At 56.4% G+C, this 57,671-nt stretch carries 49 protein-coding genes and 1 pseudogene (2 of these 50 cut by a window edge); 37 read left to right on the forward strand and 13 right to left on the reverse strand.

From position 1 onward, the window contains the following. The 3 genes from V3W49_RS06705 to V3W49_RS06715 form a co-directional block, all read left to right on the forward strand. Positions 1 to 331, forward strand: the 3' portion of a protein-coding gene (locus V3W49_RS06705) for a helix-turn-helix transcriptional regulator (protein WP_500144492.1). It extends 311 nt beyond the left edge of the window; only the last 331 of its 642 coding nucleotides appear in the window; the start codon falls outside the window, past its left edge; its stop codon occupies positions 329 to 331. Positions 332 to 442: 111 nt separating this feature from the next. After that, positions 443 to 1,192, forward strand: a complete 750-nt coding sequence (locus V3W49_RS06710) for an SDR family NAD(P)-dependent oxidoreductase (protein WP_500144493.1) — start codon at positions 443 to 445, stop codon at positions 1,190 to 1,192. A 170-nt stretch (positions 1,193 to 1,362) separates the two neighbouring features. Then, positions 1,363 to 1,980 carry a glutathione S-transferase family protein gene (locus V3W49_RS06715; protein ID WP_500144495.1) on the forward strand — a complete coding sequence of 206 codons (618 nt, stop codon included), beginning with the start codon at positions 1,363 to 1,365 and terminating at the stop codon, positions 1,978 to 1,980. 107 nt (positions 1,981 to 2,087) lie between these two features. Here the strand turns inward: V3W49_RS06715 and V3W49_RS06720 are convergent, their stop codons facing one another. Beyond that, positions 2,088 to 3,032, reverse strand: coding sequence for a LysR family transcriptional regulator (locus V3W49_RS06720; RefSeq protein ID WP_500144496.1), 945 nt, complete (start codon positions 3,030 to 3,032; stop codon positions 2,088 to 2,090). A 281-nt stretch (positions 3,033 to 3,313) separates the two neighbouring features. Here V3W49_RS06720 and V3W49_RS06725 point away from each other — a divergent pair, with 281 nt between their 5' ends. Both V3W49_RS06725 and V3W49_RS06730 read left to right on the forward strand, forming a co-directional pair. Beyond that, positions 3,314 to 4,021 (forward strand): SDR family NAD(P)-dependent oxidoreductase, encoded by a 708-nt coding sequence (locus tag V3W49_RS06725; protein WP_500144498.1) that lies wholly within the window; start codon positions 3,314 to 3,316, stop codon positions 4,019 to 4,021. Between the two features lie 36 nt (positions 4,022 to 4,057). Continuing rightward, positions 4,058 to 5,044 carry an amidohydrolase family protein gene (locus V3W49_RS06730; RefSeq protein WP_500144499.1) on the forward strand — a complete coding sequence of 329 codons (987 nt, stop codon included), beginning with the start codon at positions 4,058 to 4,060 and terminating at the stop codon, positions 5,042 to 5,044. A 99-nt stretch (positions 5,045 to 5,143) separates the two neighbouring features. Here V3W49_RS06730 and V3W49_RS06735 read toward each other — a convergent pair whose 3' ends face one another. After that, positions 5,144 to 5,806: a GntR family transcriptional regulator gene (locus V3W49_RS06735; RefSeq protein WP_500144501.1), complete on the reverse strand. Its 663-nt coding sequence runs from the start codon at positions 5,804 to 5,806 to the stop codon at positions 5,144 to 5,146. Positions 5,807 to 6,151: 345 nt separating this feature from the next. Between V3W49_RS06735 and V3W49_RS06740 the strand changes: the two genes are divergently transcribed. From V3W49_RS06740 to V3W49_RS06760, 5 genes are read left to right on the forward strand one after another with little or no spacing between them, the layout of a single operon-like run. Further along, positions 6,152 to 7,396 (forward strand): NRAMP family divalent metal transporter, encoded by a 1,245-nt coding sequence (locus V3W49_RS06740; protein WP_500144502.1) that lies wholly within the window; start codon positions 6,152 to 6,154, stop codon positions 7,394 to 7,396. Between the two features lie 14 nt (positions 7,397 to 7,410). Then, positions 7,411 to 8,184, forward strand: a complete 774-nt coding sequence (locus V3W49_RS06745; RefSeq protein ID WP_500144504.1) for a LamB/YcsF family protein — start codon at positions 7,411 to 7,413, stop codon at positions 8,182 to 8,184. Further along, entirely contained in the window at positions 8,181 to 8,990 is an 810-nt protein-coding gene (locus tag V3W49_RS06750; RefSeq protein ID WP_500144505.1) for a putative hydro-lyase, read from the forward strand. Before V3W49_RS06745 ends, V3W49_RS06750 begins: the two co-directional genes overlap by 4 nt. Then, on the forward strand, positions 8,991 to 10,580 hold the full coding sequence (locus V3W49_RS06755; protein WP_500144506.1) for a 5-oxoprolinase subunit B/C family protein: 1,590 nt from the start codon (positions 8,991 to 8,993) through the stop codon (positions 10,578 to 10,580). Then, the gene (locus V3W49_RS06760; protein WP_500144507.1) at positions 10,573 to 12,297 is read left to right on the forward strand and encodes an acetyl/propionyl/methylcrotonyl-CoA carboxylase subunit alpha; all 1,725 of its coding nucleotides are present in this window, start codon (positions 10,573 to 10,575) and stop codon (positions 12,295 to 12,297) included. Before V3W49_RS06755 ends, V3W49_RS06760 begins: the two co-directional genes overlap by 8 nt. Positions 12,298 to 12,605: 308 nt before the next feature. Here V3W49_RS06760 and V3W49_RS06765 read toward each other — a convergent pair whose 3' ends face one another. The 4 genes from V3W49_RS06765 to V3W49_RS06780 form a co-directional block, all read right to left on the reverse strand. Then, the gene (locus V3W49_RS06765; RefSeq protein ID WP_500144508.1) at positions 12,606 to 13,040 is read right to left on the reverse strand and encodes an Exc2 family lipoprotein; all 435 of its coding nucleotides are present in this window, start codon (positions 13,038 to 13,040) and stop codon (positions 12,606 to 12,608) included. 253 nt (positions 13,041 to 13,293) lie between these two features. Next, positions 13,294 to 14,796 (reverse strand): L-asparagine permease, encoded by a 1,503-nt coding sequence (gene ansP / locus V3W49_RS06770; RefSeq protein WP_500144509.1) that lies wholly within the window; start codon positions 14,794 to 14,796, stop codon positions 13,294 to 13,296. A 357-nt stretch (positions 14,797 to 15,153) separates the two neighbouring features. Next, entirely contained in the window at positions 15,154 to 15,801 is a 648-nt protein-coding gene (nfsB, locus tag V3W49_RS06775) for an oxygen-insensitive NAD(P)H nitroreductase (RefSeq protein ID WP_500144511.1), read from the reverse strand. 39 nt (positions 15,802 to 15,840) lie between these two features. Then, a complete protein-coding gene (locus V3W49_RS06780; protein WP_500144513.1) occupies positions 15,841 to 16,290 on the reverse strand; it encodes a nucleotide triphosphate diphosphatase NUDT15 in 450 nt (149 codons plus the stop codon). Between the two features lie 227 nt (positions 16,291 to 16,517). Here V3W49_RS06780 and V3W49_RS06785 point away from each other — a divergent pair, with 227 nt between their 5' ends. After that, positions 16,518 to 16,739 carry a DUF465 domain-containing protein gene (locus V3W49_RS06785; protein WP_500144514.1) on the forward strand — a complete coding sequence of 74 codons (222 nt, stop codon included), beginning with the start codon at positions 16,518 to 16,520 and terminating at the stop codon, positions 16,737 to 16,739. A 459-nt stretch (positions 16,740 to 17,198) separates the two neighbouring features. On the opposite strand, the gene V3W49_RS06790 is transcribed toward V3W49_RS06785, so the two are convergent. Further along, positions 17,199 to 18,284, reverse strand: coding sequence for a PA2928 family protein (locus tag V3W49_RS06790; RefSeq protein ID WP_500144515.1), 1,086 nt, complete (start codon positions 18,282 to 18,284; stop codon positions 17,199 to 17,201). A 286-nt stretch (positions 18,285 to 18,570) separates the two neighbouring features. Between V3W49_RS06790 and V3W49_RS06795 the strand changes: the two genes are divergently transcribed. The 14 genes and pseudogenes from V3W49_RS06795 to tcuB all read left to right on the forward strand — a co-directional run bounded on the left by V3W49_RS06795 (position 18,571) and on the right by tcuB (position 36,679). After that, positions 18,571 to 18,990: a DUF2231 domain-containing protein gene (locus V3W49_RS06795; protein WP_500144517.1), complete on the forward strand. Its 420-nt coding sequence runs from the start codon at positions 18,571 to 18,573 to the stop codon at positions 18,988 to 18,990. A 19-nt stretch (positions 18,991 to 19,009) separates the two neighbouring features. After that, positions 19,010 to 20,302, forward strand: coding sequence for a PQQ-dependent sugar dehydrogenase (locus V3W49_RS06800; protein ID WP_500144518.1), 1,293 nt, complete (start codon positions 19,010 to 19,012; stop codon positions 20,300 to 20,302). A gap of 93 nt (positions 20,303 to 20,395) precedes the next feature. Then, the gene (locus V3W49_RS06805) at positions 20,396 to 21,229 is read left to right on the forward strand and encodes an arylamine N-acetyltransferase family protein (RefSeq protein ID WP_500144519.1); all 834 of its coding nucleotides are present in this window, start codon (positions 20,396 to 20,398) and stop codon (positions 21,227 to 21,229) included. A 64-nt stretch (positions 21,230 to 21,293) separates the two neighbouring features. Then, positions 21,294 to 21,716, forward strand: coding sequence for a DoxX family protein (locus V3W49_RS06810; RefSeq protein WP_500144520.1), 423 nt, complete (start codon positions 21,294 to 21,296; stop codon positions 21,714 to 21,716). Between the two features lie 338 nt (positions 21,717 to 22,054). Next, positions 22,055 to 23,371: a sodium-dependent transporter gene (locus V3W49_RS06815; protein ID WP_500144521.1), complete on the forward strand. Its 1,317-nt coding sequence runs from the start codon at positions 22,055 to 22,057 to the stop codon at positions 23,369 to 23,371. Between the two features lie 164 nt (positions 23,372 to 23,535). Beyond that, positions 23,536 to 25,731 (forward strand): type VI secretion system Vgr family protein, encoded by a 2,196-nt coding sequence (locus tag V3W49_RS06820; protein ID WP_500144523.1) that lies wholly within the window; start codon positions 23,536 to 23,538, stop codon positions 25,729 to 25,731. A 9-nt stretch (positions 25,732 to 25,740) separates the two neighbouring features. Continuing rightward, on the forward strand, positions 25,741 to 27,369 hold the full coding sequence (locus V3W49_RS06825; protein WP_500144524.1) for a hypothetical protein: 1,629 nt from the start codon (positions 25,741 to 25,743) through the stop codon (positions 27,367 to 27,369). Between the two features lie 94 nt (positions 27,370 to 27,463). After that, positions 27,464 to 31,558 (forward strand): RHS repeat-associated core domain-containing protein, encoded by a 4,095-nt coding sequence (locus V3W49_RS06830; RefSeq protein WP_500144525.1) that lies wholly within the window; start codon positions 27,464 to 27,466, stop codon positions 31,556 to 31,558. Positions 31,559 to 31,572: 14 nt separating this feature from the next. Next, positions 31,573 to 32,040, forward strand: a complete 468-nt coding sequence (locus tag V3W49_RS06835; RefSeq protein WP_500144526.1) for a hypothetical protein — start codon at positions 31,573 to 31,575, stop codon at positions 32,038 to 32,040. Positions 32,041 to 32,162: 122 nt separating this feature from the next. After that, positions 32,163 to 32,576 (forward strand): hypothetical protein, encoded by a 414-nt coding sequence (locus tag V3W49_RS06840; protein ID WP_500144527.1) that lies wholly within the window; start codon positions 32,163 to 32,165, stop codon positions 32,574 to 32,576. Position 32,577: 1 nt separating this feature from the next. Next, positions 32,578 to 33,075: a PaaI family thioesterase gene (locus V3W49_RS06845; protein ID WP_500144528.1), complete on the forward strand. Its 498-nt coding sequence runs from the start codon at positions 32,578 to 32,580 to the stop codon at positions 33,073 to 33,075. Between the two features lie 95 nt (positions 33,076 to 33,170). Further along, positions 33,171 to 34,097, forward strand: coding sequence for a LysR family transcriptional regulator (locus V3W49_RS06850; protein WP_500144588.1), 927 nt, complete (start codon positions 33,171 to 33,173; stop codon positions 34,095 to 34,097). Between the two features lie 81 nt (positions 34,098 to 34,178). Continuing rightward, positions 34,179 to 35,571, forward strand: a pseudogene (tcuA, locus tag V3W49_RS06855) (FAD-dependent tricarballylate dehydrogenase TcuA). After that, complete coding sequence (tcuB, locus tag V3W49_RS06860; protein ID WP_500144529.1) at positions 35,558 to 36,679, forward strand: tricarballylate utilization 4Fe-4S protein TcuB; 1,122 nt, start codon at positions 35,558 to 35,560, stop codon at positions 36,677 to 36,679. Before tcuA ends, tcuB begins: the two are co-directional and overlap by 14 nt. 13 nt (positions 36,680 to 36,692) lie before the next feature. Here tcuB and V3W49_RS06865 read toward each other — a convergent pair whose 3' ends face one another. Beyond that, positions 36,693 to 37,514 carry a TIM barrel protein gene (locus tag V3W49_RS06865; RefSeq protein ID WP_500144531.1) on the reverse strand — a complete coding sequence of 274 codons (822 nt, stop codon included), beginning with the start codon at positions 37,512 to 37,514 and terminating at the stop codon, positions 36,693 to 36,695. Between the two features lie 305 nt (positions 37,515 to 37,819). Here V3W49_RS06865 and V3W49_RS06870 point away from each other — a divergent pair, with 305 nt between their 5' ends. The 4 genes from V3W49_RS06870 (at position 37,820) to nudI (ending at position 41,069) form a co-directional block, all read left to right on the forward strand. Next, positions 37,820 to 39,325 (forward strand): CoA-acylating methylmalonate-semialdehyde dehydrogenase, encoded by a 1,506-nt coding sequence (locus V3W49_RS06870; RefSeq protein ID WP_500144532.1) that lies wholly within the window; start codon positions 37,820 to 37,822, stop codon positions 39,323 to 39,325. A 21-nt stretch (positions 39,326 to 39,346) separates the two neighbouring features. Further along, complete coding sequence (gene iolB / locus V3W49_RS06875) at positions 39,347 to 40,156, forward strand: 5-deoxy-glucuronate isomerase (RefSeq protein WP_500144534.1); 810 nt, start codon at positions 39,347 to 39,349, stop codon at positions 40,154 to 40,156. A gap of 222 nt (positions 40,157 to 40,378) precedes the next feature. Next, the gene (locus V3W49_RS06880; protein ID WP_500144536.1) at positions 40,379 to 40,684 is read left to right on the forward strand and encodes a hypothetical protein; all 306 of its coding nucleotides are present in this window, start codon (positions 40,379 to 40,381) and stop codon (positions 40,682 to 40,684) included. Then, on the forward strand, positions 40,644 to 41,069 hold the full coding sequence (nudI, locus tag V3W49_RS06885; RefSeq protein WP_500144537.1) for a nucleoside triphosphatase NudI: 426 nt from the start codon (positions 40,644 to 40,646) through the stop codon (positions 41,067 to 41,069). Before V3W49_RS06880 ends, nudI begins: the two co-directional genes overlap by 41 nt. Positions 41,070 to 41,143: 74 nt before the next feature. Here the strand turns inward: nudI and V3W49_RS06890 are convergent, their stop codons facing one another. Further along, positions 41,144 to 41,986: a MurR/RpiR family transcriptional regulator gene (locus V3W49_RS06890; protein WP_500144538.1), complete on the reverse strand. Its 843-nt coding sequence runs from the start codon at positions 41,984 to 41,986 to the stop codon at positions 41,144 to 41,146. Positions 41,987 to 42,130: 144 nt separating this feature from the next. Beyond that, positions 42,131 to 44,047, reverse strand: a complete 1,917-nt coding sequence (locus V3W49_RS06895; RefSeq protein WP_500144540.1) for a bifunctional 5-dehydro-2-deoxygluconokinase/5-dehydro-2-deoxyphosphogluconate aldolase — start codon at positions 44,045 to 44,047, stop codon at positions 42,131 to 42,133. Positions 44,048 to 44,471: 424 nt separating this feature from the next. Here V3W49_RS06895 and iolD point away from each other — a divergent pair, with 424 nt between their 5' ends. The 8 genes from iolD to V3W49_RS06935 all read left to right on the forward strand — a co-directional run bounded on the left by iolD (position 44,472) and on the right by V3W49_RS06935 (position 54,675). Then, on the forward strand, positions 44,472 to 46,412 hold the full coding sequence (gene iolD / locus V3W49_RS06900; RefSeq protein WP_500144541.1) for a 3D-(3,5/4)-trihydroxycyclohexane-1,2-dione acylhydrolase (decyclizing): 1,941 nt from the start codon (positions 44,472 to 44,474) through the stop codon (positions 46,410 to 46,412). A gap of 13 nt (positions 46,413 to 46,425) precedes the next feature. Beyond that, positions 46,426 to 47,439: a bifunctional inositol 2-dehydrogenase/D-chiro-inositol 1-dehydrogenase gene (gene iolG / locus V3W49_RS06905; protein ID WP_500144542.1), complete on the forward strand. Its 1,014-nt coding sequence runs from the start codon at positions 46,426 to 46,428 to the stop codon at positions 47,437 to 47,439. A 21-nt stretch (positions 47,440 to 47,460) separates the two neighbouring features. Further along, positions 47,461 to 48,345 carry a sugar phosphate isomerase/epimerase family protein gene (locus tag V3W49_RS06910; protein WP_500144543.1) on the forward strand — a complete coding sequence of 295 codons (885 nt, stop codon included), beginning with the start codon at positions 47,461 to 47,463 and terminating at the stop codon, positions 48,343 to 48,345. Positions 48,346 to 48,374: 29 nt separating this feature from the next. After that, positions 48,375 to 49,274, forward strand: a complete 900-nt coding sequence (gene iolE / locus V3W49_RS06915) for a myo-inosose-2 dehydratase (protein ID WP_500144544.1) — start codon at positions 48,375 to 48,377, stop codon at positions 49,272 to 49,274. Positions 49,275 to 49,589: 315 nt separating this feature from the next. Further along, positions 49,590 to 51,089 carry a sugar porter family MFS transporter gene (locus V3W49_RS06920; RefSeq protein WP_500144545.1) on the forward strand — a complete coding sequence of 500 codons (1,500 nt, stop codon included), beginning with the start codon at positions 49,590 to 49,592 and terminating at the stop codon, positions 51,087 to 51,089. Positions 51,090 to 51,393: 304 nt separating this feature from the next. Then, entirely contained in the window at positions 51,394 to 52,131 is a 738-nt protein-coding gene (locus V3W49_RS06925) for a class I SAM-dependent methyltransferase (RefSeq protein ID WP_500144547.1), read from the forward strand. An 88-nt stretch (positions 52,132 to 52,219) separates the two neighbouring features. Then, positions 52,220 to 53,260, forward strand: coding sequence for a GNAT family N-acetyltransferase (locus V3W49_RS06930; protein ID WP_500144548.1), 1,041 nt, complete (start codon positions 52,220 to 52,222; stop codon positions 53,258 to 53,260). Positions 53,261 to 53,292: 32 nt separating this feature from the next. After that, positions 53,293 to 54,675, forward strand: a complete 1,383-nt coding sequence (locus V3W49_RS06935; protein ID WP_500144550.1) for an FAD-binding oxidoreductase — start codon at positions 53,293 to 53,295, stop codon at positions 54,673 to 54,675. A 127-nt stretch (positions 54,676 to 54,802) separates the two neighbouring features. Here V3W49_RS06935 and V3W49_RS06940 read toward each other — a convergent pair whose 3' ends face one another. From V3W49_RS06940 to V3W49_RS06950, 3 genes are all read right to left on the reverse strand, one after another. Next, the gene (locus V3W49_RS06940; RefSeq protein ID WP_500144551.1) at positions 54,803 to 55,096 is read right to left on the reverse strand and encodes a hypothetical protein; all 294 of its coding nucleotides are present in this window, start codon (positions 55,094 to 55,096) and stop codon (positions 54,803 to 54,805) included. Positions 55,097 to 55,374: 278 nt separating this feature from the next. After that, a complete protein-coding gene (gene betT, locus V3W49_RS06945; protein ID WP_500144552.1) occupies positions 55,375 to 57,378 on the reverse strand; it encodes a choline BCCT transporter BetT in 2,004 nt (667 codons plus the stop codon). 195 nt (positions 57,379 to 57,573) lie between these two features. Then, positions 57,574 to 57,671, reverse strand: the final stretch of a protein-coding gene (locus tag V3W49_RS06950; RefSeq protein ID WP_500144553.1) for an NAD(P)H-binding protein. The gene runs 559 nt beyond the window's last position; the window shows 98 of its 657 coding nt (coding positions 560-657); its start codon lies beyond the right edge, outside the window; the stop codon is at positions 57,574 to 57,576.

Consider the following 57,671-nt stretch of genomic DNA (forward strand, 5'->3'; position numbering starts at 1 on the left):
AAAAATACATGCAGTTATTCCTGATGAATTAAAGGAATATATTGAGCATCAGTCATACCTGACAGGCCCTGTTCAAAGAGAATCTTCGGGCTTTGATGATATATGTAAATCAATTAATGAAAGAAAAAAACTCAGTATAATATACTCTGATAAAAACGATGTCATATCTTCCCGCGTAATCTGGCCCGTTGCCCTTGTCTATATGGAGTCATGCTGGCTACTGGCAGGATGGTGCGAGATAAGAAATCAATTTCGCCACTTCAGAACCGACAGAATAAAAAAATCTCTATACTCAGCGTCACTTACCCGGAGGCCAGAGCTATCTTGTTGAAAAGATGGAGAGATAAAGAAGGTATCAGTCTGGACAAAGAGTACTGACAAAAATTGTCACAACCGTCATGTATGCTTCTGTAAAAGCACCAGGACTATTACCGGAGATGACATGAATTTTCATAACAAAGTTGCGTTAATAACGGGAAGCACCACTGGCATCGGTGAAGAGGTCGCAGGGCAACTACACCGACATGGAGCCTGTGTGATCATTGTGTCCAGATCGTTACATCAGGCCGAACAAAGTGCCAGGGCATTATCACCAGATGGCAAAACGGCGATTGGCATAGCATGTGATGTTTCAGACCCTGAACAAGTCAGCAAAATGGTTAATAATGCCGTAAATCATTTCGGCAGACTTGATTATGCAGTTAATAATGCAGGCACCACTGGCGAGCATAATAAAACAATAACGGAGCAGACAGTAGATAACTGGAATGCAGTTATATCCAATACGCTAAGCAGCGTCTTTTACTGTATGAAATATGAAATACCAGCGATATTAAAGTCAGGAGGCGGTTCAATAGTTAATTTATCGGCAGTAAATGGATTAACGGCTATTCCCGGGCTGGCGCCTTACACTGTCGCAAAGCATGGCATCATTGGTTTAACCAAAACCGCAGCGCTGGAATTCGCATGTAAAGGCGTACGGGTTAATGCGGTTGCACCTGGTTATGTCAGTACGCCCCGAATCAACGAACTGCCCGAAAGTATTATCAGCGCTTTCTCAAACAGCCATCCCATGAAAAGAATGGCAACCATGACCGAAGTGGCTGATTTTATTCTGTTCTTACTGTCAGAAAAATCAGGATTTTGTACTGGGGGCGTTTATCCTGTTGATGGTGGCTATCTGGCTGAATGAGTCAGCGGTTAGCTTTAGTGCCGGAATTTCCCGGGATTCCGGTACCGGCCCCTGTAAATATCGCATTTTACAGCTGCCCCCAATTGACCCGGATAAAAGCCCGTTAACAGACTTGCGGTTTACGCGAAAGCCGCCAGGCTACACTGAGTTTCTTTCACCGGAGAGTAACCATGATAACCCTGTACGGCGCCCCGGGCTGGGGATCGGCGATTTGCGAACTGATGCTGCGGCTGGCGGAGATGCCGTACCGCGTTGAGAATGTGGAAGGCTTTGATAAACCAGGCCCGCAGCGCGATCGGCTGCGCCAGCTCAATCCGCTGTGTCAGGTGCCAACCCTGGTTCTGGACGATGGCAAGGTAATGACCGAATCGGCCGCCATTGCTCTGATGATCCTCGACCACCGTCCGCAGCTGGCGCCGCCGCAGGGCACGCCTGAGCGTCTGCAGTTTCAGCGCCTGCTTATCTGGCTGGTCGCCAGCGTTTACCCCACCTTTACTTATGCCGACTATCCCCGGCGCTGGGCCCCGGATGCGGCGCAGCAGCTGGAGGAGAATATGGTTCGCCATCGTCAGTCGCTGCTGCTATGGCTGGAACAGCAGCTTAAAGCCGCGCCTTATGCGCTGGGGGCGCAGCTAACGCTGCTGGATTGCTACATCGTGGTCATGGAGCGCTGGGCGCCGGGGGTGAGCTGGTTTCGTCAGCATACCCCGAAATTCAGCGCGATCGCGGCCGCAGTACGACAGCGCCCGGAGCTGAAACAAGCGCTGGCGGCGAATGGTCTGCTTTAAGGCGTTTCAGGGGCTGTTGTAAAAACAGGGCAATGGAGATAACAGCAAGGTTTAATGGTCGGGACTCCTCCTGTGAAATGTACTGTGGCCGTTGACCATAAAGAGCGTCAATTTTTAGTGATACGCTGCATTTGCTGCCGACAAACATCCAGTACATGCTGTCGCAGCCAGCGATGGCCAGGGTCGGCATCCAGCCGGGGGTGCCACATTTGCGATATGGTGATTTCCTGAGTTTTTACCGGAAGCTCGAACATGCGCAATGCCGTCGTCGCCTCATTTTCATCACCGCTGATTCGGTTTATAAGAAAAGAAGAGGGGACGAGCGCAATCAAATCTGAGGCTACCGCCACGGCTATCGCGGCAGGAAAACTCGGTACCACGGCAGCAATTTTCCGTTCCAGTCCTGATTCAGCCAGGGCCTTGTCTATCGGGCCGCTGGCGAATCCATGACGGGAAGTAATGACGTGTTCAAATGAAGCATATTGCGCGGCGCTGATATTACCTTTCCGCTTCAGCAGGGGGTGACCTTTTCTCACCGCACCGACAAACCGGTCTCTGAACAGCGCCTGCAGGCGTATTTCCGGCCCCATTTCGCCTAAAACACCAATTTCTAGATCGGCCAGACCCGTGCGTAAATGTTTTGCGCTTTTTTCTTCTTTTGCCACAAAACAAAGGCGAACGAGGGGGGCTTTTACCGCCGCTGAGGTGATAAGCGTGCCACCGAAAGCCTCAACAAAACCTTCGTTCGCCCTGATAGTAAAGGTTCTTTCCAGTCTGGACAGGTCAAGCGATACCGCAGAGGGGCGGAGTATACCCAAAGCGGCAGAGACGGTGCGTTGGGTGCTTTCACGTATATTTTCGGCATAGGGCGTCAGCACCATCTGACGCCCGGCCCGAACCAGCAGGGGATCGCCCGTCGTTGCGCGAAGGCGAGTCAGGGTTCTGCTCATCGCTGAAGGGCTTAACCCCAGACGGCGCGCGGCGCGAGTAACATTGGCTTCAGTGATAAGCACATCAAGGGCTATGAGTAAATTCAGGTCGGGGTCAGCCATAACTTCAGATATCCCGTTTGGAAAAAGAGGTAAGGCGTTTGGTGCATAGTATAAATGCAAGCTATGCGTCTTCCGCATTATGTCTGTCAGGCATAGAGTTGTCCACGTACCGGATAGTCCCGGATATCGACGGTAATAACTTGCCTTACAGCGGTGAAATTGACCAGTTATCGCCGCCGCCATTGCGGTGCGACGGGACTTTTCGCAATGAATCCATATTGTCATGGACGCGCGCCGTTCGGCATCCGGGCGGCCTGCGCCCACAGAAGAGAGAGTTAACGATGAAAAATAGAGAGACGCAAAAAACTATCCTTATCATCGGCGCATCACGTGGGCTGGGCTATGCGATGGCTGCGGAATTTGTGACAAAGGGATGGCGCGTCATCGGCACCGTACGCGGGAAAGACAGAACGTTACTGCACCAGCTGGCGGATAAAAATCCAGAGCGCGTTGAGATTGAACAGCTTGAGGTCACTGATCCACAGCAGATCAAAGCGCTGCGGGAACGTTTATCTGACAAGGTGTTAGATATCCTCTTTCATAATGCCGGTATCGCTAACAAAAACCAGAGCGAGAGTATCGCAGAGGTATCGACCCGGGAATTCGAACAGGTCATGGTGACCAATGCGTTAAGCCCTATGCGCGTGATTGAATGCTTACAGGATCTGGTTTGTGCAACAGGCACCATTGGTGTTATGTCGTCAGGACAGGGCAGCGTGAGCAACAACAGAAACGGCGGACACGAGGTCTACCGTGGCTCCAAAGCTGCGCTGAACATGTACATGCGCAGTTATGCCGCTCGTCATGCCGGAGAATCACGTACTTTGCTGTTAATGGCGCCAGGCTGGGTCGCTACCGAGCTGGGCGGTGCTGAAGCGCCGCTAAGCATCGAGGAAAGCATTCCGAAAGTGGTGAAGGTGATGCTTTCACAGCAGGGGAAGCCGGGGCTGCAATATCTCGACCGTGAAGGGAAAACCGTGCCCTGGTGAAGCGGTGGAAGTCATGATTTTTCAGGATGAGGACAGATGATGAAGCTGATTGGTATTGAAGAGCATTTTTTGACCGGGGAAGTGTGTAGCGCCTGGAAAGCAGCGGGGCTGGATGCAAAAGATCCCAGTATTGCTTTTAATTCCGGCGTCATTAAGCGCCGGCTGTTTGATATCGCTGATGAGCGCCTTGCCCTGATGGATGAATCAGGTCTGGATATGCAGGTACTCTCCCTGACGTCACCGGCGCTTCACGGGCTGGGGCCAGCCAGCGTCAGTATGGCACAGCGAATCAATGACGGTATTGCGGAAGTGGTGGCAAGGTACCCGGATCGGTTTCAGGCGCTGGCAACCCTGCCGGTCTCCATGCCTGATGAAGCGGCTAATGAACTGGAGCGTTGTATAAAAAGCCTGGGCTTTAAAGGCGCACTGCTATGCAGCGGTGGCGCAGAACATTTAGACAGCCCCGGTTATTTCCCCATTCTTAGCTGCGCCGAAACCCTGAATGCGCCAGTATTAATTCATCCGGGGGCGCCAGATATCACCGTCAGAAACGCCTATTATTCAGGCTTCAGCCCGGAGGTAAATACGGCCTTCGCCACTTATGGTCTCGGCTGGCATTATGATGCGGGAATTCAATTTATCCGTCTGGTTTTGTCAGGCACATTTGATCGCCTTCCGGCGCTTCAGACGATCCTGGGGCATTGGGGTGAGCTGATATTATTTTATGCAGAACGCCTGGCGGCGATGGACAGAGTGGCAAACCTGAAATTACCCCTGGCATCGTACCTGCGGGAAAATCTCTATGTTACGGCGAGCGGTATGTTCTTTCCTCATTTCCTGGACAGGGCGGTTGCGATAGTGGGAACGGAACGAATCCTCTTTTCTACCGATTACCCTTTCCAATACCGCACCGGTAATGAGGCGAGGCAATTTCTGGAAACCTGTCACCTCAGTGAAAATGATAAAGCGGCCTTTGCCCACGGCAACTGGATGCGTCTGACCCGTGCCCGAAGTGCCGATTAACTGACAGCAGCCGCCTGTGTTATTGATGCGGTCAGCTGCATCAGAGTCCCCTGTTTACGCGTAGTACGTGAAGATTTGTGAACGCTAAAGGCTAACTTATCACGCCTGAGCCGCCCGCCGCTGCAGCACCGCCAGTAGGGTTCGTTCGGACTGATCCAGATAACTCGCCAGCATCTGCGCCGCCTCTTCATTTTTCCCGCTATTGAGCAGCGCTAACAGCGCGGCATTCTTTTCAATATAGGGGGCGTGTAGCATCTCCAGATCGTCCAGATGCCCGAAGGCCAGCCGCAGTTCGGCGGAAATATGCCGGTACAGGCGCACCAGCCTCGGGCTGTCTGAAAGTTCGACGATAGCGGTGTGGAACAGCATATTGGCGGTACCCACCGCGCTCCAGTCGCCGCGGGCGCCGTGTTCACGGGCCAGGGTAATTTGCTGCGCCATGCGCTCTACCGCCGGATGCAGCGGCCATGCCTGACGCAGCGCGTCGCACTCGATCAGCCGTCGGATACGGTAGATATCGATAATCGCCGCCATATCCGGCACGGCCACGCAAACGCCGCAGTTCGGCTCGTAGTGCAGTAATCCTTCCTGAGTCAGCAGACGAAAAACTTCACGCAGGGTATTGCGCGAAATCGCCAGCCGCTCGCTTAACGCAGCCTCTGACAGGCGGGCTCCCGGCGCCAGCTCGCCAGTAATAATCTTCTGGCGAATAATTTCGGCCGTCTTTTCACTCAGTACAGGGGCAGGCGAGCTTTTCTTCATGGCAGGTTGCATTCCCGGCAATCAACAGAGCGGCAATATTCACATATTTAGCCGGTCAGCGGCAAGGCACCCGAACTGTGCATCATATGCACCATTTAGGGGCAAAACTGCATTGCTATGCACAAAAACAGGGCATTGAGTTAATCAGCGAATCAAAAAACAGTGATCGTCTTCGCGATTTTGTTACTGCTCTCCCAAAAGGGTATTGCCGGTTTATTCGCCGCTACGTAGTTTATTGTTCAACAATGCAAACACATTAATTTAACAATTACAAAATTTGTTCCAACAATGGCCTGAAAATTGCCTGACAGACAAAGGGTTAACATCATAATGGGGAGTGACAGCATGGCAGCTCTGGAAGCGGAAAATAAAAAGACCTTCGTGCGTAAGCGCCGATCGTCGTTAATCGCAGCCATCTTCTTAATGGCGACATCGGCTATCGGGCCCGGGTTTATTACCCAAACGGCGACCTTCACCGCCACCATGGGGGCCGCCTTTGCCTTCGGGATTCTGGCCTCGATAGTCATCGATTACGTGGTACAGCAGAATATCTGGCGGGTGGTGACGCTCACCCGCAAGCGGGCGTCGGAGGTGGCCAATATCGCGCTACCGGGCAGCGGCTATCTGCTGTCGGTGTTGGTGGTGTTTGGCGGCCTGGTCTTTAATATCGGTAATATCGCCGGTGGCGGGTTGGGCCTGAATGCGCTGCTGGGGCTGGATCCTAAATGGGGGGGGCTGTTAAGCGCCGGCATTGCGATTTATATCTTCTCTTCGCGCCGGGCTGGCGTCGCCATTGACCGGATGATGGTGGTGCTGGGGCTGGTGATGATTGCGCTGACGCTTTACGTCGCTTTCGTTTCCCAGCCGCCGCTGGGCGAAGCGCTGCGCCAGAGCGTCATGCCCGACCATATCGATTTCGCCACCATCACCACTATCGTCGGCGGTACCGTCGGCGGCTATATCAGCTATGCGGGCGCCCATCGCCTGCTGGATAAAGGCGCCGTGGGGCCTGAGCACGTCCACGAAGTCTCATCGGCGGCCACCAAGGGCATTGTGGTGGTCGGCATTATGCGTTACATCCTGTTCCTGGCCATCCTTGGCGTGGTCGCCAGCGGCGTCACCCTGGACGTGGCGGGACACAGCGCCAATCCGGCATCCCAGGCATTTCAGCACGCGGCGGGCACTCTGGGGCTGCGTATCTTCGGCTGTATTCTGTGGGCGGCAGCCATTACCAGTGTGATTGGCGCGGCCTACACCTCGGTTTCGTTTCTGACCGTATTCCAACCGGGAATGACCGAGCGCCAGCGCAATATCGCGACCATCATCTTTATCGCCGTCTCGCTGGCGGTTTACCTGATGCTGGGCACCGCGCCGGCGGCGCTGCTGGTGTTTGCCGGCGGTTTTAACGGCCTGGTATTGCCCATCGGCTTAACGATTTTCCTGTGGGTAGGCTGGCGTCGCGCCGATCTGATGGACGGTTATCATTACCCGCGCTGGCTGCTGGGGCTGGGGCTGATTATCTGCCTGCTTACCTGGTATATGGGCGTGATGTCGGTTGGCGCGATCTTTAATTATCTGAATGTAGTCTGAGAGGGGAAAGCCGGATGAAAAGCATTGATTTAAACAGCGACCTGGGCGAAAGCTTTGGCCAGTGGAAAATGGGGGACGATGCGGCCATTCTACCTGTTGTCAGCAGCGCTAACGTCGCCTGCGGCTTTCACGCGGGTTCCCCCGCAGGCATTCTGGCGACCCTGGAGGCGGCGCGGCGCAATGGCGTGGCGGTGGGCGCCCACGTGGCCTATCCGGATCTGGTGGGGTTCGGTCGCCGGGCCATGGATATCGCCAGCGATGAGCTGACGGCGGACGTTATCTATCAGATTGGCGCGCTACAAGGGCTGGCGCGCGCCGCCGGAAGCGAAGTGAGCTATGTCAAACCCCATGGCGCGCTCTATAACACCATCGCCCACGACCAGCGCCAGGCCCTGGCGGTGATTGCCGCTATCAAAGCGCTGGACTCATCGCTGATTCTGGTGGCGCTGGCGGGCTCGCCGCTGGTCGAACTGGCCCGGGAACAGGGGCTTAAAGTGGTGGCGGAAGCCTTCGCCGATCGCGCCTATCACGCCGATGGTACTCTGGTGTCGCGCCGCGAAGTCGGCGCCGTACTGCACGATCCTGAGCAGGTGGCGCAGCGTATGCTGAGGCTGATTAACGAGGGCGGCGTCGAATCGGTGGAGGGGAAGTTCACCTGCATCGAAGCCGATTCTATCTGCGTACACGGCGACAGTCCGGGCGCCATCGCGATGGCGCGTCAGATTCGCACTACCCTGGAAAGCCACGGCATCGCCATTCGTCCTTTTAGCGGGGAGGCGCGTTCATGAATCCATATATCAAAGCCAGCGCAGAGGCTATCGCTCAGGCGCGCGCCGCACGTGAAACCATCCGTAACGGCTTCGATCGCCCCACGGCAGGCATGGCGCCCGGGATGACCCAGTGCAATATGATTTCGCTACCGCGGGACTGGGCCTTCGACTTTCTGCTGTACGCCCAGCGTAATCCGCGCAGTTGCCCGGTGCTCGACGTGTGCGAAGCGGGAAGCTTTAGCACCGTGCTGGCGGAAGGGGCTGATCTGCGTACCGACATTCCGCGTTATCGGGTCTGGCGCCAGGGAGAGCTGGCGGATGAAATCACCGATGCCAGCGCCATCTGGGCCGAACATCCGGATCTGGTGACTTTCCTGATTGGCTGTAGCTTTACCTTTGAAACGCCGATGCGCGAAGCGGGCATCGATATCCGCCATATTTCCGACAACTGTAACGTGCCGATGTACCGCACTAACCGTTTGTGCCGCCCGGCGGGACGGTTACAGGGGGAACTGGTGGTCTCGATGCGTCCTGTCGCAGCGCACCGGGTGCCGGACGCGGTCACCATCAGCGGCCGTTTCCCGGCGGTACACGGCGCGCCGGTTCAGGTTGGCGATCCAGACAGTCTGGGCATCGCCGATCTGATGCAGCCGGATTTTGGCGATCCGGTACGCATTGAAGAAGGAGAAGTACCGGTGTTCTGGGCCTGCGGCGTTACGCCTCAGGCGGCGGTAATGAAATCAGGCGTGCCGTTCGCCATCAGCCACGCGCCGGGCCACATGTTTATTACCGATGTGCCCGACAGCGCCTGGCAGGAGGGCTAAGTGCGTTTTTTACCCGTTAACAGCAACAGTTTTCTGGTGGAACTGGCGAGCCTGGAACAGACCCTGGCGCTACATGCCGCGCTGGAAGCGGCGGCGCTCAAGGGCGTGGAAGAAACCATTCCGGCGGCCCGTACTTTGCTGATTCGCTTTACGCCAGGAGAAACCACCGTCGGCGCGCTGAGACAGGCGATTGGCCGACTTTCCCTGGACACGAACTCCGGTGCGCAGGGGCCGGAGGTGACGATTCCGGTACGCTACCGCGGCGAGGATTTACCGCAAGCCGCGGAGTTGCTTGGCCTGAGCGTGCAACAGCTTATTGCCCGACACTGCGATTATGAGTGGCGGGTGGCTTTCACCGGCTTTGCGCCAGGCTTTGCCTATATGGTTTCCGACGCCGGTTTTAACGTACCGCGGCGCGCCACGCCCCGAACCCGCATTCCGGCAGGCTCGGTGGCGCTGGCCGGGGAGTTCAGCGGTATCTATCCCCAGGCGAGTCCCGGAGGCTGGCAGCTAATTGGCGACACCCCGCTCAGCATGTGGGATCTGAACCGCGAGCGTCCGGCGCTGTTAACGCCGGGCGCCCGGGTACGTTTTGTGGATGCATCCCGCCAGGGCGCTACGGTTTCTGTGGCGGCGGCGGTAACCTCTGGCGAACCGGCGCAAAGTAACGCGCCGCCGGCCTTTGAGATACTCGCCACCGGTTTGCAGGCGCTGTATCAGGATGAGGGGCGGGCAGGCCAGGCCCGACTGGGCATTTCGCCATCCGGCGCCCTCGATCGCGGGGCGCTACGCCGGGCGAATCGCCTGGTGGGCAACCCCTGGGGATGCGCCTGTATCGAAATTACGCAGGGCGGTTTTCGCGCCAGGGCGCTGAGTGCCCTGGTGGTGGCCGTTACCGGCGCACCCTGTCCGGTGGAGATTCGCAGCGCGGACGGCCAGCGCTATCAGGCGGATGCTGAACAGGCGCTGGCGCTGGAAGAGGGGGAAGAGATTCGCCTGGCAGCGCCCGCCAGCGGCGTTCGCAGCTATCTGGCATTGCGCGGCGGCTTTGCCGTTGAGCCGGTGCTGCGCAGTCGCGCCTTCGATACTCTGGCCCGGGTCGGGCCGCCGCCGCTCAAACCCGGAGAGCGGCTACGCAGCGCCGGTCTGCCGTGCCGGGCAGTAGAGCAGGCGGAAACCGGCGACGTCGTATCGCTACCGGCAATAGGTGACGTTGTCACTCTTGATTTTATTCCCGGCCCGCGCAGCGACTGGTTTACCGCCCGCTCTCAGGCGCGCCTGACCGAGCAGAGCTGGCAGGTGACCGCCCAGTCGAACCGTATCGGCCTGCGCCTGGCAGGTGCTCAGCCGCTGGAGCGCAGCATCACCCAGGAACTGCCCAGCGAGGGGGTATGCAGCGGCGCCATTCAGGTTCCCGCCAGCGGCCAGCCGGTGCTGTTTCTGAACGACCGCCCCCTGACCGGCGGTTATCCGGTTATCGGCGCCGTTGCCGACTATCACCTCGATCTTGCCGGGCAGATCCCGCCCGGCGCCATCATTCGCTTCCGGGCTATTGCACCTTTTCAGGAACCAGAGGGAAACCATGACTGAGCAACGTCATAAAGTGTTAATCGCTAACCGCGGTGAAATCGCGGTTCGTATTATTCGCGCCTGCCGGGACTACGGCGTGGCGTCGGTGGCGGTCTACGCCGATCCGGACGCCGATGCGCTGCACGTCAGAATGGCCGACGAAGCCTGGGCCCTTACCGGCAGCAGCGCTACGGAAAGCTATCTTAACGTCGAGAAGCTGCTGAAGGTGGCGCGTCGCAGCGGCGCTACCATGGTGCATCCCGGCTACGGCTTCCTTTCCGAGCGCGCCGATTTTGCCCGGGCGGTTATTGATGCAGGACTTATCTGGATCGGCCCAAATCCGCAGACGATTGAACAACTGGGCGATAAAGTACAGGCCCGTAAAATTGCGCTTCAGGCCGGGGCGCCGCTGGTGAAGGGAACCACCGATCCGGTGACTGATGCCGGTGAAGTGGAAGCCTTCGCCCGGGAACATGGGCTGCCGGTGGCGATTAAGGCTGCCTTTGGCGGCGGGGGACGCGGTCTGAAAGTGGCCTGGCGACTCGAAGAGGTCGCGGAACTTTATCATTCTGCGGTACGTGAAGCCGAAGCGGCCTTTGGCCGCGGCGAATGTTTTGTCGAGCAGTACCTGGACCGCCCCCGTCATATCGAAGCCCAGATTATCGCTGACAGCCACGGCCAGGTACTGGTGCTGGGCACCCGCGACTGTTCGCTACAGCGCCGTAATCAGAAACTGGTTGAAGAGGCGCCGGCGCCGTTTATCAGTGAAGAGCAGCGCGAGCGCATTCACGCTGCGGCCCGGGATATCTGCCGTCAGGCGGGTTACGTGGGGGCCGGTACCGTCGAATTCCTGCTCAGTCGCGACGGTCGTATCTCGTTCCTTGAGGTGAATACCCGACTTCAGGTGGAACACCCGGTGACGGAAGAGACTACCGGCGTCGACCTGGTGATTGAACAGTTGCGGGTGGCCGAAGGGCTGCCCCTGAGCCTGACGCAAACGCCAGTGCCGCGCGGCCACGCCATTGAGTTTCGTATTAACGCGGAGGATCCCGGACGCGGTTTCCTGCCGGTGCCCGGTACTATCACCCGCTTTGCGCCGCCTTGCGGGCCAGGCATTCGTCTGGACAGCGGCGTGGAGAGTGGTTCCACCATTCCAGGTCACTATGATTCGCTGATGGCTAAGCTTATCGTCACCGGCGCCACCCGTGAACAGGCGATTGCCCGGGCTCGCAGGGCGCTGGCGGAATTTACCATCGAAGGCGTTGCTTCGGTACTGCCGTTCCACAGGGCTGTGCTGGCGGCTGATGACTTTGTGGATGATTTCAAGGTGCATACCCGCTGGATTGAAACCGATTTCGCGGACAGGCTGGAAACGCAGGTACGTCCGTTCCCCGTCCAGGAACAGCCGCTGACCCGTACCTGGATCGAAGTGGACGGCCGTCGACTGCAGCTGGGCCTGCCCGCCGGACTGCTGGCGGCGACGCCATCAGCTCAGGCGGTGCCTGCGCAGGACGCGCCTCAGACCGCGGATAACCAGGTGAGCGCCCCGGTGGCGGGCGTGTTGCACAGTTGGGTGGCGCAAGAAGGCCAGCAGGTGGCGCAAGGCGAAACGATCGCCATTATGGAGGCCATGAAGATGGAAGTTTCAGTGGTGGCTCCCTGTACCGGAAAGCTACAGCAAGGCGCCCGCCCGGGAGAGGTTCTGGCGGCAGAGGCCGCGCTGGGGATGATTCGCTAATCTCCGGAACTTAGTGCGATCGGGCGGCTTTCGCCTTCATTCCCTGACGTACCATCAACAGACGCGCCTGATAAGACGCGTCTGTTTGAGACGGCTTAAGCCCCGGAACAGACAGACAGAGAGGCTGCCTGAGTGGCTATGATATAACGCAGCGCCTTATTTTAGAGCTGGTTTCCGGGAAACCGGGCCTTACAGGGATGCCGCTTTTGTCCTTGACGCCAACAGGCATCCCATAAATAGCGGCTGGGAAGTTGGCGATTAGCCGGGCCTGGAGCATCCTCCGTAAAGAGAAAATCGCGAAACACCCTTTACGGCTTCCCTTCATAACCATCCATATAGGAACCAGAAATCGATGCAGACGCCGCTTTACGCCAGCGCAGGGATGAACTGGCGCTGTGGTTATAGACTTTACCTGCAAACGTATTTTGCCTTTGGATGGAGTCCAGAAACTCATCACTGCCCAGTTCGCGGGCGCGTTCTGCTGCCTGTTCTGCCGTGAGTCCGGCCTGGCGATCGTCTTTGCCCATCTGCCAGAACTGGGCAAAGAAAGGGATCAACATGCGGCTGCTGTCTGCCTTCCGGGTAGCGAAATTAGGATCGAATCCGTCGTCGGATGCATAAACAAAATGGCGGGCATGGCGTTCAGCGCTGGTTTCCGCCGCGCAGCCCGCGAGTAATAAAACGGCAGGGAGTATGGCGCAACGCAGAAAGGAACTGACGTAAATCGTTGTCTTGTGTTTCATAGAGCATCCTTGTCTTTAAAATAATCATTATCATTGCGTTAGCCAGAGCGTTATAGCACGGCTCGCTGGCGATTTTTTAATCGCCATATCACAAAATGCTCATCAACTGCCATTCGGATGCTGGCGTTATCCTGGGAATTTTCGCCATGCCGTGTATCAGCGACGTCACTGTCAGCCTGACGGCAGAGTGAATGAAAAAGCCTGAGTCGCATTAGCGACTCAGGCTCTGTTGTGATAAAAAACTTAGCTGAAATTAATGCGAAGGCTCATCCGCTTCAATCAGCGGCGCACTATTTTTTTCATCATTCGGATGCTGCGGCGCGGTGCTGGCAACGGCATGAACCCGCTTGCGGACCCGGAACCAGCCGAAGGTCAGCAGAATTGCCAGCAAAGGTATGGAGGCGATGGTCCAGGTGCCGTTCGGGTAATCGAAGGCCATCAGTACCAGCACCGCCAGCAGAAACAGCAGCGTCAGCCATGAGGTAAAGGGCGCGCCGGGCAGCTTAAAGCTGATATCCGCCGCTTTTCCCTCTTTGATCGCCTTACGCAGCCGCAGCTGGCACACCATAATAAAGGCCCAGGAAGAGATAATGCCGAGCGACGCGATATTCAGAACCACCTCGAACACCCGCGACGGAATCAGGTAGTTCAGGAATACCCCCACCACATAAATCCCGATGGTGGCCAGAATACCGGCGTAGGGCACATGGTGACGACTCATCTTTGACATAAAGGCCGGCGCCGAGCCGCCCATCGACATGGAGCGCAGAATACGGCCGGTGGAATAGAGGCCGGAGTTCAGGCTCGAAAGGGCTGCGGTTAACACCACGATATTCATGATATCGCCGACGTAGGGAATGCCCAGTTTGGCAAAGAAGGTGACGAACGGGCTTTGTCCGGCCTGATATGCGTTCCAGGGCAACAGCAGTACCAGCAGCAGTATGGAACCGACATAGAACAGACCAATACGCCAGATAACGCTGTTAATCGCCTTAGGCACCATGCGTTCCGGATCGCGACATTCGCCTGCGGCGGTACCCACCAGTTCAATAGACGCAAAAGCGAAGACCACTCCCTGTATCAGCACCAGAGCGGGGAGCAAGCCGTGGGGGAACAGGCCGCCGTTATCGGTAATCAGGTGCAGGCCGGTCGTATTGCCGTCCAGGGTTTTGCCGGTGCCAAGGAACACCACGCCGACCACCAGGAACAGCACAATGGCCAGAACCTTAATCAGGGCAAACCAGAACTCCATTTCCGCGAACCAGCGCACGCCTACCATATTCATGGTGCCGACGATAACCAGCGCCCCCAGGGCAAAGACCCACTGCGGCACATCGCCAAAGGCGCCCCAGTAGTGCATATAGAGCGCCACGGCGGTGATATCCACAATACCGGTCATCGCCCAGTTCACGAAGTACATCCAGCCCGCCACGTAGGAGGCCTTTTCACCCAGAAACTCTCGGGCGTAAGAGACGAAGTTACCGCTGGAAGGGCGGTGTAATACCAGTTCGCCCAGTGCACGCAGAATAAAAAACGAGAAGATCCCGCAAACCAGGTAGATCAACGCCAGCGCCGGGCCCGCCGCCTGCAGTCGTGCGCCGGCGCCCAGAAACAGACCGGTACCGATGGCGCCGCCAATGGCGATCATCTGTACGTGCCGGTTGTCCATGGCGCGGCGGTAGCCCGAGTCCTGGGCGTTAAGCCAGCGTCGTCTGGCCGCGTGATGATCGTCTGACTGATGCTTTGTCGATTTCATACAATTTCCTTGGATCCTGTCTGAAGCAGCCGCACCGGAGTGCGCCCCGCAAGTACCGTAAACGATTGCATTTACAACTAAAAACACAGAGGCGAACCCCCCGTTCTGTGGTTATGTTTTACGAACGGGCTGAATTACGGCGAAGAATGCTACCCGGTATTGAGAGATGACGCAAAATTCCGATGGCGTCGCGGTAATATAAACTTGCTGTTTTTAGTGAAAATGAGATGTGCATCAGTCAAAACCACTGGCTAAGAGGGGAATTAATAGTGACTAATACTGATGCGGGGCGGATAAACAGATAGGGCTGAATGGTTTCAGGATGTGAGAGGCCGCACGGCGGCGGCCTGTGGGGGATTACAGCAGGGTGATGACCTGATCCTGTGCCAGGCGCGACTTCGGCAGCGCCGCGTTAAAGTCCTGCTCGCTGCGGTAGCCGATGCTAGCCACCACCACACTCTGCAGCCCCTGGGCATCCAGCGCTAATAGCTGATCCATTTTTTCCGGCGTAAAGCCTTCGATAGGCGTGGCGTCCAGCCCCATACCCGCTGCGCCCAGCAGCAGAAAACCGAGCGACAGATAGGCCTGACGCGCCATCCAGTTGCGCTGCTGTTCCACCGAACCGCTATTCAGGTTAACAAAATAGCGACGGCCCTTATCCTGAGCCGCTTTCAGTTCATCGGTTTCAAAGCGGCCATCGCGTTCTTCCTGAGCCAGCAGGGCATGCAGATGATCTTCGCTCATCTCTTTACGAATGGCGAAAACCACCACCATGGCGGCGTTCTGGACTTTCTGGGCATTGGCTTCGCCAAACGCCGGCAATACCCGGGCCTTAGCCTCATCGGATTCGATCGCGAAGAAGTGCCAGGGCTGAGAGTTAACGGAAGAGGGGCTAAAACGCAGCAGATCCAGCAGCTGCTGGCGCTGTTCTCCGGTCAGTTTGCGGCTGCCGTCATAGGCTTTGCTGGTGTAACGAGTGCGAACCAGTTTTTCAATATTCATCATTAACGTCCTGTGGTTTTCTCTGGAACCTGACAAAGGGCTTCAATGTAGAGCAAATCCCTGGGATGCGCTATCCGTTCCGTGCCGAATAAGATCCGCAAGCTGGTGCTCCTGCAACAGAATTTCCAGCGGTGTGAACAGCGGCTGCGGTAGGGTATCCAGCGGGAACCAGCGCCAGCCATCGCACTTTTCCGGCTCCAGACGCCGAGCCTCGCCAGAAGGGGCGGTTGCCAGCATAAACAGAGTGATATAGTGCTTTTGCGCTTCAGGAAACAGCACATTGACCCAGGGGCCGCGTCGAACGTCTTCCAGCGCGAGGCCGGTCTCTTCCCGCACTTCACGTCGGGCGCACTGTTCCGGCGTTTCGCCATACTCCAGATGACCGCCGGGGGCAGACCAACTGCCCGCGCCGTGGCTGCCCTGACGCCGTCCCAGCAAAATTTTATCGTGGCGCAGAATGATGACGCCAATGCCAACCAGCGGCTGATTCATAAGGCACTCCGTAAGGGGGGGATAAAGATGTCTATTCTGGCACAGCGTAGCGGCGGAAGGTAAGACGAAACGATCCCATCAAGCATAGCGCGCCTAACGCACGATGATAAGCAGCGCCATATCGCTTCTTGATCCCCTGCACAGAACGCGATGACAGAGGTGACAGCTGGCGGTGAACATGTTACCCCTGAAATTAGCAGGGTTTCCCCACCACAAGGAGTTACGCCATGTTTCCAGAATACCGCCAACTGATCAGCGAACTGAAAGAGAGCAACCCCCGCTTTCGCTCCCTGTTCGATAAGCATAACGCGCTGGACCAGGAGATTTCACGACGGGAACAGCCGGATGGCAGCGGATACTGCGAACAGGTCGCCACCATGAAGAAGGAGAAGCTAAAGTTAAAGGAGACGCTCTGGCAGATGCTGAAAGAGGCTGAAGCGGGGCTGTGATATAAACTGCGCCCCGCAACGGATTAACAGGCCCGGTAAAGGGCCTTTTTTTTGGTTCACTGCCGGGAAACGCTCTCTCCCTTCAGAAGAGGGCCGGGGTGAGGGTGACAGACGGCTCCGGCGCCCGGTTTCAGAACAAAACCGGCGGAATATGATGATGTGGCAAGCAGTTCCGCTCATTGCCGGGAAACTCCCTCTCCCGTTTCGGGAGAGGGCTGGGGTGAGGGTGACAGGCAGCTTCGGCGCCCGGTTTCAGAACAGAAGCGGCGGAATATGGCGATGCGGTGGCAGTTCCGTTCACTTCAGGTTTCTGCTTCTCTGTGGATTCACCGGTTCCGCAACCGGCATAAGAGAAATCACCTTAAGGTGAACGGAACCTTCGCCAGCGCGACATACTCACCCAGAAGCCAGGCAGCAGCCGGTAACTTCAGCCTCACGACAATCCGCGATGAACCTTTTTTATGGCGCTTCTGTCACCCGGTTCCACCGATAATCAAACCGATAGATCGGGGTTCCGGTATTGATATCCAGCTTAAGCAAATAGCGCGGAATCCTGATATAAAGCGAATCCCCAACCTGATATGCGTTTACCGGATCGCCTTCTTTACTCAGTATTGCAGGCGTTTGCCATAAATACCTCTCTTTATCCGTATCGTACAGGCCTATCGATACCCGCCGACTGTGTCGCTTTTTATAGGCTAAAACATAGTACTGATGCGCCTGTTTCTTGCCGAGTAATACCGGGTTAATTAACGACCCGGATAAAAGGTTAAGCACTTCGCTTATCTCATCATCCGTCACGGGTTGACCCGCCCTGCGATGTGAGGAAGAAATTATCCATTCCGGAGCCGGGGAATCCTGGAAAACAGTTTTGATTGTAGGGTCTTCCGTCAGCGTCCAGTTCTCTAAATCCAGTTGGTAATAGCGGTTGTTTAAGCCATGCAGGTAAAGGCGGCGTTCGACAAAGCGATAATCGGGAAAGTCCGGGCTAATAATACCTGAAAGTTCGGGTATTTTTTCCAGAAGTTCGGCTTCAGAAAAACGTTTTTCTCCCGTCCGGGCATCTAACAAAAAGAGCGCCTCATTATTGGCGTCATTGACAATAAGATAGCGTTTCGTCTGGCCAATCAGATAGTTTCGCCAGCCCATGCGCTTGCTCCAGAGCCGCTCGCCGGAACGGCTGTCGACTGAAATCAGCGCAAACATGGAGGTGCTGGTGCTGATACCGTTCGCGTGTCCGTTAGGAATAACCATACGCTCAATCGAGGTTAAGCTATGGGTACTCTCAGAATAAAAAAGTTGACTATTTCCTTCAATCGACACCGCTCGGAACATACCGAAAAAGACCACGCCGATAAAATTAACGACGACTCCATATATCAGTAAAATAATAAGATATGGCACGAGGCGTTTAGTGTTGCGTCTCTTAATCAGTGAATACAACAAAAAGCACAGAAGGATGGCAAAAATAACCGCTGCGACAATTACAAAAATATCATGATATGCCCATCCGGATAGTCGCCAGTTATTATATATTGCGTTCATTACCCCATCCTTTTGCAGGTTTTTATGTATTCGATTTAGATAATACTACGAATCGAAATTTTAGTGGCAACTCATCGCTGTATAAACCATGCCGCCAGGGAATACTGACTGAATTATTCAGGGAGCGTCCCGGATTCAGGAAACCATGCACGTTCGGCGCCAGTAGCCCGAACAATACCAGCGGCGCTAACGCATTCCCCGCCATCCTCGGCTACGCTTCATCACAGGCAAGATACGGTCGCACCCTTCGCGTCCGTTCACACCTTAAGCGACAAGGAGACTGTGAATGAAGAGTGAAACCTTTGGGCGAGGCCCGGTAATCACCGGCCTCTATGAGTTGCTAAATCCGCTACCGCTGGGCTTCTTTGCCGCCGCCTGGCTGTTCGACATTATCTATATCAACAGTACCCGGATATTCTGGACCCACGGCGCGAGCTGGCTGATTGCCATGGGGCTGGTCATCGCTGTTATCCCGCGTTTGCTGAATCTGTTTCTGGTCTGGAGCGGCGGCAGTGCCGCCTGCTCGCCGGTAAAGGTTCACTTCTGGCTGTCGCTGGCCGCCATTGTGCTGGCGATTATCAATGCCTTTGTTCACAGCCGTGATGCCTGGGCCGTGGTGCCCCTTGGCGTAACGCTTTCCACGCTGGTGGTGGTACTGCTGACCATCGCCAATCTGCAACAGGCGCTGCGTGCTCGAAGCGTATAACGGAATCGGGAGGAGAGTGATGAATAAAAAACTGTTAGCGCTGGCAGGCGCGCTGCTGCTGGCTGGCTGTGACGATAGCGCCAAACTGGATCCCATGAGTCAGGTCGGCCCCAACCCTGAACTGCCTGAAGCACGCAACTTTCTGATTCCGCCCATGCAGGTGCCAGAAGGGGTACCCTGGGAGCAAGGGGAGATGCCTCAGGTAGCCGAAGGGCTGAAGATCGAAAAAATCGCCGATGGCCTGATGAATCCGCGCCAGCTTTATACGCTGCCGAATGGCGATATTCTGGTGGTGGAGGCCAGCGCACCGCCGAAGCCGACCAGCATGCCCAAGCAATTGATTACCGGCCTCATTAAAAATTCTTCAGGGAAAGGGGGCGCCGGGGGAAACCGGATCACGCTGCTACGTAAGCAGGACGATGGTCGCTGGCAGAAGTTTCCCTTTCTGGACCACCTGTTTTCGCCGTTCGGCGTACAGCTGGTCGGTAACAAACTCTATGTCGCCAACGCCGATAGCCTGAGGGTTTACCCCTATCAGAGCGGTCAGACCCATATCAGCGATCCGGGCCGGGAACTGACCGAACTGCCTTCCGGCGTCAACCATCACTGGACCAAAGCCCTGCTGGCGAGTCCGGACGGCAGTAAGCTCTATGTCGGCGTCGGCTCCAACAGCAATATTGGCGAAAATGGCCTGGATGCCGAGTACCGGCGCGCCGCGGTGCTGGAAGTCGACAGCGCTAGCGGCGCCAGTCGCATTTACGCCAGCGGCCTGCGTAACCCCACCGGGCTTCAGTGGGAGCCGCAGACCGGCAAGCTGTGGGCCATCGTTAACGAACGCGATGAGATAGGCGCCGATCTGGTGCCGGATTATATGACTGAGGTGCAGGAAGGGGGGTTCTACGGCTGGCCGTACAGCTATTTCGGTCAGCATATCGATGAGCGGGCGCAGCCGCAGCGTCCGGATCTGGTGAAGCAGGCCATCAAACCTGACTATGCCCTGAGCTCCCACGTGGCGCCGCTGGGGCTGCTGTTCTATACCGGTGATAATATGCCAGACTACCGCGGCGGGGCTTTCGTTAGCGAACACGGTAGCTGGAACCGCACGCCGCTCAACGGCTATCAGGTGGTATGGGTGGCCTTTAAAGACGGTAAACCGGTAGGTGAACCTAAACCGGTGGTCACGGGCTTCCTGTCGGAAGATCAAAAAACGGTGCGTGGCCTGCCGGTGGGGCTGACTATGGATGGCGACGGCGCGTTGATTATCGCCGACGATGCCGGTAACGCGGTCTGGCGCGTCTCAGGGCGCGAATAATTCGGCGGGAGCTATTGCGCACATCTGGCGCGATGGCTCCCTGACAGAGATGCTGTAATAGCGCTTTCGTTCCGTGATGGCGTGGAGGCTGTTATGAGATTCAATCTGGCTGGCTATCTGGCGCGTATCGGCTATCAGGGCAGGGCGCAGGCCGACCTTGAGACGCTACGGGCTATTCATCTGCATCATGTCTGCACTATTCCCTTTGAAAACCTGGATGTGCTGCTGGAACGCCCCATTCAGCTCGATCCCGAATCACTGTTCGCCAAGCTGGTCGTCGCCCGGCGCGGTGGCTATTGCTTTGAGCAAAATGGCCTGCTGAAACTGGCGCTGGTTGCCCTGGGATTCGAGGTTGAAGATCTGGCGGCCCGGGTTCTGGTCATGGCACCAGCGCAAATGCCTCCGCGGACTCATCGCCTGATGCGCATCCGGATCGATAACGAATGGTGGCTGGCCGACGTCGGTTTTGGCGGCAGTACGCTAAGTGCGCCGATACGGCTTGGCGCCGATTGTCCACAACAAACGCCCCATGGACGCTATCGACTGATACGTCAGGAGCCTGGCTGGCTCCTCCAGCGCTGGCAGGAAGAGAGCTGGCAGCCGCTCTATCTGTTCGATCTGGCGCCCCAGTTCGCCAGCGACTACCAGATGGCGAATCACTATGTCGCGACCTGGCCGGATTCCCATTTTCGCTATCATTTGCTGATGTCCTGCTGGTTAAAAGATGGGGGACAGCTCCGTCTGTATAACGATCGGCTGACCCGCAGTGATGCCGCCGGAAATGAGCAGCAACAAATATTTAACGATTCCTCATCATTATTTATTGCGCTGCGCCGCGAGTTTAATTTAGGGACTGATGATAAAACACACGGAATCAGCGAACCGGCGTTTCATCAATTGTTGGAGCATTTGAAAAATCTCAAATAAAGTGGCGAATTTGAACGCTTTGCATTAACGTTAAAAGACGTTTACTGCTTAATGAGTAAAAATCATGAATGCTCTAAGATATCTTTCTTTTGGCGGTGCCACGCCGCTGCTGTTGCTGATTGCTCGTCTGATGATTGTTGCGCTGTTCTTTATTTTTGGTCTTCCTAAGCTGACCGGTTTTAGCGGTACGGTTCAGTATATGCAAATGCTGGGCGCGCCAGCACCGACAGTGGCCGCTGGTATCGCTGTGGTGATGGAAGTACTGGCGCCAGTCCTGATCGCACTGGGCTTCTTTACCCGTCCGATAGCCGTGCTGTTCTTTTTCTATACGCTGGGAACGGCCTTTATCGGTCATGCCTACTGGAATATGACCGGCGACGCTGTTCAGCCTAATATGATTAACTTCTATAAGAATGTAAGTATTGCCGGTGCCTTTATCCTGCTGGCTATTACCGGCCCGGGGGCTATCTCTCTCGATCGCCGTTAACCAATCGTAAAACCGCTGGCCAATTCCGGCGGTTTTATTTTCGCCCGTCATTATCTTCCTGCTAAATATTAGCTACCGGCTCTCTTTTGATTATTGTTTCACCACTTTTAATTCCGTCGTCCCTTTTTGTGTAGCATTGTCGTTTTCAGCAGAGCACGCGCACATAACTATCAGGTCAGCGGCTGGTTGCCTTGCCTCCCACAGCATATTTCCCTATTCTTCAGCCTTTGCTCACTATCTGCCGGCGGAAAAAGGCGGATTTGCTATTTTTTTGTTCAATTCTGGCGTCGTATGAGTAGAAATCGTCGGCATGCCACGCCACTCCTGGAGCGTAATTAATGAGTCAACAGTGGTCATCCCGTCTCGGGCATGTCCTTGCCGCAGCGGGATCCGCCATCGGCATTGGCGCCATCTGGAAATTTCCCTATGTCACCGCGAATAACGGCGGCGGCGCCTTTGTACTGATATTTCTGTTCTTTAGTTTTACGCTGGGGCTGGCGGTACTGCTGGCCGAAATCCTGCTGGGAGCCGCGACGCGTTCCGGAGTAGTTAACGCCTTTAAGAAAGCGGCCGGGCCGCACTGGCGCTGGTTGGGGGGGATGGGGGTATTGACCGGCTGGTTTATTTTCAGCTTCTACAGCGTGGTGGGGGGCTGGACTATAGGCTACACCGGGCTGGCGGCAGCGGGGAAACTCAGCACCGGCAGCACTCAGCAACTGGGGCAACTGTTTAACGATTACATCAGCCATCCGATCTGGCCAGTGCTGACCCATCTGATGTTCAGCGGACTGACCTGCTTCGTGGTACTGGGCGGCGTACAGCGCGGGCTGGAAAAAGGCACCAAAATCATGATGCCGCTGCTGTTTCTGATCATGCTGGCGCTGATCGTCACCGGTATGATGTTGCCCGGATCTGCAGCGGGTCTGCACACCTTTCTGAACCCGGATTTCTCTAAGGTGACGGCCGGTAGCGTACTGGATGCGCTGGGGCTGGCCTTCTTTTCGCTCTCCGTAGGACTGGGGGTACACGTGACTTACGGCGCCTATCTGCCGGATAATCGCGGCGTCGCTCGCTCTGGCGTATGGGTCGTGACGCTCTCCTGCATGGTCTGCCTCCTGGCAGGGCTGATGATCTTCCCGGCCCTGAGCGCTTCTGGGCTGGGGATGGATTCCGGGCCGGGTCTCACCTTTATGACCATGCCGGTGTTCTTCAACTGGCTGCCGGGCGGCATTATCTGGGCGGTGTTGTTCTTCCTGCTACTTCTGGTGGCGGCGCTGTCATCGTCCATCTCGCTGCTGGAGCATATCGTCACCTTCCTGCAGCAGCGTTTTGGCTGGTCGCGCCGCAACAGCGCGCTGCTGACCACCGCTACCGTTATGCTGGCGGGGATTCCCATTACCCTGTCATTCGGGATCCTTAAGGAATGGACGCTTTTTAATAAGACCCTGTTTGACATTCTGGACTATCTGACTTCGAACCTGATGATGCCGACTTTCGGTATCGCTATCAGCCTGTGGTTTGGCTGGTCGAAAAAGAGCGCTGCGCTGATGCCTGCCGACCTCTCGCCGTTCTGGCGCGGCTGCCTGAAGCTGACCTGGCGCTTTATTGCGCCGCTGTTTATCGGCGCCATTTTGCTGCACGGCGTGTTCGGCTAGTTTCTCTTCCTGGCGGTGCTGGTGCTAAAAGCGTGCGCCAGCACCAAATTTCAGTGCATACACTGAGGTAATTTCTGAATAAACCAATCCGTGCGGCATCTTGTGCCAGACTTCAGAAGCGACTTTCTTCTTTAATCTGACGTCTCTGCTCACGGGGGATGTTTATGCTGGACAGAATTACCGCACATACGCCTCTTGGCCCTGACGAGCTGAAGTTCTGGTCATTAGAGGGCAGTGAACAACTTTCCCGACCCTACGTCTTTCAGGTGGCGCTACTGAGCCAGAATTTCCACCTCGACAGGCGAGCCCTGCTGGGGCAGTCCGTCACCCTGGCGATCCCCACTCAGAATCTGCTTACGCCTCGCTATCTGAACGGCAAAGTGACCGCGGCTGCGCTGCGCAGCGAGGAGATCGACGGCGTCCGCTATGCGGCTTATCAGCTACGGCTGGAGCCTGATCTCTGGCCGATGATGCGCGATCGCAACCTGCGGATTTTCCAGCAGCAGACGGTGCCGCAAATTGTTAAAACCCTGCTGGCGGAACAGGGCGTCGGGTATGAAGACCGGCTGACGGGTAGCTATCGCCAGTGGGAATACTGCGTGCAGTATCAGGAAAGCAGCTACAACTTTATCAGCCGCCTGATGGAGCTGGAGGGCATCTACTACTTTTTCCGCCACGAAATGGGCAAGCATACCCTGGTGTTGATGGATGCCACGCAGTCACATCAACCGTTCGAGGGCTATGAGAGCATCCCGTATCACGTGACGTCATCCGGTGGCACGACCCGGGAAGAGGGGGTCAGCCAGTGGGCGGTGAATGATGTGGTGACGCCGGGTATTTACAGCCTGGATGATTATGATTTTCGTAAGCCCAACGCCTGGCTGTTTCAGGCCCGGCAGAATCCGGTGTCGCCGCAACCGGGGCAGATAGACTTCTATGACTGGCCGGGGCGCTTTGTCGACCATCAGCACGGGGAATTTTATGCCCGTATCCGCCAGGAGGCCTGGCAGGCGGAACATCGGCAGATTAGCGCCACCGGTACAGCGCTGGGTATCGCGCCGGGACATACGTTTAGTTTGCATAACGCCCCTTCGACCCTCGATAGCGAAGAATATCTGGTCACGCAGGCCGAATATCAATTTCGGGATAATCCCTACGCCAGCGGCGGCGAAGCCAGCGAGCAGCGTATCGACTTTAACGTCATTCCGGCAGATATCGTTTTTCGCCCCCGGCAGGAAGTACCGTGGCCAAAAACCTGCGGGCCGCAAACCGCCAGAGTGGTCGGGCCGAAAGGCGAATCGATCTGGACCGATAAATATGGCCGCGTCAAAGTGAAATTCCACTGGGATCGCCTGGCGGCGGGGGATGATACCAGCTCCTGTTGGGTCAGGGTCTCCAGCGCCTGGGCCGGTCAGGGCTTTGGCGGCGTACAAATTCCCCGGGTTAACGACGAGGTGGTGATCGACTTTATCAACGGCGATCCCGACAGGCCTCTGGTGATTGGACGGGTCTACAACGAAGCCAGTATGCCGCCCTGGGCGCTACCGGCAGCGGCAACGCAGATGGGCTTTATGAGCCGCACCAAAGACGGAGCGTCTGAAAATGCCAATGCCCTGCGTTTTGAAGATAAGGCCGGAGCCGAACAGGTGTGGATTCAGGCCGAACGCAATATGGATACCAACGTTAAGAAGGATGAAAGCCATACTGTTGGAACCAATCGCACCAAAACCGTCGGTGCCGATGAAACCAGCCACATTAAACAGAACCGTACTAAAAACGTCGACGGCAATGAAACGGTAAGCATCGGCCAAAACCGTACCAAAACCGTCAGCGGTAACGAAACCACCACCATCAAACAAAATCGCAGCGACACTATTGAGGGCAATGAGACCCTGACGGTGCAGCACAACCGCAGCGAGAGCATCACGGGAAATCATGATGCCACAGTGAAAGGCAACCAGACCATAACGGTAAGCCAGGAGCGATCCCGCACCGTAAATGGCAGTGAAAAGGTCAATATCGCCAAAAATCGCAGCGTTCAGGTGACCGGTCATCAAACGCTGGGCGTTAATGGCAATCGCGAAGCCTCCATTGGCGGGAATGAGAGCAAAATCATTACCAAAAAGCAGGAGGTCAGTATTGGCGAAGGGCGAACCATCGTGATTAACGGCGGCGATACCCGCTATACCGACGGTACGGTAAGCGACGGCGCATCACAGGGATTCCAGATTAACGTAGGGGAATCCACGGGCATCATGCTGTCGCCAGGGAGCATCGAAATTGTCGCAGGCGGCGCCAGTATTACCATCAACGCTGAGGGTGTGATGGTCAACGGCAGCAAAATCGAACTTAACGCCTGACGGAAACCGATGATGAAAAACGATGCGAGAAATCCCACCGAACAGTTGATGACGCAACTGGCGCTAATGTGGCTGGAAGCCAGCGAAGATCCGCAGGCGCGTCTGTTTATCTGGCGGGTGAAAGCCAACGCTGAAAGCCTGGTACAGGCATTTATCGCCCTGCAACAACAGCCGCCGGGCGACTACAGCGCGCCGGATCTGTTTATCAGTCTGATGGCGCCGTTTGATACCGGCTATGGCTACAGCCACGCCCTGGCGGATGAGCTTATCGAAGGTTATGAAGCCAGCGAAGGCGAACAGGGCTGGGATTTCGAGCCTCTGTTGCCGTGTTACAGCGCGGCGCAGTGGCAGGCGCTGCTCGGCAATTTCGCAAAAGAACACCAGGAACAGCTGCGCTATGTGGTGACGGTGCTGACGCCGGAGTCGGTCAGCGATGACGCGGCGCTAATGCGCTGGCTGAACCATAGCGTGGAACAGATTGCTCCCGAGGTACGCTTGATGCTGATCGATACCCTGGAACAGCCAGCCTGGCAGGCGCTTCAGCAGGATTTTCCCCGACGGGTGCGGCTATTAACGCCGGATATCGACGGTATGAAGCTGATGCAACAGACCGCCAGCCAGCTCAGCGATCGCGATAGCGACCGGCTGCGCTGTCGGCAATTTATGGTCGACGCTATGCTGCTGCTGGAGCGGGGAACGCCACAGCAGGTTGAAACCCGGGCCGGTATGGCACTGGCCATCGCACGTCAAAAGGGCTGGTCGGAGCAGCAGGTGGTGATGCACAACATTGTCGGCGGCGCCTGGCTAAAGGGGCACGCGCCCCATAAGGCGGTCGAGGCATATCATCAGGCCCGCCATGCGGCGCAGTTTGTCGATGCTCAACCGCTGCGGGCGGCGCTACAAATGCAAAGCGCGTTTGGCGAAGGCGGCGCCTGGTTCAACGCCGGAGAATACCAGCGGGCCGCCGCAGCATACCGCTCGGCGGCCGTGCTGGCCCAACGGGCGGAAAATCGGGTACTGGAAATAGAAGGGTGGCGGATGGCGGGGCACTGCCTGGTACTGGGAGGCGATGGCATCACGGCCATGAACAATTATGCCCGGGCGATAGGGGCCGCGCGCCCGCTGTCGGCCGTCGAGCGGGCGCAAACCACGCTACCGCTGGCGCTTTCGGATCTGCTGCATCTTCAGGACAGCCGCCGCGCTCAGGCGCTGGAGCGCTGCGCCACGTCGTACCAGCAGCGTAAGAGCCGCTTTATTGCTGACGCTGAAAACACGGTAGCACGGCACGGCGCGACGCCTGCGGCGGTCAGGCAGGTGGAATGCCGGTTACAGCAGAGCCTGGAGCTTAGCTTTCTGCGAGCCAGAACCCAGCGCGAACAGTTGATTGTCGATGGCTGTCCGGCGTTCCGCCAGATAGTCGCCATTGGCCGCCAGTATTTACATCCCCACTGGAATGGCCTGCCGGAGATCGCTCATCCGTTCGATGCTCCGCCGGGGCAGTGGCAGCAGATGCCGCAATCCATGGCCCAGCCGGACGACGCGGCGGGCGAATTTATCCAACAAACAGACGCAAGGATCCGGCATGAAAAAGGTGGTGATAATCGCGGCGATCGCACTACTGGTGACAGGCTTTGTTAGCCTGTCAGACAACGAGCTGACCAGCGAGGCGCGCAACTTCCTGCAGGCCCTGCTGCGAGCGATGTTCTGACCGGAAAGCGTCAGGGGTTGACTTATGCACTCAAGCTCGCACTTTGATCCCCAGCTTGGGATTGATATTCACACCTATCCGGTCGGGCCACTACCGACGCCGCATATTGCGCTGGTATTCGATGTGTTTGATTATCTGCCGGTGCTGGGCACCACGGTTAACGTCAACGGCATTAAGCGCGCCAGCGCGGGTACTGGCGGGCTGGCGGTGCACATTCCGGTCGCTGGCCTCTGGGTACCGAATATGCGTATGCCGGGCGGGCCGCAACTGGATGATGAGCTGTTTATGGGCAGCAAAACGGTGCTCGTCGATAGCGAACCTTTTGCGCGCATCACGATGCCGGTGCTGAGCTGCAATTTTGTCGGCATGATACCGCCGTTACGGCCAAAGCGTCTCAGCAAGCCGAAACCGCTGTCGCTGACCATGCCGCTGACCACCAATCTGGCGCTGCCGAATCAGGTTATCGTCGGGGGCCCCTCTACCGTCAACGAGATGGCGCTGGTGATGCGTCTGGGCCTGGCGGCTTTAGGCAAGGGATTGAAGAAATTCAAGAAAACGCCGCGCTACCGCAAATTTATGGAACAGTTTCAGGCCTTTCGTCGCAAGCTGTTTAAGAATATGGATCCCGGTTTTTTAAAGTGCAAAGTACTGCGGGCCGAGCCGGTCGACATTCGTGACGGTAGCGTGGCGCTGGAGCAGCGGGATTTCTATCTGCCGGGGAGGCTGCCGCTGGACTGGGTGCGCCGCTACTCCTCGGCAAATATCGATGAGGCCGGATATTGCGGCTATGGCTGGTCAACGCCCGCCGATATTCGCCTTGAGCGCGGGGAGGGCGGTAGTCTGCTGCTTACCCGCCAGGAAGGAATGACTCTTTTTGCTGAAACGCCCACGCAGCCGGGACGCCAGCACGCCACGGCGGGCCTACCGGACGGTGGACGCCTGTGGTGGGGAGAGGATGAATCGCGGCGGCGCTGGATCTACGAAGATAACGACGGACGGCTTTATCACTTTGACGATGCCGAGAGTATGCCGCTGGCCGCGCTGGCGGATCGCAACGGCAACCTCTGGCAGTTCGTTCGCAGGCAGGGGCAGCTAGTCCGACTGGTGGAGTGTGTCACTACGGGTAAAACCGGACGTGAAATTCACGTGACGACTGAACAGCAACGGATTGTGGCCATGCGGCTGTACGACACCGCCAGTGACGCTTATTCGCCGCTCACCCGCTATGAGTACGACGCAGACAATCAACTGGTGGCGGAAATTGATGCCCTGGGCGCCGTCCGGCGCTTCGACTACCAGCAGCGACGGATGATCCGCCACGAGGATCGCAACGGCCAGGCGTTCCACTACGCCTGGGATAAGGAGTGGCGTGTGATTCACGCCTGGGGGGACGGCGGCGTTTTCGATTATCGCTTCGTTTATCACGACCTGTTAAACGAGGTGGAAGTCACCGACTCACTCGGTCATACCAGCCATATCCGCTTTGACGCCAGCGGCTTACCGGTCAGCGAAATCGATCCGCTGGGCGGTAATACGGTCTTTACCTACGACGAGTTTGGGCGCCCGCTCAGCGTCACGCAGCCGGATGGCAGACGACATCAGTGGCGTTATAACGAACTGGGGTTAATCGAAGAAGAGATCCTGCCCGATGGTCATCGCCTGAGTCTGAGCTATAACGACCTGGCGCTTGAGGAGACTCTGATAGACGAGAATGGCGCCACCTGGGAAATGGCTTACGATCCACGCGGCAACCTGCTGTTAACCCGCGATCCCACTGGTGCTGCCAGACGCTATCGCTATAACGAAGAAGGCCAGATGGTCGAGCGACTGTCCGCGGACGGCGAGCGGACTACGCTTGAGTACGATCGCTATGGCTTTCCGGTATGTATAGTCAGTAGTCAGGGCCCCCGGTGCCAGTTATGCCACGACCTGCGCGGTAATTTGCGTCTGAAAAGAGATGGCGCTGGTCAAAAGACCCGCTATGAGTATGACGCCAAAGACAGGCTGACTCAGATGCTTTCGCCGGGTGGAGAGAGGGTAACCATAGAATATGATCGTGAAGACCAACCTCTGTGCTATCAGGATGAAGTGGGAAATCAGACCCGACTGCGTTACAACGGAACCGGGATGGTGACTGAATGCCTGACGGCGGACGGCGGGCGCGTGGCTTATCACTATGACAGCGAAGACCAGCTAACGGCGGTGGTCAATGCCCTGGGCCAGAGCTGGCAACTGCGGCGTGATGCCTTAGGGCGAGTCACCGAAGAGGTGGATTACTGGGGGCAGACAACCCGCTATCAGTGGGATTCCACCCAACATTTGCTGCGCCGCACCGACCCGTTGGGCCACTCACTCGATTATGGCTATGACCGTGCCGGTCGGCTGAAAGAGAAACGCAGCGGCGACCGGCTGTTAACCCAATATCGCTACGATCCCAGCGGTCAGATGACCGGGTGCGATAACGGCTGGCGTCAACTGGCATGGCGTTACGATGCCGCAGGACGGATAGTCACCGAAGAGCAGGATGGTTTTATAATAAGGCATCACTATAACGGTAACGGACAGCCCGTTCTGCGGGAAAGCGACGCCGGGCATCGGGTGGCGTTTGGCTGGAATGATGCCGGGCAACTCTCTTCGATTACCCTCAATGATGACTCACCGGTAACGCTCACTTATGACCATGCGGGCAGAGTGACTAAAGAGCAGTTGAGCGCCGAAGTGGCGCGCCAGATAGAGTACGACAGTGACGGTCGGCTGACCGCATGGCAAACGCTACGGGGTGAATTACCGCTGTTTTCAACCGGCTATCGCTACGACCGACAGGGCAATATGACCCGGCGCAGCGATAGTCAGTGGGGGGACGAGGGCTATCACTATGATGCGGTCGGGCGCTTGCTGACCCATATCGATCCCCAGGCGCATATCCATCGCTTTATCCAGGATGCGACCGGCAACCGGCTGACGCACAAAGTCCATGCATCCCGGGAAGAGTGGTATCGCGAAGGAGATTATAAGGATACGAACTATCTCTTTGACAAAGCGGGAAGTTTACGCCAGCGCCGCTATGCTGACGGCAGTTGCCAGGAGTTTATCTGGGACGAAAGCCAGCAACTGGTTGCCGTACGTCAGGGTGACAACGTCACGCATTATGCTTACGATGGTCTGGGGCGGCGGGTGTGCAAGCAAACGGCCCAGGAAACCCGCTGGTTTTACTGGCAGGGGGATGCATTACAGGCGGAAGTCAGTGCTCCGGGCGGCCCACCGCTGCAACCGCTGGCGCTCTATGATGTCGCAGGTCGTCTGAAACGCCAGAAGGCCCAGGCAGCGCTCTTTAACAATCTACGGGAATATGTCTACTACCCGGGCAGTTTCTATCCGTTTGCGCTGCTAACCCAGCAGAAAGGCGAGCGCAACAGCTATCACTATCACTGTGACCCGAACGGCATGCCGCTGCGGCTGACCGCAGACAATGGCGAAATCGTCTGGTCGCAGCGCTGCGGGGTCTGGGGCGAACCGGGAGAGGTTTACGCCAGTCAGATAGACAATCCGCTACGTTTTCAGGGTCAGTATTTCGATGCCGAAACCGGGCTGCACTATAATCGCTACCGCTATTACTGCCCGCAGATGGGTAATTATATTAGCCAGGATCCCATCGGACTGTTGGGTGGAATAAACACCTATCAGTATGGCGTTAATGCATTAAGTTATATTGACCCCTTTGGTTTAGACGGCGTTCCTTCCGCGAAAACGCATGCGAAGGAATATGCAAGAAAACTAATGACAGAGCTAAGGCAGAAAAAGAGAAGCGAAAAAAGTATTCCTGTTGTGGTAACGGCTGTGGTTGACCGGCGTACCGGGAGAATTTTCTTTGGTGAATCCGGTGTCCGGCCTGATATTTCCAACCCTGTATTACTGGATGCCATGCCCAAAGATTCGCTAATACCAAATGGACGGCCCGTAAATCATTGCGGAGAGCCTGATGCGCTTAACAAAGCATTATCGGAACGTGGCGCAAGGATGCAGGATATGGATGTTCACTCTGTTGAAACCAGAACGGGGAAAACGAAAAAACCGTGTAAAAACTGTGCAGTAACAACGGCCGGAACATTTCATAGATAATGAGGGTGATATACATGACAAATCGTCTCACTGATAGAATGAAAGAAGTCTTAAAACAATCAGGATATTCAGGCTCATCAATATATAATGATGATTTTAGCCATTCAGAGATTCTGGCTCTTTATAAGAAAAAGGGGTATCTATTGGATGATGAACTTGAGTCCTTTTTGAAGGTTTTTGCTGATAAACGACTAACTTATTCCACTAATAATGAAGAGTGGTTTTTAGATTTCTCTATAAGAAGCGTTTTAAAAAGTTACCCTAAAACCAGAATTGATATTTATGGTGAAGACCTCGCCTTGAATAATTTAATCCCATTTGCCTATGCCTATTCAGGCGAGATAGGGTTAGTCAGGGATCAGTTCAATTGGGTATACGGCATTGATGACGATATAGTTACACTGCATGGAAAGGATCTATGGACCGCTGTTAATAATATATTGAATGGAGCACAACCGAAGAGAATTGCCGGTGGCAGTTGAAGACTGGCGGCACTTGCCGGGTTAGTATTTGCTACCCACTGTATTTGACATCCCAACATCCGACTCTACCCTTAATCTGGTCTGACCTTAACAAGACGCAGACCCGATAACAGGGGGGTAAGATGCCACAGTGGTTAAGTCTGTTGTTCATTATCCTGGCTTTTGGTTTCGTTCTGCTGTTTTCCCTGATCTACCTGCTGCGCCCGATTTTTATGCCCTATCACCGCCAGGGGGTAGGCATAGAGTGGGAACAGCTCGACGAACGGGTCAGAAACCTGATCCTGGCGCTGATGCGGGCAGTGGGTTTTGCCTGGCTGGCGTGGTTACTCAGTTGCCTGACGCTACTGGCACTCCTGTGGCGCGAAGCGAACGGCCCGGCATGGTGGACATTCGCCGCTCTGTTTGCTTTCGGTCTGTTAACCCAGGCGCTGGTTGCCGCATCCTTCCGGGCCAGAACCGGCGCCAGAACCCCTGTAGGTCTGATTCTGATGATGGCCGTGCTGGGCGCGGTCGGTCTCGCACTTTTCGGAGGATGATATGAATCCTGATGCACTGTTCTGGAAGGTGGTTAATGGGGAGCTGCCTCTGTCAAAGGCCGCAGCTACGCTGGGCTGGCGCTTCAAACGCTATGATGAAGCACAGGGAATCATCCATGTGGAGTATCAGGCTGGCCCGGGGTTGACCAATCCGCTGGGCAATATTCAGGGCGGGATTCTGAGCGCGATGCTGGACGACTGTATGGGACCTGCGATTTACCTGGACCTACCGCCCGGCAAGATTGCGCTGACCATTGAATCAAAGACCAGTTTTATCCATCCGGCGGCCCCGGGAGTGATCCGCGGCGAAGGCTGGATTGAACAGCGTAAGGGCGGCATCTGCTTCACTGCGGGACGCCTGCTGAATGACAGTGGCCGTATTCTGGCCACCGCCAGCGCCACATTCCGCATTGGCAGCCTGCGCTGGCATGGGCTCACGATTCCAGGGCCGATGGCGAATGGAATCATGAAATGGAAGCTGCGCCGCGCGGCTGATTGATAAAAGTGTTGTGCCTCTCAGATTCCGCTCCAGCCATTGCCATCCAGCCGCTTTCAGGTTATTACCTGTGACCCCGGCGTAACAGTGAGGTGGATGTGGAGCTACGTCAGTTAAGCTATTTTGTCAGCGTAATAGAGGCAGGCAGTTTTTCCGGCGCCGCACGGCGGCTGGAGGTAGGGGTATCGGCCCTCAGCCAGCAGGTAAGTCGGCTGGAAAACGAACTGGCGGTGCGTTTGCTACAGCGTACCTCGCAGGGGATACAGCCCACCGCGGCGGGGATGGCCTTTTTCGCCCAGGCGCAGTTGACGCTGCGCCATGCCGACGAAGCCGTAAGGGCGGCCAGCCAGGCCCGGCTGGCGGGGCATGTCAGCGTTGGTATGGCGCCAAGCACCGCATCAGTGCTCGGCGTTCCCTTCATTGAGGCCATGGCCGAGCGCTACGCCAGTGTGAGACTGCATGTGGTGGAAAGCCTTTCCGGTAATCTGGCCCAGATGCTGGCAGCGCGCAGGCTCGATCTGGCGGTGCTGTTTCAGCAGGGGCAGCCCGATGCCTGGAGCGCCATGCCTATTCTGGAAGAACAGCTGTTCATCATTGGCCAGGCATCGCTGCTGGCGGGCCATCGCGGCGATGAAATCGACGTGACGAGTCTTGCTGAACTGCCGCTGATCCTGCCCAGCCCGGGCCACGGTTTGCGCACCCTGGTGGAGCAACTGTTTGCCAGCCGTTATCTTACCCTGACACCGCGGCTTGAGATTGACGGCCTGGCGCTATTGATGGCCGCGGTGCGCCAGGGAGCAGGCGTTACCATTCAGCCTGGTGCCGCGGTATCGCCGCTGAGCGAGTCCGGTTTACGGGTGCTTAAACTACGGTCGCCGGCGCCGGGACGAATCAATCTGCTGGTCAGCCTTTGCGACGACGAGCTGGCGCCAGCGGCGCTGGCGGCCCGGGTGGTGCTCACCGGCGTGATGAGCGACCTGGTCAGCCGTGGCCGCTGGCCGGGCGCCAGCCTTTACAATTTGTAAAACCCCCTTCAGGCGGCGGTCGTATCGCCGCTACATCCTGCCGGATAGCATGACGACATTCATGTGATTCCGGAGTTCGATATGTTTGATGTGCTTGTGATTGGCGGCGGCAACGCAGCGCTGTGCGCGGCCCTGACCGCCAGAGAGGCGGGGGCGTCGGTGCTGCTGCTGGAAGCCGCCCCCAAAACCTGGCGCGGCGGTAATTCGCAACATACCCGCAATCTGCGCTGTATGCATGACGCCCCCCAGGATGTGCTGGTAGAAAGTTATCCGGAACAGGAGTTCTGGGAAGATCTACTGCGGGTCACCGGTGGCAAAACCAATGAGACCCTGGCGCGTCTGACCATCCGCACGTCGTCCCACTGCCGCGACTGGATGCGGCGCCACGGCGTCCATTTCCAGCCGCCGCTCTCCGGCGCGCACCAACGCCTTTTTTATGGGCGGCGGCAAGGCGCTGATCAACGCTTATTACCGCAGCGCGGAACGGTTGGGCGTGACGATTCGCTATGAAACGCCGGTGGACTTACTGGAACTGGAGGCAGGGCGCTTTATCGCCGCCTGGTCAGGTAATGAGCGGATTGCCGCCCGATCCTGCGTGCTGGCCTGCGGCGGTTTCGAATCTAATCGGCCATGGCTGCGGGAAGCCTGGGGGCAGAACGATCGGGGCGAATGGCCTGCGGACAACTTTCTGATTCGCGGCACCCGCTTTAATCAGGGAACGCTGCTGAAATTTATGATGGAAGCCGGGGCCGATATTATCGGCGATCCCTCCCAGTCACACTGTGTGGCTATCGATGCACGGGCGCCGCTCTATGACGGCGGCATCTGCACCCGGGTGGACTGCGTATCGCTTGGCGTAGTGGTAAACCGCGACGGTCAGCGTTTCTACGATGAAGGGGAGGACTTCTGGCCCAAACGCTACGCCATCTGGGGCCGTCTGGTGGCACAGCAGCCGGGGCAAATCGCCTGGTCGATTATTGATTCCCGGGCCCCCGGCCACTTTATGCCGCCGGTGTTTCCCGGCGCCTGCGCGCAAAGCCTGCCTGCTCTGGCCGAACAGCTGGGCCTCGATCCCGCCGCCCTGAGCGCCACCATTGCCGACTACAACCGCGCCTGTCAGCCCGGCCATTTTGACCATACCGTACTTGATGACTGCCGAACCCTGGGGCTGACACCAGCCAAAAGCCACTGGGCGAGGCCCATCAATCAGCCCCCGTTTTACGGCTATGCGCTGCGACCAGGTATTACCTTTACCTACCTTGGGCTGCGCGTTAATGAACAGGCCGCGGTGCATTTCGCAGGCGTTCCCAGCAGCAATCTGTTCGCCGCCGGGGAGATAATGGCCGGTAACGTACTGGGCCAGGGCTATACCGCCGGGGTCGGCATGTCTATCGGTACCACCTTTGGCCGTATTGCCGGAGAGCAAGCGGCTCGGGCCGCTCACCATACGGAGGTTCATCATGCAACAGCTTAATGCCCTGATTAACGAAGCCCGCCAGTTGACCCGCCCGCATGAAGAAGAGGCCAAACGGGTGATGCAGGTCTGTAACGCCTGCCGCTACTGCGAAGGCTTCTGCGCGGTATTTCCGGCGATGACCCGGCGTTTGAGCTTTAACGACGCCGATATCCATTATCTGGCTAATCTGTGCCACAACTGCGGCGCCTGCCTGCATGCCTGCCAGTATGCTCCGCCCCATGAATTCGCCATTACGGTACCGCAGGCGCTGGCGAAGGTGCGTCTGGAAACCTGGCAGCGCTACGCCTGGCCCGCCCGCTTTGGCGCGCTGTATCGCCATGCGGGCGTTGTCAGCGTGCTGGCGCTGACCCTGGGTCTGAGCCTGTTCCTGCTGCTGGCAGTGGCACTGCGCGGCGGCCTGTGGCATCCGCCGCTGGCGGGGGATTTTTACCAGATATTCCCCCATAACCTGTTGGCGATACTGTTTGGCGGCGTATTTGGTTTTAGCCTGCTGGTACTGATGGTCGGCGTAACCCGATTCTGGCGCGGCATTTCCGGTGGCGCACCCACGCCACCGGCAGCGCTGGAAGCGGCCCGCCATGCGCTGACGCTCACTTACCTGGACGGCGGTCACGGCGAAGGGTGCAACGACGAGGATGACCGCTACACGCTGCGCCGCCGTCGCTTTCACCATTTTACCTTCTACGGCTTTATGCTGTGCTTCGCCGCGACTGTGGTGGCCACCGGCTATCACTTTCTGCTGGGGCAGCCTGCACCTTATCCGCTGCTCAGTCTGCCGGTCATTCTGGGCACTCTGGGTGGAGTCGGCCTGATTATCGGCCCGGCGGGACTGCTGTGGCTTAATCTGCGGCGGGCGCCTCTGCACGGCGATGCGCAGCAGAAACCGCTGGATCGCGCCTTCTGTCTGCTGCTGTTGTTAACCAGCATTACCGGGCTGGCGCTGCTGGCGGGCAGAGAAGGGCCGCTGATGGGGGCGCTGCTGGCGGTGCATCTCGGAGTGGTGATGGCGCTGTTTGCGACGCTGCCTTACGGCAAATTCGCCCACGGGATCTATCGCTGTGCCGCGCTGCTTAAGGATGCTATCGAGAAGCGGCGCGGCAAGTGACAATGTCACATAGTCAGACACAGGCCTGTTGAATCAGCGCCATACTGTGGTGAATCTGGCGCTCAATCTCCTGACCGGACCAGCCTTTCAGTATCGAAGAGAAGGGCTCAAAGGCGTAGGCGCCGCGATATCCCAGTTCCTCAAGGCGCCGCACCTGGGCGGCGCTGTTCAGCCTGTCGGCATCGCTCAGCATAATGCGCTGTTCGTCGGTCAGTTGCGTCATCGGTCGTGAGTCATCAACCCCGGACAGATGCACCAGTCCCACCCGATTGATATCGAGCGTTGCCAGTTCGCGCCCGGCATCGGGCCACAGCGCGTGGTGGAAGGTATCTACCAGCAGTCGGAACGGGGCGTCAGCCTCATCAATCAGTGCCGCCGCCTCGCGCGCCGAGCGTAGCGAACTTTGGGGAAAACCCAGCGGCTCTACCAGTCCTTCCACATCGTAGTGCGCAAACAAGGGGACAAGCTGGCGCAGGGCGTCGATGGTCTGGCGCGCCTCTACTGGCGTTCCGTCATTCAGCGGACACAGCACCAGTGCCCGGGCGCCGATCTGTTGCGCCGTCTCCAGTAGCGTTCTGGCTCTGGCCATCAGCATTTCATCGGGACAGTTAAATGGATAGAGCGCGTTAATCGAGAGAATCTCAATACCATGGCTGTGGGCCAGTTCTCGCACTTCGTGAGGCGAAAGATTGTCCGTTACGCTACCGCCGGCCATATCGTTACGCAGCTCGACTTTATTCAGCCCAAGCTGACTGACCATTTGAAAAAAGGGTTCAATCCCCATTCCGGGGGCAATCTTACGGTTAACGCAGAAGCGTTGCATATCGATGCTCATAGGGCTTCTCCTGAATCAGAGTCAGAGGTTTTGCACTGATCAAAACATTTATTTCATTTATTGCAATGGGGGAAATTTTGTTTTTAGAGCATTCTCTCAGTTTTGATTCGACATCACCGCGATGCAGCGCCAGGGACTATGCTATGGAGCAGGGCAATATGACTGTGCGGGCGCAACTCCTGTCACAAAACCTGATATTTCATTTTCAGTATTATTGAAATATTAATTTCATTTGGCTATGGTTTGAGTCATCCCGTTCGCACGGGACCACAGGTGCCCACACTGACTATCTGGAGTCCGAAAGCATGAACATCACTGGAAACTATATTGCCGGGAAAATCTGTTTCAGCAGCAGCAACGAAACCCAGCCGGTTTACGATCCGGCCACCGGACAGGCCATCCGCGAGGTGACGCAGTCCAGCACACAGGAAGTGCAGGAAGCCATCGCCGTGGCGCATACCGCCTTTGATAGCTGGTCGCGTACCACGCCGCTGCGCCGCGCCCGCATTCTGTTTAAGTTCAAGAGCCTGCTGGAGCAGCACAGCGACGAACTGGCGGCACTTATCGTCAGCGAACACGGAAAGGTTTGGTCAGATGCCATGGGAGAACTGACCCGCGGTATGGAGGTGGTCGAATTTGCCTGCGGTATTCCCCATCTGCAGAAAGGGGAGTTTTCTTCTGATGTCGGCACCGGCGTGGACAGCTATTCGCTGATGCAGCCGCTGGGCGTGGTGGCAGGAATCACCCCCTTTAACTTCCCGGCCATGGTGCCGATGTGGATGTTCCCCATCGCGCTGGCCTGTGGTAACACTTTCGTACTTAAGCCGCCCGCGCTGGCGCCTTCTGCGGCAGTCAAAATGGCGGAGCTGTTAACCGAAGCCGGGCTGCCGGACGGCGTCTTTAACGTGGTGCACTGCGGTAACGATCAGGCGGAACCGCTGTGTAGCGATCCCAGAATCCAGGCCGTGAGCTTTGTCGGATCATCCTCGGTTGCTGAACATATTTATAAAACCGCCAGCGCTTACGGCAAGCGGGTTCAGGCCTTCGGCGCCGCTAAAAACCACGCCATCGTGATGCCGGATGCCGATCTGGAAGCTACCGTTAACGCGATTATGGGGGGCGCATACGGCTCCGCCGGGGAACGCTGCATGGCGCTGCCGGTCGTCGTCGCAGTGGGTGACGAAACGGCAGATAAGCTGATCGCCCGCCTGACGCCGCTGGTAAAAGCATTGAAAGTGGGGCCGGGCTGCCTGCGGGGCAGCGAAGAGAATGAAATGGGGCCGGTGGTTTCCCGAGCCCATCAGCAAAAGGTGCTGAGCTATATCGACAAAGGCGTCGCCGAAGGCGCGCAACTGGTAGTGGATGGTCGTGGCTTTACCCCTGAAGGTTACGAAGAGGGCTACTATGTTGGTGGTACGCTGTTCGATAACGTGACCCCAGAGATGACCATCTGGAAAGAGGAGATCTTCGGGCCTGTGCTGAGCGTGGTGCGTGCCAGCGATTATGACAGCGCGCTGGAACTGGTTAACAGCCACGAATTCGGCAACGGTAGCGCCATCTTTACCAGCAACGGCCACGCCGCACGGGAGTTTGTGCATGACGTTCAGGCCGGTATGGTCGGTGTGAATATTCCGGTACCGGTTCCCATGGCTTTCCACAGCTTTGGCGGCTGGAAGCGCTCGGTATTCGGCGCTCTCAACGTGCACGGCCCGGACGGCGTGCGCTTCTATACTCGTATGAAAACTGCCACAGTACGCTGGCCAGAAGGGCAACAGACGGTATCAGAATTCAGCATGCCCACCCTGGGCTGATGGATGGAGGAATAAGACAGTATGTCGTTACTTGAAAAACGTCGCCCCGGAACGGGGCGTATCCAACAGATAACTCCAGCCAGCGCGGGCTGGGAGTTTGTGGGTTTTGAGGCACATCTGCTGAATAAGGGCGATCGCATCACGCTTGAAAGCGGCGATCGCGAGCTCTGTCTGGTTCTGGTGTCGGGGCTGGCGTCGATTAAAACCCGCAATGCCGATTTCCCCGGGCTGGGAGGGCGAATGTCGCCGTTTGAGCGCACGCCGCCATGGTCGGTTTTTGTCCCCCACAACGATCGGGTCGAGGTGGTGGCCGACAGCGAACTGGAGCTGGCGGTATGCAGTGCGCCGGGCGGCGGAAATTTGCCTGCGCGCCTGATAGCGCCTTGCGACGTTGGCGTGGAGCGGCGCGGCAAGGGGCGTAATCAGCGGCTGGTGCACAATATCCTGCCGGACAGCGAACCGGCGCACAGCCTGCTGGTGGTTGAAGTCTATACCGATGAAGGCGCGACCAGCTCCTGGCCCAGCCACAAGCACGATACGGCAGTGGAGGGGCAGGAAACCCAGCTGGAAGAGACCTACTATCATCGCTTCGATCCGCCCCAGGGCTTTGCCTTACAGCGGGTCTATACCGACGATCGCTCGCTGGACGCCTGTATGGCCCCTTATAACCACGACGTGGTGATGGTGCCGCGCGGCTATCATCCTGTCGCCAGCATCGCCGGTTACGACAGCTACTATCTGAACGTAATGGCCGGGCCGCAGCGCAAATGGCTGTTCCGCTGGGAAGAGGATCACGCCTGGATCAATAGCGACCATTATCCCAGAAAATAGCGACCTGCGTTGGAACCCACAGGCGAGGTAACTCAGGATAATAAAAGGGACAAAAAAATCCCGGGCAGGTTTCAGGTTCGATCATTGATAATCAATGCTCGAACCTGAAACCTGCCAAAAATTTTTAGAGTTGAAGCTAACCGACCAGATACCCGCATCAAAAATACGCTATGGAGTTGCTAAAAATAAAGCATCCGAATACGCCTATAAGCTGGGCGACCTTTGAGGAAAGAGATAAAGCCATATTCTGTAGAACACTCCCTTGATCATCTCCGGGATGATGAAATACATGGTATCCGACCAGAAGAGTTTTCTGATGAAGAGATGAAGATTCAATGGATAAAAGGCTGGCATACGGAATACCAGCATTTTATGGATAATCTACCGGAACATCTTCACCAGCGAGTGATGATTTGTAATCATCCTGCTGAAATCAATGATTTTTCTGATATGGTAATGAATAAGATAATGCTATTAAGGAGAAAAAATGCGCCAGCGAGTCATTGTGTGCCCCGTGATACAGAATAGCGGTGAGTTTTTGCTGTGTAAAATGGCTTCCGATCGCGGAGTCTTTCCGGGGCAGTGGGCTTTACCAGGCGGTGGAATGGAGCTTGGCGAAACCATGGAAAGCGCCCTGAGACGCGAAATCATGGAAGAATTAGGGGAAGAACTGCTCATCACTGAGGTTAAGCCTTGGGCTTTTCGCGATGACATCCGGACTAAAACGTATCCTGATGGCACTACCGAAAGGATATATATGATTTATCTTATATTTGATTGTATCAGCGCTAATCGGAGTATTACGTTTAACGAAGAGTTTCAGGAGATTATTTGGGTGTCACCCGAAGAGATGAAAAAAATGGATTTAAATGAGGCGACCCGGATCACTTTTATCCAAAAAGGATTTATTTAAAGCGCTCCCGGGCCTGAGGGAGGCTGTGCAAGGGGACCGTGATGATGGTCCTCTTGCCGTGCTGACATCCCCGATTACTGCCCCTCTTTACTGCTCCCCAGCGCCAGCGAAATCGCCAGCGTCTGGGCCAGACACAGCGAGGCGACCTGGGAGCGGAAACCGTCGATCTGCGCTTCGCGCACCACAAAGCAGACATCACTAAAGGCGGCCAGCGGGCTGACCTGACTGTCGGTTATCGCAATCTGACGCGCTTTGCGCTGGGCGCCCAGCTCCACCAGCTCCACCACCTCTTTGGAGTAGGGCGAAAAGCTCACCGCCACCACCACATCCTTTGGCCCCACCATACTGAGCTGTTCGGTGAACATACCACCCAGCCCGTCGATCAGAAAGGCGCGCCGATCCAGGTGGCGCAGGGCGTAAGTCAGATAAGAGGCGACGCTGAACGAACGACGCAAACCAATCACATAGATGTTTTCCGCTTCACCCAGTAGCGCTACGGCATGCTCTAACTCTTCGGGCACCACCTGCATCGCCAGCTGCTGCAGCGCCTGGCCGTTCACCATGGTAAACATATTCAGAATTTCGGACGGTGTTTCCGGCGCACTGCTCTCTTCGCCGGCGCTCTGGCGGAACAGACGCGCACGTTCGGTATAGTTGGCGGTCTCTTCCATCAGATGCTGCCTGAACATCTGTTTCATTTCGTTGAAGCCGCCGAAGCCAAAGGCGTTGGCAAAGCGGATCAGAGTGGAAGGGGGAACGTCAGCCTGGCGGGCAATTGACGCGACGGTATCAAAAGCGACGCTGTTGCTGTTGTCAAGAATATAGCGCGCCACCTGCTTCAGCCGTTTACTGAGCGTGTCGTAGCGGCTGCGAATCTCGTCCTGGAGAATAGAAACCTGCGTTGGATTATTGGCCATGTTATCGCCTGTGACAGAGTAATAAGGAAACGGGAATCAGTGTATCAAATGGAGGAAAAATTTCATTTCTGGAACGATAATACGGGATTCATTTCACGCTGAGCGTGACGCGTGGCCAGGGTGCTCCACGCGTCACTATGGCGTTTATTCGCCTCTGGCTTCGCGCCAGTAGCCAATCAGCCGCAGATAGTTATTTTTGACTTCACCGATCAGCTCGTCGTCGTTCAGTTCGCCTTCCATCCAGCGCCGTGAAGGCTGACCGAAGATGGTTCGCCCAACGGCGAAGCCTTTGATGGCCGGGTGGCGCGCTGCTTCGCGAAAACCGGCACGCAACGCTTCCGGCTCGGCATCCAGCCCCAGCAGCAGAATGCCGCGGCACCAGGGGTCTTCACGCACGACAAGCTCGCTGACTTTGTCCCAGGTTTCACTGGCCAGTGGCGGTAGCTTCCACCAGTCGGGCTGGATCCCCAGCCGGTAAAAGTGTTCCAGCATCGCCGGATAGTGGCATTCACGGCGATCTGTAGCATCAGCCGGCAGGATCACCTCCAGCAACAGCTCGTGGCCGGACTGGTTGCAGGCGTGCCATACGTCCAGCAGTTGCTCGTCCTGGCGCTGGCGCAGCTCCGCGCTGTCATGCGGGTGATAGAACACCAGGCACTTCACGACATGCTCAAGCGGCCAGTTGCGTAACTGGCTGCCAATATCCCCATGCTCCAGACGCAGCGGGCGTGAACCGGGCAGTTCAATAGGGCGGCCAATCCACCATCCCTGACCGGTAATGGCATTTAGCGCCCCCTGGCCGAAGGTGCCGTCCGCCAGAATGCCGCTGCGCTGTTCCAGCCCGGCTTCGGCCGCCGCATCCTGCGCCGCCTGTAACAGCAGGCGTTTCAGCGGTGGAATACAGCTTTCGTCGCGACCGGCCTGCTGGGCCATATCGACCAGCTGCTTGCGGTGGTCGAAAGCGAAGATACACAGCTCATCGAAACGACGGCGACGTGACGTAACGCGATGCAGATGGTTAAGACGCGCATCAAGATCCGGGCGCGGCACCGACTCCGCCCGGGAGAGATAGTCGTCCAGCTCGGCCCGGGTGGGCATGGCCGGGGCGCAACCGTGGCGCGACACCACCAGTGCGCCGCAGGCGTTAGCATAGCGACAGGCCTGTTCCCAGCCTTCGTCATTAAGCCAGCCGCGCAGCAGGCCGGACATAAAGGCGTCGCCAGCCCCCAGAACGTTGAGGACATCCACCTTCACGCCCTGTTGCAGCGGAATCTGCGACCAGTCATCCGGGACTTTGCCTTCGATCACCACGCAGCCCATGGGGCCGCGCTTGCAGACCAGAGTGGCGCTGCTTGCCTCACGTACCTTTTTCAGCGCCGTCAGGGTGTCGGTGCTGCCACCGGCAATATGAAACTCCTCTTCGGTGCCGACGATCAGATCAAAGTGGTGCAGCACCTCCTGAAGCTGGCGGGTCACTGCGCCGGATTCGATATAGCGGGTTTCACCATCGCCCGGGGAGGTCAGCCCCCACAGTACCGGACGATAGTCGATATCCAGCGCCCGGCGCAGCCCGTGGCGCCCGGCATATTCCAGCGCCTTCAGCACCGCCGCCCGGGTCTGGGGGTGGGATAGGTGGGTGCCTGTGACCGCCAGCGCGCGGGAAGAAGCTATCCACGCCTCATCGATATCAGCTGGCGACAGCGCCATATCGGCGCAGTTATCGCGATAGAAGATGAGCGGGAATGTCTCCTGATCCTTAATACCCAGCATGACCAGCGCCGTCAGCCGCGTTGGGTCGGTGATCAGATAATCGGTGTTGACGCCCGCGCTTTCCAGGGTTTCACGAATAAAGCGGCCATTATGCTCATCCCCCACCCGGGCCAGCATGGCGGATTTCAGCCCCTGAATGGCGGTACCCCAGGCGACGTTACCGGATGATCCCCCCAGGTATTTAGCGAAGCTGGCGACGTCCTCCAGTCTGGCTCCCACCTGTTGGGCGTAGAGATCGACGGCGACGCGACCGATACAGATCACATCAAGCCGCTTGACTGCTGCATTCATAGTTACGGATTCCTCTGCTTACCTTGACTTTACCCACATGCGCTCGATCGCGTATGCAGCCGGGTTAACCAACGAATGTCAGTATGGCGAACGTAAATTTCATTATCAATGAAAAATGAAATTTATAGTTCATTTTTGTGAGAGCAACTACAACATGGAATGAGATTACTAATCACCCTGCGGGCTCTGTATCCGGCACTCCCCGTGGTTTCGTCGGGTAATTGTAGGGTTATTGTTTCACTTCGGTAGCGATGAAATAAATGGAATGAAAACCAAAACGAAATGGAGAGTTTGATCGCCCTCGCAAAATGAAATGTTTTTTCTGTATTTATGTTTTATGAAAAATACGTTTGCATATAATCCCATCATATTTCATTACCGCCGGCGTCGTTCCGGCGTCGGTATCACGATAAAGGAAAGGGCTATGGGCAGAATCAGGCTGACAATGGCGCAGGCATTGGTCAAATTCCTTGATAATCAGTTTGTTGAGGTGGACGGGCGTGAGATCAAATTTGTAAAAGGAATCTTCGCTATCTTCGGGCATGGCAACGTGCTGGGCATGGGACAGGCGCTGGAACAGGATAGCGGCGACTTAAAGGTATGGCAGGGCCGTAACGAACAGGGCATGGCCCATGCCGCCATCGGTTATGCCAAACAGCGACGTCGCCGTCAGATTATCGCCTGTAGCTCATCGGTGGGGCCTGGCGCCGCCAATATGCTCACCGCGGCGGCTACCGCCACGGCTAACCGTATTCCTCTGCTGCTGCTGCCGGGGGACGTTTTCGCCACCCGCCAGCCAGACCCGGTTTTGCAGCAGATTGAACAGAGCCAGGATCTGAGCATCAGTACCAACGACGCTTTCCGGGCGGTCAGCAAATACTGGGACCGCATTACCCGCCCGGAACAGTTGATGAGCGCCTGCCTTAACGCGATACGGGTTCTGACCGATCCGGCGGAATGTGGTGCGGTTACCCTGGCGCTTCCCCAGGATGTTCAGGCCGAAGCCTGGGACTATCCGGAACACTTTTTTGTTCGCCGCGTACACCGTCTGGATCGCCGCCCGGCCGTTGCGGCCCAGATCGCCGATGCCTGTGAAGCGCTGCGCCGCAGCCAGCGTCCGCTGCTGATTTGCGGTGGAGGCACCCGTTATTCGGATGCCGGTGAGGCGCTGCTCAATTTTGCCCGCCAGCATGAGATCCCCATTGCGGAAACCCAGGCCGGGAAGGGCACGCTGCTTTCTGACGACCCGCTCAACATGGGCGGCGTGGGAGAAACCGGCTGTCTGGCCGCCAACCTGCTGGCGAAAGAAGCGGATCTGGTGATTGGCGTAGGCACCCGATTTACCGACTTCACCACCGCCTCCAAGTGGATTTTCCAGCACCCGGACGTGCGCTTTCTGAACATCAATATCAGCGAGTTCGATGCCTGGAAGCTGGACGGCATCCGGGTAGTGGCAGACGCCAGGGAAGCACTCCAGGCGCTAACTGCCTCAATGGCCGACAGCGGCTGGCAGTCCCGATGGGGCGAACAGCTCCAGAGTGCGCGCTCCCGCCAGTTACAGGAAACCCAGCGAGTGTGGCAGGTACGCTGGCGCGAGCAGGATTTCGTACCAGAAATTGATGACAGCATCGACCGGACGCAGCTGTTTCGCGAATTTCGTGAAATAACCGGGTCGGTCATCACCCAGAGCAGCGTGCTGGGCGTACTGAACCAACAACTGCCGGAAAATGCCGTTATCGTCGCGGCCGCCGGTAGCCTGCCGGGAGATTTGCAGCGTACCTGGCGTACCCGATCGCCTGACGCCTATCACGTGGAGTACGGCTACTCCTGCATGGGTTACGAGGTCAATGCTGCGCTGGGCGTCAAGCTCGCCGAACCGCAGCGCGACGTTTATGCCCTGGTGGGGGACGGTTCATTCATGATGCTGCACTCCGAACTGGTGACCTCGATTCAGGAAGGCGCAAAGGTCAACGTTATTCTGTTCGATAACATGGCCAACGGCTGTATCAACAACCTGCAAATGGAGCACGGCATGGGCAGCTACGGTACCGAATTTCGGCGTCGCGACGCCGACAGCGGGGAGCTGCGCGGTGCTCTGGTACCTGTGGATTTCGCCGCTATTGCGGCAGGCTACGGGTGTCGGACATGGCGGGTGACCCGACTGGAGGATCTGGAAACGGCGCTGGCAGAAGCGCGCAACAGCCCTGTCAGTACGTTGATTGATGTAAAAGTGCTGCCCAAAACCATGGTGCACAAATATTTCAGCTGGTGGCACGTTGGCGTGGCAGCGGTCTCCAGCTCCGAACGCATCCGTCGTGCGGCGGAGCAAATGCAGGAAAAACGCGCGCAGGCGCGAGACTACTAAACCGGAGCAGATCATGATGCTAAAAATAGGAGTAATTGGCGCAGGCGCCATCGGCAAAGAGCATATTCGTCGCTGTGAACGCGTGTTACAGGGCGCCAGCGTGGTCGCGGTATCAGACATCAACGCCGAAGGCGCCCGCAGCGCGGTATCGGCGCTGGGGCTGGAGGCGAAAATTTACGATGACGGCCATGCGCTCATTGCCGATCCCGATGTCCAGGCGGTACTGGTCACCTCCTGGGATCCGACCCATGAAGAATTCACCCTGGCAGCAATTGCTGCCGGCAAGCCGGTATTCTGCGAAAAACCGCTGGCGATGAGCGCCGAAGGCTGTCGCCGCATCGTCGATGCCGAAATGCGTGCCGGCCGTCGCCTGGTGCAGGTTGGGTTTATGCGGCCATACGATGACGGCTATCAGGCACTGAAGCAGGTCATTGAACAGGGGGACGTTGGCACGCCGTTGATGCTGCACTGCGCTCATCGCAATGCGGCGGTGAACGAAAGCTACAGCACCGATATGGCGATTACCAATACCCTGATCCACGAACTGGACGTGCTGCGCTGGTTGCTGAACGACGACTATGTTTCGGCTCAGGTCATCTTCCCTCGCGCCACTTCCAACGCCCACGCAAACCTGCGCGACCCGCAGATAGTGCTGCTGGAAACCCGCAGCGGCGTACGAATCGATGTCGAAATCTTTGTGAACTGCCAGTATGGCTACGACATTCAGTGCGAAGTGGTCGGTGAGAGCGGTATCGCCCGTCTGCCTGAACCCGCCTCGGTACAGATGCGTAAGCAGGCGCGTCTGGCGACAGAAATTCTGACCGACTGGAAGGATCGCTTTATCCGCGCCTACGACGTAGAGCTGCAGGCCTTTATTAACGACGTGAAGTCCGGCGAACTGCGCGGCCCGTCGGCCTGGGACGGCTATGCCGCCTCAGTCGCCGCCGATGCCTGCCTGAAAGCCCAGCAGAGCGGCGGCGTAGAGCCGGTAGAAATGCCGCCGCGTCCCGACTTTTACCCTCGCTGAAGCGCTTAAGAGGTAGCCGTTATGAAGATAGCATTCGACGTCGATGTGATTAAAGATCTGGGCATTACCCGCATGGTGCAGCAGGTGGCTGAATGGGGGTATCGCTATATTGAACAGTCGCCCCATCCGCAGATTAATCCGTTTTATAAACACCCCAGAGCCGGACGTGAAGTGATGACGGAATATAAGCGCGCGCTCAGGAATAACGGCGTGGAGCTCTCTTCGTTTATCTGCGTCTATCGCTGGTCGGGGCCGGATGAAATGCGGCGCCAGGCAGCGGTAAAAAACTGGAAGCGGATGATCGAGATAGCCGTGGAGATGGACGTTCAGGTAATCAACACCGAACTGTCCGGCGATCCTAATCAGCCGGAAATCTGCGACGAAATGTTTTATCGCTCCATGGAGGAGCTGTTGCCCATTTTCGAACGCGAAGGCATTCGGGTCGAGCTACCGGCGCATCCCTGGGACTTCTGCGAAGAGAGTGACGCCACCGTCGATCTGGTGCAATCGTTTCGCAGCGATAACCTGAAGTATGTCTACAGCGTGCCCCATACCTTCTACTACGACAAAGGCAAAGGGGACGTGGAAAGCATGCTGCGTTACGCGGGCGACGATCTCTCCCACGTGCTGGTTGCCGACACCATGAATCATACCCGTCACTGTCGCTATATCGTCAATCCACCTGGGGTGGACGCCGCCGTACATCAGCACGTGGCGCCGGGGGAAGGGGAAGTGGATTTCACTACGCTGTTCCGCACTCTGAGGGAAACGGGCTTCGCCGATCGTCAGTTTAAAGTCGGCGGCGAACCCATTGTCGCTGCCGCGCTGTTCGGCTATCCGGAAAAGATGAAATACCAGGCGGTGGAAACCCGCGAACTGATCGAGCGGGAGTTGCTCGGTCGCTAAGCCGATAACGCTTTTTATCGAGGATTATCATGAACAAAGAGAACGTCAGGTTGGGCATTGCGCCTATCGGCTGGACCAACGACGATATGCCGGAGCTGGGTAGCGAAAACACCTTCCAGCAAACCGTTAGCGAAATGGCGCTGGCGGGCTTTACCGGCTGTGAAGTAGGCAGCAAATATCCGCGCGATCCGGCGCTGCTAAAACCAATGCTGGCACTGCGCGGTATGGAGATCTGTAACGCCTGGTTCAGCACCTTCTTTGCCGACGGCGAGCGCGAAAAAACGCTGGATCAATTTATCAACCACATGGAGTTCCTGCATGCCATGGGCGCCAGAGTGATCGGCTGTTCGGAGCAGAGCGGCAGCATTCAGGGGCTGGCGGTGCCGGTTCTGGGCGATGGAAAACCGGTATTCAGCGACGCCCAGTGGCAGCGAGTGGCGGAAGGCTACAATCAACTCGGACAAATAGCGGCGCGCAAGGGAATGCAGGTCTGTCTGCATCACCACATGGGCACCGGAATCCAGACGCCTCAGGAGATCGAGCGCTTTATGGGGCTGGTGGACGATAATGTTTACCTGCTGTACGACACCGGACATATCTGGTACTCCGAGGGTAGCGATGAGGCCATGCTCGACGTTCTGCGCCGTTATCTGTCGCGTATCAATCATGTCCATCTGAAAGATGTGCGTCCGGCAATGATCGACGAAGTTCGCAGTCAGGGTCTCTCGTTCCTGGATGGCGTACGGCGGGGTACCTTTACCGTACCTGGCGATGGCGCGATCGATTTCCGCCCGGTGTTCCGTATTCTGGAAGAAGGCGGCTACCGCGGATGGATGGTGGTAGAGGCTGAACAGGATCCGGCGCTGGCTAACCCGCTGGAATACGCAATAAAAGCCCGGCGTTACATTCGGGAAACCGCTGGGATCTGACATCCCTCCTGGCCGACGGCGCACGTCGGTCAGGCTTTTCATTTCATCCCTTCCAGGAACCGAAAGTTTCGCTCCTGCGGTTCACTTTGCGCGCCCTTCAAACTCCATAAAAATCACTAGTTTTCAAATCGTTAGCCTTGTTTTCGTGCAATAAAAACCTCGCTATTTCATTGCGTTAATAAATAATTAACGATCGGCATCGCAAAACTAAATTTCCATTATTTATTCACATGAAACATTTGATCTAAATTGCTGTAAGGCATTCCGGCCGAAGAGCCGGAGAAAGCCGGTTCAACCTCTTACCCAGGAGTCGCTATGACTACTAAAGATGACTATCTCACGACCAATAAGGCATCCGGGCCGAACAGTGATACCCCGGTGACGCCTTTTGTGAAAGTGGTGGCGCTTATCGCTACGCTGGGGGGTCTGCTGTTTGGCTACGATACCGGCGTTATCTCCGGCGCCTTGCTGTTTATGGGCAAAGAGCTACACCTGACGCCTTTCACCACCGGGCTGGTCACCAGCTCACTGCTGTTTGGCGCCGCATTCGGCGCGCTGCTTGCCGGTCATATGGCCACGGCGGCGGGACGTAAGAAAATCATTATCTGGCTGGCGGTGATTTTTGCTATCGGTGCGGCGGGTACCGCGCTGGCGCCGGACGTAAGCTGGATGGTTTTCTTCCGTCTGGTGCTGGGCGTGGCCGTTGGCGGAGCTGCCGCCACCGTTCCTGTCTATATTGCAGAAATCGCACCAGCTAACCGCAGGGGCCAACTGGTCACTTTACAGGAGCTGATGATCGTTTCCGGTCAGTTGCTGGCCTATATTTCTAACGCCACCTTCCATGAAATCTGGGGCGGCGATACCACCTGGCGCTGGATGCTGGCGCTGGCGACGCTGCCGGCAATTCTGCTGTGGTTCGGCATGCTGTTTATGCCCGATACACCGCGTTGGTATACCATGAAAGGGCGGCTCGCCGAGGCCCGACGGGTACTGGAGCGTACCCGGGCCAAAGAAGACGTTGAGTGGGAACTCATGGAAATTGAAGAGACCCTGGAAGAACAGCGGGCGAGGGGCAAACCATCCCTGAAAGAGATAATGACGCCGTGGCTAATGAAGCTGTTCTTTATCGGCGTGGGTATTGCGGTTATCCAGCAGCTGACCGGCGTCAATACCATTATGTACTATGCGCCTACCATGTTAACTGCCGTAGGAATGAGCGATAACGCCGCGCTGTTCGCAACGGTTTCTAACGGCGTGGTATCGGTGGTGATGACCTTTGTGGGAATCTGGCTGCTGGGACGCATTGGCCGACGCACCATGACCATGCTGGGGCAGTTCGGCTGCACCCTGTGTCTGCTGTTCATCGGTGCCGTCAGCGCCCTGATGCCGGAAACGGTTAACGGCGAGGTGGATGCGGTACGCAGCTATATGGTACTGGCGGGCATGTTGATGTTCCTGTGCTTCCAGCAGGGGGCACTGTCGCCGGTGACCTGGCTGCTGCTGTCGGAGATCTTCCCAACCAGACTGCGCGGCATCTTTATGGGAGGGGCGGTCTTCGCCATGTGGATCGCCAACTTCCTGATCTCGCTATTCTTTCCGATTCTGCTGGCCTGGGTGGGGCTGTCCGGCGCGTTCTTTATTTTCGCCGCCGTCGGGGTATTCGGTGGTCTCTTCGTCATTAAATGCGTGCCGGAAACTCGCGGCCGTAGTCTGGAGCAGATAGAGCACTATCTGCAGGGCATGCTGGATAAAAACGCTGTCCGCCCGCAACGAATGCCTGTCCGTCGAGTGAGTGAGGCCAGACCGCCGCAGTAATGACTGCTCACACTCCCTGCCATGACCGTGATTAACGCATTGATAATCGCGGTCATGGCGCGTTATTGGGTAAGGCCGGGGAATCATCACCCTAATTGCTTGACAGTATTTATTCTCTCTGCGTTATTCCCCCTAAAAGAAATGACTGTCGGAAACTATTTCTTTTGATCTTTAATGATACTTCCTTGAGCCATAAAGAAAATTCAAAAAACCTCATAAAAAAATGCCCTTTGAGTTTGTCCTCCTATTTTTTATCGGCTATACATTATCAGACGCTAAAACTAGCGAAGCCAGGAAAAATAAAATGTCGAACATCAATCTCAGTGAGCAATTTGATAATCTGGCGCCATTATATGAAGGAATGATGGCGTGGCCATTCCGTAAGGAAATTGAAACACCGGCACTTTTGGAAAAAATTGGTAATATATCTGGACTGAGTATTCTTGATTTCGGTTGCGGCCCGGGCCACTACTCCCGTTTATTAAAGTCGCAGGGGGCTGGCCGTATGGTGGGATATGATGCCGCTGGCGGTATGCTGGATTACGCCCGGGCGCGAGAAAGTCAGCAACCGCAGGGCATTGAATACTATTCCAGCCTGGATGGACTGGAAGGTCAGTTCGACCTGGTGCTGGGGGTTTATGTTTTGCCATACGCCAGCACGGAAGCTGAACTGATACAAATGGCGTCCAGCATGGTGAAACTGCTGCGTCCCGGCGGCCGCCTGGTAACGCTGCCATTAAGTCCGCACTACGATCCACAAGAACAGTACTATGCCCCCTGTGGTTTCAAACTGACTTCGGCTACGCCGCATCAGGAAGGAACACCGGTCATGTTACATCTGCCAGGGGACGATAAGCCATTACAGATAACGGCCTGGTACTGGTCACACGCCACGCTTAATCGGGCGCTGGAAATGGCCGGTCTCTGTCATATATCCTGGTCCAATCCTCAACCCCCGAATCCGGTTTCCGAATGCCTGACGGATTATTTACAGAAACCGCATTCAATGCTAGTGGAGGGGTATTGTCAGCAAGGTAAGTAATTGGCTTGCGAATTATTAACCCCAACCTCAAAATCACACCAGATCTAATTTATCAGCATTGTTATTTTTATAACGATGAGGTGAAGTCGTGGAAATCAACATTGAAATATACTCCTCGCTGAGCGAAATTGCCGAGCAGGAATATAGTCGGTTGCACGTTAACCGTGCCGGAACGCTATTTTATGACTGGCGTTTTCTGATGGCCGCAGAAACATCGCCACTGCTTGACGTGATTAAGACCCGTTATCTTGTCATTCGCGCCCATGGCCAAATGCTGGCCATGTTGCCGACTTATCTTCAGACCTTAAAGGTGGTGGATCCCTTTGGCGTACTGGCGGAAAACGCCGGTTTGCATGATGAAGGTGGGGAGACGATTCTCGCCAGCCATATTATGCACTGCTTCGACACCACCATTCCCTGCGCTCAGCACACATCAGCTCTGCATGATGCGCTGTTTTGCCGTCTGCGGGAGCTGGCGATAGAGCTGGGGGCCAGTTACTGTGGCCTGTTAAACGTTGAGGATCCCTGGCTACTTCAGCACGCCGGGGCTTTTGGGATGAACGTCAATTACATGCTGGATCGCTGGTATGCCGGACTGGCGGAGTACAGCGATTTTGACCAGTTTGTCGCCCGCTTACCCTACAGCGGTCGCAGTGAAATGCGTCGCCAGATTCGCAAATTTGAAGCCAGCTCGGCCACGCTTTCCATGCTGGCGCCGCCATTTGACGATCGCCTTGAGCAACTGGCGGTGCTGTGCCAGGAAACGACTGCCCGTCACGGCACGCCGCACTATTTCCCGGCCGGTCCCCTGGCGCGTTTTGTTCGTCAGTGCGGGGATCTGGTACGTCTGAATCTCATCGAGCAAGAAGGTGAGCTGATCGCCGGGATGTTCTGCTTCCAGGAGCCCCAGGCGCTGCATCTGTGGTCCGCCGGAATGCGCTACGACCAGGTATCCTTTAGTCCCTATACCCTGGCCTTCGCCAATGCCTACCGCTATGCCTTTCAGCAGGGGATCCCGCGCCTTGAAGCCGGGCGCCTCAACGCCAAAATTAAAACCCGTCTGGGGCTGCAACCGGAACGCTTGTATACCATTACCAGCAATCGTCTACGCCATACCCCCAGACTGTAAATCATACCGGAACCTATTGATGGGAGCGCCTTATGACTGAAAACCTGCATTCTGCCGATGCCTGGCGGTGTTTTGTTCATCGCCTGGCGGGACGTGCACGATCCCGCTATCACCCTGAATATAGCGGCTGGCTGAGCCAGTCGGTGTGGAACCGCCGCGATTTTGGTCGACTGCCTGAAATGATTGTCCGGGCCGCCAGCATCGAGGATGTGCTCGAAACGGTACGCTTCGCCGCCGGGTTGGGTCATCCGCTGTCGGTATGCACTGGTGGCCACAGCTACGCGGGTTGCTTTCTGCGTCATAACAGTATCCTGCTGGATGTGTCGGCCCTGAATGAAATATCGGTGGAACCTGAAACGATGCGGGCCAGAGTCGGCCCGGGCGCAACCTCGCGCCAGCTTACCCACGCGCTGGATGCTCACAGCCTGGCCTTTCCCACCGGGCATGGCGGCGGGGTGGCGCTCGGAGGCTTTCTGCTGGGGGGAGGCATGGGGATCAATTCTGCGGCGTGGGGCGGGATGAGCGTATTCAACGTGGAAGCGCTCGATCTCATCACTGCCGATGGTCAACGACGACATGCCAGCGCGACGCAAAATCCGGATCTGTTCTGGGCGGCAAGAGGCGCGGGCCCTAATGCTTTCTTCGTCGTGACCGATTTTTATCTGCGCTGCTATCCCAGGCCACATATCGCCAATCATGCCTGTCAGCTACCCTGGCAGGCACTGGGGCCGCTACTGGAAACGATTGAAAACGAAGCGACAGAGCCGAACCTGCAGATCATGCTGGGCATTCTACCGCCCCGTGACGGTAATCCGCCGTTTTTGATGCTGAACACCATCGCCTTTGGACAGAATTCTGAAGAGTGTGAGCAACTGCAACAGGCGTTTCTGCGCCATATTCCGGCTGCGCAACGCACGACGATATCAGAAAACCCGAATAGCAGTTTTGAGGAGATCTACCAGCAGGGTGAGGCAATGCTGACTCATGAACGGGTGCGTAGCGACAATATCGTGACCAACAGCATCTATGAGGTCGCTCAGGTGCTGGACGCTCAGCTACCGTCCCAGCCAGCGCCGGATGGGATGACGCTTATCGTCTGGCGCGGTCATCAGCAGTATCCGGATGCGGCCTGGTCAGCCAGAGGGCGTTTCTTTGTTTCCAGCTATCTGCAATGGGACGCTCCCGCTCAGGACGACGCAAACCAGCGCTGGCTACGCCAGCTTTACGACCGCCTGGCGCCGTTCTCCACAGCCTGTTATATCAACGAGTTCGATCTGGAAGGGCGTTCGAATAGCCTGGCGCGCTGTTACGCGCCGCAAAACTGGCAGCGTCTGATGGAACTGCGACAACGTTACGATCCCGATGGGCTGTTCGTGGACGTGAGATTGCTTAATCAGGAATGCAGGGAAAAATAATCAGTGCACGCATTTCCCCATTATTAAAAAAGCCACCTGCCGGTGGCTTTTTAGTTAAGAATATGGAACAGGTTTATTCTCAATGAATATTCTCATTCAATGAAAATTCTTATTTAACGCCAGATGGTTATTTTCTATTTGCGATAATCTGACTAATCGCGTCAATACCAAAACCAACAATGCCAACCACACCGCTACCAATTTGGCTAATTGCGCCAACAGGATTGAGTTCCAGGATACTCCCAATACCCTGACCCAGAGTAGCCGCTGGGGCAGCGGCATTGGTATCCAGGCCGCCCAGCGCCGTGCTGGCGTCTACAATACCACCAATAGCGCCGCCGATGGCACCGCCAATATCGGCGATAATACCAGCACCAGATACCTGTTCAATTTCAACTTCGCTCAGTTCCTTAATCATCATTATTTCCTCCATTAATACTCAGATTTGGAAAAGGCAGCCATTGACCGGCCGCCTGTTTTTTATATATCCCAGAAAAATGAATTTCAATATATAAAAAATATTATTTTATGTAGATAACCAGGAAATTTAACCAGGAGGATTTTAAGCCAATAAAAAATAAACATTTTAAAATTTGATTATCCATAAAATAATCGCAAAAGTTGTTTTTTATTATGATGGCTTCACTGATGGGCGCTGTGGTTCGCCATGCCCCGCGGTTGCGGGGCATGGCAGGGGAGTTAACGTACCAGATGCAGAAAGTGAATATGCTTCTCATACTGGTCGAGGATGTCGTGGATTATCTGATCCTGAGACCAGCCCATCAGATCGTAATCCTGACCGCCTTCCTTGAGGTAAACTTCAGCACGGTAGTACTTCTGGTCACCTTCGCGCTCTTCCTCTTCCAGCTCAAATAGCGTAAAGGCAGGGCGAGTGTAGGGACGCAGCCGCACTTCATAAACGAAGTTAACGTCATCGCCAAAGTCCACTTCCAGGCGAATACGGTTTTCATGAGCGTTATCAACGCTGGAGCGGGCATTCTGCTTTTCCAGCTCTTCACTCACCATATTCATGGCCGGATGGATCACCTCTTCCATAAAGCGCCGGACCTGGGAACGTTTCGGATACCAGGCTATCTGGCGCACGCGACGCTGCCAGGACATCGGATTACGGGCGGCCGGAGCGATGGTGGTAACCTGCTGACTCTCCTTTTTATAGAAGTCGACCTTCAGCGCTTTCAGCAGCCCCCACATGGATGTCAGCAGTACAATCGAGAATGGCAGGGCGCTGGCGATAGTCACGGTTTGCAGGGCGGAAAGACCGCCCGCCAGCAGCAGAGTAATGGCCACCACGCCCATTGCCGCTGCCCAGAAGATGCGCTGCCACACCGGGGTGTGTTTGGCGCCGCCGGAGGCCAGGGTATCCACTACCATCGCACCGGAATCGGCGGAAGTCACGAAGAAGACCACCACCATCGCCATAGCCAGGAATGACAGAACCTGAGAGAACGGGAAATGTTCCAGGAAGTTAAACAGCGCCAGTGAAACATCGCTCTGAACGATTTCCGCCAGCTGAGTGGCTCCCTTATGGGCAATCATCTCAATAGCGCTATTGCCGAAAACGGTCATCCAGATCAGGGTAAAACCCGCAGGAACAAACAGTACGCCGGTCACAAATTCCCGAATGGTACGGCCACGGGACACGCGAGCGATAAACATGCCGACGAACGGCGACCAGGAGATCCACCATCCCCAGTAGAACAGGGTCCAGCCCCCCAGCCATTCGCTGGATTTGGGCTCGTAGGCATAGAGGTTAAAGGTCTTGCTGACAATCTCCGACAGATAGCCGCCGGTATTTTCCACAAAGGACTTCAGCAGCAGCACCGTTGGCCCCAGGGTAATGACCAGCACTAACAGTAGCAGGGCCATCCACAAATTGAGTTCAGAAAGGATGCGAATACCTTTATCCAGGCCGCTCACCACCGACAGCGTCGCCATCGCGGTGATCACAACAATCAGGATAACCTGGGTGGTTTCGTTAATCGGCAGGTCGAACAGATGGTTCAGGCCTGCATTAACCTGCAATACACCGTAGCCCAGCGAGGTGGCGACCCCAAATACGGTGCCGATTACCGCAAAGATATCGACAATATGACCAGGAATCGAATAGATACGATCGCCGATAATCGGATAGAGCGCCGAACGCAGGGTCAACGGCAGGCCATGACGGTAGCTGAAGTAGGCAAGGATGAGCGCCACAATGGCGTAGATAGCCCAGGCGTGCAGCCCCCAGTGGAAGAAGGTCAGCCGTAGCGCCTCCTTGGCCGCCTGTACCGTTTCCGCGGTACCGGTGGGCGGCGACATATAGTGCATTACCGGTTCGGCAACGCCGAAAAACATCAGTCCGATACCCATCCCGGCGGAAAACAGCATGGCGAACCATGAAAAATAGCTGAAGTCAGGCGTTGCATGGTCCGGCCCCAGCTTAATATTGCCGTAACGCGACATGCCCAGAAAGGCCACCGTCAGCAGTATTAACGCTACTGTCAGAACATAGAACCAGCTGGCATTGGTGAAAATAGCCTGCTGTAACGCTTTGAACCAAATATCGGCGCGTTTGGGAAACAGTGCGGCAAACAGTACCAGCGCGGCAATCAGTATGGCGGAACCGTAAAATACTGGGGGATTGATGGTTTTTGGTTTGTGAGGGGACGTATTGGGATCCTGATTTATCGTGTTATCCATAAAAGCTCCAGAGAAAAATCCGTGAGAACCTTAACATTTTCAGAGCCTGAATAAAAAATTAATCTTAACTTGAGTAAAAGCGGCAGCGAACTACCGCGATTTTTCGATATTTACCAATAGCTGCGCGGAAATCGGACATTTGGGTGAGTATCTGAGCCTGTTAAACATCGCGCTTTATGACGAGTATTCCGCACGTTAAACCAGCCCTTGCACGGCCTGAAGCGCAGGGGTGTCACCTTCGGTCACTTCGATGATCTTACGGCTGACGGCGGGTGTTTCGACCAGGGCGGCGA

The sequence above is a fragment of the Rosenbergiella sp. YN46 genome (assembly GCF_036620675.1).
In the GTDB taxonomy this organism is placed as follows: Bacteria; Pseudomonadota; Gammaproteobacteria; order Enterobacterales; family Enterobacteriaceae; genus Jejubacter.

Bases quoted from the DNA above. Each gene is read 5' to 3' on its own strand.
- V3W49_RS06920 (WP_500144545.1), top strand. From the start codon at position 49,590: ATGACTACTAAAGATGACTATCTCACGACCAATAAGGCATCCGGGCCG.
- V3W49_RS06825 (WP_500144524.1), top strand. From the start codon at position 25,741: ATGATGAAAAACGATGCGAGAAATCCCACCGAACAGTTGATGACGCAA.
- V3W49_RS06805 (WP_500144519.1), top strand. From the start codon at position 20,396: ATGAGATTCAATCTGGCTGGCTATCTGGCGCGTATCGGCTATCAGGGC.
- V3W49_RS06735 (WP_500144501.1), bottom strand. From the start codon at position 5,806: ATGAAGAAAAGCTCGCCTGCCCCTGTACTGAGTGAAAAGACGGCCGAA.
- V3W49_RS06750 (WP_500144505.1), top strand. From the start codon at position 8,181: ATGAATCCATATATCAAAGCCAGCGCAGAGGCTATCGCTCAGGCGCGC.
- V3W49_RS06785 (WP_500144514.1), top strand. From the start codon at position 16,518: ATGTTTCCAGAATACCGCCAACTGATCAGCGAACTGAAAGAGAGCAAC.
- V3W49_RS06795 (WP_500144517.1), top strand. From the start codon at position 18,571: ATGAAGAGTGAAACCTTTGGGCGAGGCCCGGTAATCACCGGCCTCTAT.
- V3W49_RS06715 (WP_500144495.1), top strand. From the start codon at position 1,363: ATGATAACCCTGTACGGCGCCCCGGGCTGGGGATCGGCGATTTGCGAA.
- V3W49_RS06720 (WP_500144496.1), bottom strand. From the start codon at position 3,032: ATGGCTGACCCCGACCTGAATTTACTCATAGCCCTTGATGTGCTTATC.
- V3W49_RS06765 (WP_500144508.1), bottom strand. From the start codon at position 13,040: ATGAAACACAAGACAACGATTTACGTCAGTTCCTTTCTGCGTTGCGCC.
- V3W49_RS06910 (WP_500144543.1), top strand. From the start codon at position 47,461: ATGAAGATAGCATTCGACGTCGATGTGATTAAAGATCTGGGCATTACC.
- V3W49_RS06780 (WP_500144513.1), bottom strand. From the start codon at position 16,290: ATGAATCAGCCGCTGGTTGGCATTGGCGTCATCATTCTGCGCCACGAT.
- V3W49_RS06845 (WP_500144528.1), top strand. From the start codon at position 32,578: ATGAATCCTGATGCACTGTTCTGGAAGGTGGTTAATGGGGAGCTGCCT.
- tcuB (WP_500144529.1), top strand. From the start codon at position 35,558: ATGCAACAGCTTAATGCCCTGATTAACGAAGCCCGCCAGTTGACCCGC.
- V3W49_RS06725 (WP_500144498.1), top strand. From the start codon at position 3,314: ATGAAAAATAGAGAGACGCAAAAAACTATCCTTATCATCGGCGCATCA.
- V3W49_RS06820 (WP_500144523.1), top strand. From the start codon at position 23,536: ATGCTGGACAGAATTACCGCACATACGCCTCTTGGCCCTGACGAGCTG.
- V3W49_RS06865 (WP_500144531.1), bottom strand. From the start codon at position 37,514: ATGAGCATCGATATGCAACGCTTCTGCGTTAACCGTAAGATTGCCCCC.
- V3W49_RS06710 (WP_500144493.1), top strand. From the start codon at position 443: ATGAATTTTCATAACAAAGTTGCGTTAATAACGGGAAGCACCACTGGC.
- V3W49_RS06760 (WP_500144507.1), top strand. From the start codon at position 10,573: ATGACTGAGCAACGTCATAAAGTGTTAATCGCTAACCGCGGTGAAATC.
- V3W49_RS06810 (WP_500144520.1), top strand. From the start codon at position 21,294: ATGAATGCTCTAAGATATCTTTCTTTTGGCGGTGCCACGCCGCTGCTG.
- V3W49_RS06730 (WP_500144499.1), top strand. From the start codon at position 4,058: ATGATGAAGCTGATTGGTATTGAAGAGCATTTTTTGACCGGGGAAGTG.
- V3W49_RS06745 (WP_500144504.1), top strand. From the start codon at position 7,411: ATGAAAAGCATTGATTTAAACAGCGACCTGGGCGAAAGCTTTGGCCAG.
- V3W49_RS06840 (WP_500144527.1), top strand. From the start codon at position 32,163: ATGCCACAGTGGTTAAGTCTGTTGTTCATTATCCTGGCTTTTGGTTTC.
- V3W49_RS06890 (WP_500144538.1), bottom strand. From the start codon at position 41,986: ATGGCCAATAATCCAACGCAGGTTTCTATTCTCCAGGACGAGATTCGC.
- nfsB (WP_500144511.1), bottom strand. From the start codon at position 15,801: ATGATGAATATTGAAAAACTGGTTCGCACTCGTTACACCAGCAAAGCC.
- V3W49_RS06925 (WP_500144547.1), top strand. From the start codon at position 51,394: ATGTCGAACATCAATCTCAGTGAGCAATTTGATAATCTGGCGCCATTA.
- V3W49_RS06940 (WP_500144551.1), bottom strand. From the start codon at position 55,096: ATGATGATTAAGGAACTGAGCGAAGTTGAAATTGAACAGGTATCTGGT.
- iolG (WP_500144542.1), top strand. From the start codon at position 46,426: ATGATGCTAAAAATAGGAGTAATTGGCGCAGGCGCCATCGGCAAAGAG.
- V3W49_RS06870 (WP_500144532.1), top strand. From the start codon at position 37,820: ATGAACATCACTGGAAACTATATTGCCGGGAAAATCTGTTTCAGCAGC.
- V3W49_RS06895 (WP_500144540.1), bottom strand. From the start codon at position 44,047: ATGAATGCAGCAGTCAAGCGGCTTGATGTGATCTGTATCGGTCGCGTC.
- V3W49_RS06815 (WP_500144521.1), top strand. From the start codon at position 22,055: ATGAGTCAACAGTGGTCATCCCGTCTCGGGCATGTCCTTGCCGCAGCG.
- nudI (WP_500144537.1), top strand. From the start codon at position 40,644: ATGCGCCAGCGAGTCATTGTGTGCCCCGTGATACAGAATAGCGGTGAG.
- V3W49_RS06935 (WP_500144550.1), top strand. From the start codon at position 53,293: ATGACTGAAAACCTGCATTCTGCCGATGCCTGGCGGTGTTTTGTTCAT.
- betT (WP_500144552.1), bottom strand. From the start codon at position 57,378: ATGGATAACACGATAAATCAGGATCCCAATACGTCCCCTCACAAACCA.
- V3W49_RS06835 (WP_500144526.1), top strand. From the start codon at position 31,573: ATGACAAATCGTCTCACTGATAGAATGAAAGAAGTCTTAAAACAATCA.
- V3W49_RS06790 (WP_500144515.1), bottom strand. From the start codon at position 18,284: ATGAACGCAATATATAATAACTGGCGACTATCCGGATGGGCATATCAT.
- ansP (WP_500144509.1), bottom strand. From the start codon at position 14,796: ATGAAATCGACAAAGCATCAGTCAGACGATCATCACGCGGCCAGACGA.
- iolE (WP_500144544.1), top strand. From the start codon at position 48,375: ATGAACAAAGAGAACGTCAGGTTGGGCATTGCGCCTATCGGCTGGACC.
- V3W49_RS06800 (WP_500144518.1), top strand. From the start codon at position 19,010: ATGAATAAAAAACTGTTAGCGCTGGCAGGCGCGCTGCTGCTGGCTGGC.
- iolD (WP_500144541.1), top strand. From the start codon at position 44,472: ATGGGCAGAATCAGGCTGACAATGGCGCAGGCATTGGTCAAATTCCTT.
- V3W49_RS06830 (WP_500144525.1), top strand. From the start codon at position 27,464: ATGCACTCAAGCTCGCACTTTGATCCCCAGCTTGGGATTGATATTCAC.
- V3W49_RS06740 (WP_500144502.1), top strand. From the start codon at position 6,152: ATGGCAGCTCTGGAAGCGGAAAATAAAAAGACCTTCGTGCGTAAGCGC.
- iolB (WP_500144534.1), top strand. From the start codon at position 39,347: ATGTCGTTACTTGAAAAACGTCGCCCCGGAACGGGGCGTATCCAACAG.